At 73.8% G+C, this 57,671-nt stretch carries 41 protein-coding genes and 1 pseudogene (2 of these 42 only partly in view); 26 read left to right on the top strand and 16 right to left on the bottom strand.

Annotated elements, in window-relative coordinates:
- From tdh to RMN57_RS05745, 8 genes are all read left to right on the top strand, one after another.
- Positions 1–912: the 3' portion of an L-threonine 3-dehydrogenase gene (gene tdh / locus RMN57_RS05780; RefSeq protein WP_313762286.1), read on the top strand. Its footprint begins 117 nt before the window's first position; only the last 912 of its 1,029 coding nucleotides appear in the window; its start codon lies off the left edge, out of view; its stop codon occupies positions 910–912.
- Positions 913–962: 50 nt separating this feature from the next.
- Complete coding sequence (locus RMN57_RS05775) at positions 963–2,156, top strand: glycine C-acetyltransferase (RefSeq protein ID WP_313762285.1); 1,194 nt, start codon at positions 963–965, stop codon at positions 2,154–2,156.
- A 730-nt stretch (positions 2,157–2,886) separates the two neighbouring features.
- Positions 2,887–4,986, top strand: a complete 2,100-nt coding sequence (locus RMN57_RS05770) for a phosphatase PAP2 family protein (protein ID WP_313762284.1) — start codon at positions 2,887–2,889, stop codon at positions 4,984–4,986.
- 151 nt (positions 4,987–5,137) lie between these two features.
- Positions 5,138–6,049, top strand: a complete 912-nt coding sequence (locus RMN57_RS05765; protein WP_313762283.1) for a LysR family transcriptional regulator — start codon at positions 5,138–5,140, stop codon at positions 6,047–6,049.
- Positions 6,050–6,336: 287 nt separating this feature from the next.
- Complete coding sequence (locus RMN57_RS05760; protein WP_313762282.1) at positions 6,337–8,055, top strand: hypothetical protein; 1,719 nt, start codon at positions 6,337–6,339, stop codon at positions 8,053–8,055.
- 51 nt (positions 8,056–8,106) lie between these two features.
- Complete coding sequence (locus tag RMN57_RS05755) at positions 8,107–8,799, top strand: ribonuclease H (protein WP_313762281.1); 693 nt, start codon at positions 8,107–8,109, stop codon at positions 8,797–8,799.
- A 218-nt stretch (positions 8,800–9,017) separates the two neighbouring features.
- Positions 9,018–9,917 carry a Gfo/Idh/MocA family oxidoreductase gene (locus tag RMN57_RS05750; RefSeq protein WP_313767722.1) on the top strand — a complete coding sequence of 300 codons (900 nt, stop codon included), beginning with the start codon at positions 9,018–9,020 and terminating at the stop codon, positions 9,915–9,917.
- Positions 9,918–10,099: 182 nt separating this feature from the next.
- Positions 10,100–10,912 carry a hypothetical protein gene (locus RMN57_RS05745; RefSeq protein WP_313762280.1) on the top strand — a complete coding sequence of 271 codons (813 nt, stop codon included), beginning with the start codon at positions 10,100–10,102 and terminating at the stop codon, positions 10,910–10,912.
- Positions 10,913–11,005: 93 nt separating this feature from the next.
- Here RMN57_RS05745 and RMN57_RS05740 read toward each other — a convergent pair whose 3' ends face one another.
- The 6 genes from RMN57_RS05740 to RMN57_RS05715 all read right to left on the bottom strand — a co-directional run bounded on the left by RMN57_RS05740 (position 11,006) and on the right by RMN57_RS05715 (position 18,343).
- On the bottom strand, positions 11,006–12,427 hold the full coding sequence (locus RMN57_RS05740) for a patatin-like phospholipase family protein (protein WP_313762279.1): 1,422 nt from the start codon (positions 12,425–12,427) through the stop codon (positions 11,006–11,008).
- 2 nt (positions 12,428–12,429) lie between these two features.
- Complete coding sequence (locus tag RMN57_RS05735) at positions 12,430–13,548, bottom strand: hypothetical protein (RefSeq protein ID WP_313762278.1); 1,119 nt, start codon at positions 13,546–13,548, stop codon at positions 12,430–12,432.
- Complete coding sequence (locus RMN57_RS05730) at positions 13,545–16,283, bottom strand: hypothetical protein (RefSeq protein WP_313762277.1); 2,739 nt, start codon at positions 16,281–16,283, stop codon at positions 13,545–13,547. Before RMN57_RS05730 ends, RMN57_RS05735 begins: the two co-directional genes overlap by 4 nt.
- A 405-nt stretch (positions 16,284–16,688) precedes the next feature.
- A complete protein-coding gene (locus RMN57_RS05725) occupies positions 16,689–16,940 on the bottom strand; it encodes a hypothetical protein (RefSeq protein WP_313762276.1) in 252 nt (83 codons plus the stop codon).
- Between the two features lie 87 nt (positions 16,941–17,027).
- Positions 17,028–17,288: an amphi-Trp domain-containing protein gene (locus tag RMN57_RS05720; protein WP_313762275.1), complete on the bottom strand. Its 261-nt coding sequence runs from the start codon at positions 17,286–17,288 to the stop codon at positions 17,028–17,030.
- 131 nt (positions 17,289–17,419) lie between these two features.
- Complete coding sequence (locus RMN57_RS05715) at positions 17,420–18,343, bottom strand: LysR family transcriptional regulator (protein ID WP_313762274.1); 924 nt, start codon at positions 18,341–18,343, stop codon at positions 17,420–17,422.
- Between the two features lie 71 nt (positions 18,344–18,414).
- On the opposite strand from RMN57_RS05715, the gene RMN57_RS05710 reads away from it, so the two are divergent.
- On the top strand, positions 18,415–19,416 hold the full coding sequence (locus RMN57_RS05710) for an SDR family NAD(P)-dependent oxidoreductase (protein WP_313762273.1): 1,002 nt from the start codon (positions 18,415–18,417) through the stop codon (positions 19,414–19,416).
- A 90-nt stretch (positions 19,417–19,506) separates the two neighbouring features.
- Here the strand turns inward: RMN57_RS05710 and RMN57_RS05705 are convergent, their stop codons facing one another.
- The 5 genes from RMN57_RS05705 to RMN57_RS05685 form a co-directional block, all read right to left on the bottom strand.
- The gene (locus RMN57_RS05705; RefSeq protein WP_313762272.1) at positions 19,507–21,081 is read right to left on the bottom strand and encodes an APC family permease; all 1,575 of its coding nucleotides are present in this window, start codon (positions 21,079–21,081) and stop codon (positions 19,507–19,509) included.
- A gap of 183 nt (positions 21,082–21,264) precedes the next feature.
- Positions 21,265–22,635, bottom strand: coding sequence for a M14 family metallopeptidase (locus RMN57_RS05700; protein WP_313762271.1), 1,371 nt, complete (start codon positions 22,633–22,635; stop codon positions 21,265–21,267).
- Between the two features lie 294 nt (positions 22,636–22,929).
- Positions 22,930–23,301 (bottom strand): fic family toxin-antitoxin system, toxin component, encoded by a 372-nt coding sequence (locus tag RMN57_RS05695; RefSeq protein WP_313762270.1) that lies wholly within the window; start codon positions 23,299–23,301, stop codon positions 22,930–22,932.
- A gap of 96 nt (positions 23,302–23,397) precedes the next feature.
- A complete protein-coding gene (locus RMN57_RS05690) occupies positions 23,398–24,294 on the bottom strand; it encodes an alkaline phosphatase family protein (protein ID WP_313762269.1) in 897 nt (298 codons plus the stop codon).
- A gap of 79 nt (positions 24,295–24,373) precedes the next feature.
- Positions 24,374–26,488, bottom strand: a complete 2,115-nt coding sequence (locus tag RMN57_RS05685) for an alpha-galactosidase (RefSeq protein WP_313762268.1) — start codon at positions 26,486–26,488, stop codon at positions 24,374–24,376.
- 173 nt (positions 26,489–26,661) lie between these two features.
- Here RMN57_RS05685 and RMN57_RS05680 point away from each other — a divergent pair, with 173 nt between their 5' ends.
- The 8 genes and pseudogenes from RMN57_RS05680 to RMN57_RS05645 all read left to right on the top strand — a co-directional run bounded on the left by RMN57_RS05680 (position 26,662) and on the right by RMN57_RS05645 (position 36,943).
- Entirely contained in the window at positions 26,662–27,822 is a 1,161-nt protein-coding gene (locus RMN57_RS05680; RefSeq protein ID WP_313762267.1) for an ROK family transcriptional regulator, read from the top strand.
- A 156-nt stretch (positions 27,823–27,978) separates the two neighbouring features.
- Positions 27,979–29,253 (top strand): sugar ABC transporter substrate-binding protein, encoded by a 1,275-nt coding sequence (locus RMN57_RS05675; RefSeq protein WP_313762266.1) that lies wholly within the window; start codon positions 27,979–27,981, stop codon positions 29,251–29,253.
- Complete coding sequence (locus tag RMN57_RS05670) at positions 29,250–30,242, top strand: sugar ABC transporter permease (protein WP_313762265.1); 993 nt, start codon at positions 29,250–29,252, stop codon at positions 30,240–30,242. The genes RMN57_RS05675 and RMN57_RS05670 overlap by 4 nt, the downstream gene beginning before the upstream one ends.
- Positions 30,243–30,249: 7 nt before the next feature.
- Positions 30,250–31,089 (top strand): carbohydrate ABC transporter permease, encoded by an 840-nt coding sequence (locus RMN57_RS05665; protein ID WP_313762264.1) that lies wholly within the window; start codon positions 30,250–30,252, stop codon positions 31,087–31,089.
- Between the two features lie 120 nt (positions 31,090–31,209).
- Complete coding sequence (locus RMN57_RS05660) at positions 31,210–33,147, top strand: cellulase family glycosylhydrolase (protein ID WP_313762263.1); 1,938 nt, start codon at positions 31,210–31,212, stop codon at positions 33,145–33,147.
- A gap of 34 nt (positions 33,148–33,181) precedes the next feature.
- Positions 33,182–34,927, top strand: coding sequence for a beta-galactosidase (locus RMN57_RS05655; RefSeq protein WP_313762262.1), 1,746 nt, complete (start codon positions 33,182–33,184; stop codon positions 34,925–34,927).
- 258 nt (positions 34,928–35,185) lie between these two features.
- A pseudogene (locus RMN57_RS05650) lies at positions 35,186–35,803 on the top strand (carbohydrate binding domain-containing protein); the annotation flags it as partial.
- Positions 35,804–35,845: 42 nt separating this feature from the next.
- Positions 35,846–36,943 (top strand): chitinase, encoded by a 1,098-nt coding sequence (locus RMN57_RS05645; protein WP_380237499.1) that lies wholly within the window; start codon positions 35,846–35,848, stop codon positions 36,941–36,943.
- A gap of 147 nt (positions 36,944–37,090) precedes the next feature.
- Here the strand turns inward: RMN57_RS05645 and RMN57_RS05640 are convergent, their stop codons facing one another.
- Both RMN57_RS05640 and RMN57_RS05635 read right to left on the bottom strand, forming a co-directional pair.
- Positions 37,091–39,346: an MMPL family transporter gene (locus RMN57_RS05640; protein ID WP_313762261.1), complete on the bottom strand. Its 2,256-nt coding sequence runs from the start codon at positions 39,344–39,346 to the stop codon at positions 37,091–37,093.
- Between the two features lie 192 nt (positions 39,347–39,538).
- Positions 39,539–40,912: an FAD-dependent oxidoreductase gene (locus tag RMN57_RS05635; protein WP_313762260.1), complete on the bottom strand. Its 1,374-nt coding sequence runs from the start codon at positions 40,910–40,912 to the stop codon at positions 39,539–39,541.
- Positions 40,913–41,057: 145 nt separating this feature from the next.
- Here RMN57_RS05635 and RMN57_RS05630 point away from each other — a divergent pair, with 145 nt between their 5' ends.
- The 6 genes from RMN57_RS05630 to RMN57_RS05605 all read left to right on the top strand — a co-directional run bounded on the left by RMN57_RS05630 (position 41,058) and on the right by RMN57_RS05605 (position 49,113).
- Positions 41,058–41,594, top strand: coding sequence for a YrhB domain-containing protein (locus RMN57_RS05630; RefSeq protein WP_313762259.1), 537 nt, complete (start codon positions 41,058–41,060; stop codon positions 41,592–41,594).
- 73 nt (positions 41,595–41,667) lie between these two features.
- Positions 41,668–42,210 (top strand): DUF6245 family protein, encoded by a 543-nt coding sequence (locus tag RMN57_RS05625; RefSeq protein WP_313762258.1) that lies wholly within the window; start codon positions 41,668–41,670, stop codon positions 42,208–42,210.
- A gap of 145 nt (positions 42,211–42,355) precedes the next feature.
- A complete protein-coding gene (locus tag RMN57_RS05620) occupies positions 42,356–44,089 on the top strand; it encodes an acyclic terpene utilization AtuA family protein (RefSeq protein WP_313762257.1) in 1,734 nt (577 codons plus the stop codon).
- A complete protein-coding gene (locus RMN57_RS05615; protein ID WP_313762256.1) occupies positions 44,086–45,684 on the top strand; it encodes a carboxyl transferase domain-containing protein in 1,599 nt (532 codons plus the stop codon). The genes RMN57_RS05620 and RMN57_RS05615 overlap by 4 nt, the downstream gene beginning before the upstream one ends.
- 137 nt (positions 45,685–45,821) lie before the next feature.
- The gene (locus RMN57_RS05610; protein WP_313762255.1) at positions 45,822–47,765 is read left to right on the top strand and encodes a biotin carboxylase N-terminal domain-containing protein; all 1,944 of its coding nucleotides are present in this window, start codon (positions 45,822–45,824) and stop codon (positions 47,763–47,765) included.
- Between the two features lie 154 nt (positions 47,766–47,919).
- Positions 47,920–49,113, top strand: a complete 1,194-nt coding sequence (locus tag RMN57_RS05605) for an acyl-CoA dehydrogenase family protein (protein ID WP_313762254.1) — start codon at positions 47,920–47,922, stop codon at positions 49,111–49,113.
- 58 nt (positions 49,114–49,171) lie between these two features.
- On the opposite strand, the gene RMN57_RS05600 is transcribed toward RMN57_RS05605, so the two are convergent.
- Together RMN57_RS05600 and RMN57_RS05595 are read right to left on the bottom strand one after the other, a co-directional pair.
- The gene (locus RMN57_RS05600; RefSeq protein WP_313762253.1) at positions 49,172–49,798 is read right to left on the bottom strand and encodes a class F sortase; all 627 of its coding nucleotides are present in this window, start codon (positions 49,796–49,798) and stop codon (positions 49,172–49,174) included.
- A 139-nt stretch (positions 49,799–49,937) separates the two neighbouring features.
- On the bottom strand, positions 49,938–50,684 hold the full coding sequence (locus tag RMN57_RS05595) for a hypothetical protein (RefSeq protein WP_313762252.1): 747 nt from the start codon (positions 50,682–50,684) through the stop codon (positions 49,938–49,940).
- Positions 50,685–50,888: 204 nt separating this feature from the next.
- Here RMN57_RS05595 and RMN57_RS05590 point away from each other — a divergent pair, with 204 nt between their 5' ends.
- From RMN57_RS05590 to RMN57_RS05580, 3 genes are all read left to right on the top strand, one after another.
- The gene (locus RMN57_RS05590) at positions 50,889–52,538 is read left to right on the top strand and encodes a 4-coumarate--CoA ligase family protein (RefSeq protein WP_313762251.1); all 1,650 of its coding nucleotides are present in this window, start codon (positions 50,889–50,891) and stop codon (positions 52,536–52,538) included.
- A gap of 204 nt (positions 52,539–52,742) precedes the next feature.
- The gene (locus RMN57_RS05585) at positions 52,743–53,363 is read left to right on the top strand and encodes a TetR/AcrR family transcriptional regulator (protein ID WP_313762250.1); all 621 of its coding nucleotides are present in this window, start codon (positions 52,743–52,745) and stop codon (positions 53,361–53,363) included.
- Between the two features lie 150 nt (positions 53,364–53,513).
- The gene (locus RMN57_RS05580) at positions 53,514–55,979 is read left to right on the top strand and encodes a SpoIIE family protein phosphatase (RefSeq protein WP_313762249.1); all 2,466 of its coding nucleotides are present in this window, start codon (positions 53,514–53,516) and stop codon (positions 55,977–55,979) included.
- A gap of 88 nt (positions 55,980–56,067) precedes the next feature.
- Here the strand turns inward: RMN57_RS05580 and RMN57_RS05575 are convergent, their stop codons facing one another.
- On the bottom strand, positions 56,068–57,671 hold the 3' portion of the coding sequence (locus tag RMN57_RS05575; protein ID WP_313762248.1) for an MFS transporter. The gene runs 10 nt beyond the window's last position; the window shows 1,604 of its 1,614 coding nt (coding positions 11–1,614); its start codon lies off the right edge, out of view; its stop codon occupies positions 56,068–56,070.

Here is a 57,671-nt window from a genome sequence, read left to right as displayed (position 1 = left end):
ACCGACCTGCACATCCGCAACTGGGACGGCTGGGCGCAGCAGACCATCAAGACCCCGCTGGTGCTCGGCCACGAGTTCGTCGGCGAGGTCGCCGAGCTCGGCGCCGGCGTCACCGACATCTCCATCGGCGACCTGGTCAGCGGCGAGGGCCACCTGGTCTGCGGCAAGTGCCGCAACTGCCTGGCCGGCCGCCGCCACCTCTGCCGCAACACGGTCGGCCTCGGCGTCGGCCGCGACGGCGCCTTCGCCGAGTACGTGGCCCTGCCGGCCTCCAACGTCTGGGTGCACCGGGTCCCCGTCGACCTCGACGTGGCCGCGATCTTCGACCCGTTCGGCAACGCCGTGCACACCGCGCTCTCCTTCCCGCTGGTCGGCGAGGACGTGCTGATCACCGGTGCGGGCCCGATCGGCATCATGGCCGCGGCCGTCGCCAAGCACGCCGGCGCGCGCAACGTGATGATCACCGACGTCTCCCCGTACCGCCTCGACCTGGCCCGCGAGGTCGGCGTCACGCTCGCCCTGAACGTCGCCGAGCACACCATCGAGGAGGGCCAGCAGAAGCTCGGCCTGCGCGAGGGCTTCGACGTCGGCCTGGAGATGTCCGGCCGCCCCGAGGCGATGCAGTCGATGATCGCCAACATGACCCACGGCGGGAAGATCGCCATGCTCGGCCTGCCCGCCGAGCAGTTCCCGGTCGACTGGGCGTCCGTCGTCACCTCGATGCTCACCATCAAGGGCATCTACGGCCGCGAGATGTTCGAGACCTGGTACGCGATGTCGGTGCTCCTGGAGGGCGGGCTCGACCTCACCCCCGTGATCACCGGCCGGTACGCCGCCGCCGACTTCGAGGCCGCCTTCGACGAGGCCGCCAGCGGCCGCTGCGGCAAGATCATCCTCGACTGGACCGCCTGAGAAGGCCTCCGGACCGCCCGAGACCGTCTGACACCCTGTAGGGAGACACCGTGTTCGACAACGTGCGCGCCGACATCGCCGCCACCCTCGACGAGATCCGCGAGGCCGGCCTCTTCAAGCCGGAGCGGGTGATCGGCACGCCCCAGAGCGCCGCCGTGACCGTCACCGGCGGCGGCCGCCCGGGCGAGGTGCTGAACTTCTGCGCCAACAACTACCTCGGCCTGGCCGACCACCCCGAGGTGCTCGCCGCCGCCAAGGACGCCCTCGACCGCTGGGGCTACGGCATGGCCTCGGTCCGCTTCATCTGCGGCACCCAGGACGTGCACAAGGAGCTGGAGGACCGCCTCTCGGCGTTCCTCGGCCAGGAGGACACGATCCTCTACTCGTCCTGCTTCGACGCCAACGGCGGTGTCTTCGAGACCCTCCTCGACGACCGCGACGCGGTGATCTCCGACGCGCTCAACCACGCGAGCATCATCGACGGCATCCGCCTCTCCAAGGCCCGCCGCCACCGCTACGCCAACCGCGACCTGGCCGACCTGGAGCAGCAGCTCAAGGAGACCCAGGACGCCCGGCGCCGGCTCATCGTCACCGACGGCGTCTTCTCCATGGACGGCTACGTCGCCCCGCTGCGCGAGATCTGCGACCTCGCCGATCGCTACGACGCCATGGTGATGGTGGACGACTCGCACGCCGTCGGCTTCGTCGGCGCCAACGGGCGCGGCACCCCCGAGCTGCACGGCGTGATGGACCGCGTCGACATCATCACCGGCACCCTCGGCAAGGCGCTCGGCGGCGCCTCCGGCGGCTACGTCTCGGCGCGCCGCGAGATCGTCGCCCTGCTGCGCCAGCGCTCGCGGCCGTACCTGTTCTCGAACTCGCTCGCCCCGGTGATCGCCGCGGCCTCGCTGAAGGTGCTCGACCTGGTCGAGCGCTCGACCGAGCTGCGCGAGAAGCTGGCCGCCAACACGGCGCTGTTCCGCTCGAAGATGACCGAGGCCGGCTTCGAGATCCTGCCCGGCGACCACCCGATCGCCCCGGTGATGATCGGTGACGCGGCCAGGGCGAGCCGGCTCGCCGAGCTGCTGCTGGAGCGCGGCGTGTACGTGATCGGCTTCTCGTTCCCGGTCGTTCCGCACGGCCAGGCCCGGATCCGGGTGCAGCTGTCCGCGGCCCACTCCACCGAGGACGTCGAGCGCGCCGTGGCGGCCTTCGTCGACGCGCGCGCCGCGCTGGGCGAGTAGCCACCCCCGGGGCCTGTCTTCAAACCCCCGCCTGCGGGGCGGCGTTGGGGCACGCACCTCGCTGCGTTGTCGTCGGTCGCCGATGCTCCGCATGGACTCCCTCCTCCGCCTTGCGATGCACGCACCCCAACGCCGCCCCGCCCGCCCTCCGGGCGGACGACGGGGGTTTGAAGACAGGCCCCGGGGCTCGCCACCGAACGCCCGCGGCCCGTCCGCCGCGGGCGTCCCCCGACGCCCGTGGCCCGTCCGCCCGGAACCGGACGTGCCACGGGACCAAGCCGCCGTGCGGCGGAGGCCGGACCGGCCCGCCTCCGTCGCACGGCACACCAGACCACCTGTCCCACCCTCCCGCCGGGAGTGGGAAGTCGGCCCGTCCGACTTCCCACTCCCAAGGCGGCAGCGGTGGGTGTCGTGTTTCCGGGCCGCCCGCATCGGCCGGCCGGGCACGCGGCGCCCTCCGCGCGGTGCCACCCGTGCGGCGCCGTCCGGGTGCGGGGTGGGCGCCGACGGCCGAGAGTCGGCAGGAGGCGACAACCAGCCCCGCGACCGCGGGCCGGCGCACGGGCCCGGGTTCGGCGACCCGCGCCGGCGCCGTCCGCCGGATCGGGCCCGCGGGCGCGGCGAGAGGAGCGGGATGCCCCCGAGCAGGGCGGTGCCGGGGTCCACAGCCGGATCCCCGCCCGGGCTGCGGTGGGGCAGGGCCCCCGCCGTGCAGGCATCCTGCTGGGTGGTGGCACTCGCGGCGACCGCCGCCGCCACCTGGACGACCCTGGGCGACGCCACCGCGGACCGGCCGGCACTTCCGCTGCTGTTCGGCACGTGGCCGTCCACCGCCACCCGGGTCGGCCTGCTGATCACCGCCCTGGCCGCCGTCACCGTGCTCGGCGTCCTGATCGGCCGCAACCCGCCGCCCGGCGTCCGCGCCCCGGCCGGGCTCTGGCCGCTCGCCGTCGCGACGTTCCTGATCAGCGCCGAGCTGCGCGGCCACCCCGCCGATGCGGTCCTCGGCGTGGCCACCGCGGCCCTCGTCCTGCTCGACCTCCTGCCACGAGGGCTCCTGCCACGCCGAGCCCGGGCACGCCGGTTCACGCCACGCCGAGCCCCGGCGGGCCGCCGCCCGCCGCCGGACGGCCCGGGGCGCCGGACCCCCACCCCGCCGCACGCCCTCCCACCCGCCTTCCCCCACGGCGTGGCGCTCGGCGTCGCCATCGCGCTGCACCCCGCCCTGGTGCTGTTCGCCGCCGTCCTCCCGCCACCGCCCGCCGGGTGCCGGACCACCCGCCTCACCCGGATCGCCCCCGCCCTGACCGCCCTCACGACGGCCGCCCTCCTGCTGGCCGCCGCGCAGCTCGCCGACCCTGCCGCCGCCGGCGCGTTCCGCCACCGGCTCGCCGACCACGCCGCCATCGGTGCCCCGGGCAACGAGACCGCACTCGGCGTGCTGACCCGCCTCGGCCTGCACGGCCCGCCGCTCGTCGCCCTCTGGATCGCCGTCGCCGCGGTCGCCGCCGGGCTGGCGCTGCGCCGCGGCCGCTCCCTCGCCCGCGACCGCCAGCACCTGCTGGCCGCCGGCGTCGTCGGCTGCGCCACCCTGATCGTCGCCCCCGTCGCCGGCCCGGCCGACCTCTGCTGGCTGCTGCCCGCCGCCTCCGGCCGCCTCGGCCGCCGCCCAGAGGACCGCGCCCTCTGGCCGGTCGTCGCCGTCACCGTCGCCCTGCTGCCCAGCACCCTGCTCGACCCCGGCATCGAACCGGTGAGCGGCCTGCTGCTCCGCAAGGCCCCCACCCTGCTGGCCCTCGCCGCCGCCACCGCCCTCCCGTTCCGCCGGCGCGACGACCCGCTCTGGCACCTGTCCCGCACCCCCGCCCCGCCCCCGCTGCGCCGCCCCCCGCTGCGCGGCGTGCCGATCCTGCCCGCCCGGCTGCGCCCGGTGTCGCGCCCGAACCTCGGACTGGAACTGGTCTTCATCCAGGTCGGCTACGGCGTCTACACCTACATCCGCAACGCCGCCCCCGACCGCGTGGCCGTCGCCACCGACCACGCCCGCACCCTCTACGGGCTGGAGCGGACCCTGCAGCTGGACATCGAGCCCGCGATGAACGGCTGGTACCTGCGCAGCGGTGACGACCTGATGCGTGCGGCGCAGCAGTACTACACGACGATGCACTTCACGATGGTGCTGCTGGTCCTGGTCTGGCTCTACACCCGGCACCCGGTCCGCTACCGCACCGGCCGGACCGTCCTGTTCGCCGCCACCGGCCTCGCGCTGCTCGGCTTCTGGGGCTACCCGCTGGCGCCGCCCCGTCTGGTGCCGGAGCTGGGGCTGCGCGAGAACCCGGTCGGCGTCCCGGAGGAGGCCCCGCTCGGCGCGCTGACCCCGCTCACCAACCAGTACGCGGCGATGCCCTCGCTGCACATCGGCTGGGCCTGCTGGTGCGCGCTGGCGGTCGCGACCACGACGCGCCGCCGCTGGCTGCGGGCGGTGGCGCCGCTGTATCCGGTGATCACCTTCGCCGTGGTGGTGGCCACCGCCAACCACTGGGTGCTGGACGCGGTCGGCGGGGTGGCGGTGCTGCTGGCCGGCTGCGTGGTCCAGTACGTGCTGACGGGCAGGCTGCTGCTGGACCAGGAGCCGGCTCTCCCGGTACCGCGACCGGCGCCCTCCGCCGCCTCGGTGGACGGGTTCGCGGCCCGCGACCGGCCCGACCGGCCCGACCGGCCCGACCGGCCCGACCGGCCCGACCGGCCAGGTCAGCCAGGTCAGTCCGGTCGGCCCGGTGGGCCCGGCCGAAGCGGTCGGCCCGACCGCCCGGATCGCGGGGACGGCTGACGGGCCCGGCTCCCTCGCTCAGGCAGCCCCCCGGCTCCCCGCCGCCCCGACGCGCTCATCGCCCGCCGCCCACCGACCGCCCCGAACCGGCAATTCCGCACAGTCCTGGCACCCGGCCCGGCCACCCGTGCCGCACTGGCAGAATTGGCGTGTGATCGACGCAAGACGGCTGCGGACCCTGCGGGCCGTGGCGGACCACCGGACCGTGACCGCCGCCGCGGCCGCCCTCTACCTCACCCCCTCGGCGGTGTCCCAGCAGCTGGCGGCGCTCGAACTGGAGACCGGCCACCACCTGCTGGCCCGTGAGGGCCGGGGCGTCCGGCTCACCGCCGCCGGTGAGATCCTGCTCGGCCACGCGGACGTCGTCCTCGCCCAGCTCGAACGCGCCGAGGCCGATCTCGCCGCCTACTCCGCGGGCGTCTCGGGCGAGGTCACCGTCGCGTCCTTCGCCACCGGCATCTCGCTCGTCCTGGCCCCGGCCATCGGCACCCTCGCCGCCCGGGCGCCCGGCGTCCGGCTCAAGGTGCTCGACGCCGAGGGCGACGCCAGCCTCCCGATGGTCCTGGACGGCCGCGCCGACCTGGCGGTGGCCGTCGAGTACCGCGGCGCGCCCCGGGCGGACGACGCCCGCCTCACCCGCGTGCCGCTCTACGCGGAGCCGTTCGAGGCGGTCCTGCCGCTGGGCCACCCGCTGGCCGAGGGCGAGGGCCCGATCGCCGTCGCCGACCTCACCGACGAGCCCTGGATCGGCCCGTACCCCGGCAACCCCTGCCACGACGTGGTCCTGCTCGCCTGCGAGCACGCCGGCTTCCAGCCGCGCCTGGTGCACTCCTCCGACGACTTCCGCGCCGTGGTGGCCCTCGCCTCCGCCGGGGCGGGCGTCGCCCTGGTGCCCCGCTCCGCCCTGCTCGGGGTGGACCTCGGCCGGGCCGCCGTCCGGCCGGTGGACAGCGCACTCGCGACCCGCCGCGTCTTCGCCGCGGTGCGCGCCGGCGCGGACGGCCACCCCCTGATCCGTCCGGTCCTGGACGCCCTGGCCGAGGTGGCTGCGGCCACCGCCTGAGCGCCGGCCGGCCGGCGAACCGCGGCGGTCCGGCGACCGCGAGGTCGTCCCGCCGCCCGGGTGACTGCGGCGCGCCGCCGGTCGTCCGACCGGCGTGTCCGGCTCCCGGGCCGACCGGGCCGCTGACACGCTGTGGCCGGTCGGCCGCCGTCGGCCGATCGGGGGCTCGCAGTCCGAGGCCGGCGCCGGGCCCGCGTGGTGGTCCGGCCGGGCCTTGCCGGTCGATCTCGCGCGGCAGGGTCGGCGGGCAGGGCCCAGGAGCTTCGGAGTCCAGCGAGGAGCCGCACATGACGCGCTTGCCCGTCCTCAAGCTGACCGCCGCGGTTGCGGCGCTGCTGGTCGGGCTCTCGGGGTGCAGCAGTTCGGGCCCCGCGAAGGACGGCTCCCGCCCCCGCTCGTCCTCCTCCACGCCCGCCGACGAAACGGCCGCCAACGGCCCGCTGGTCGGTGACCCGGGCCTGATCGCGGACGAGCAGTCGTGCACCCGCGCGGAGGCCAATGCCCCCTGGTACCCCACCATCGCCGCCTTCGAGGTGCACGACTCGAACCGGACCCACCTGTACCCGTGCGCCCACTTCCCGGGCACCCGGTCGAACGACAACCAGGTATTCGCGCACAGCTCCCAGCAGGTCTACGTCACCCCGTACAACATCGTGGACCGCGGCCCCGGCGAGCTGTTCGTCTACGGCGGCGGCTACGGGGACAACCCCGCGGCCTCGGGTTCGTTCGTCTCCAGGGTCGAGCCCGGCACGTTCAACGAGGTCTGGCGCCGGGTGCTGATCAACACCAACGCGACGGGGGAGTGGAACTACCCGGGCGTCCTGAACACCCTCGCCGACGGCAGCCTCGTCGTGATCTACGGCTACCACATCGCCAAGATCGACGCGGCCACCGGCGACGTGATCGCGCAGACCACGCTGCCCACCGGCCAGTCGGCCCCGGGCGACACCTCGTACAACGGCTACGACGCGCTCCCGGACGGCACCATCGTGGCGAAGACGGTGAACCGCCAGCCCGGCTGCACCGAACAGGGCTTCAGCGCCTTCCTGGACTGCCCCGACCCGACCGCCGTGCCGCCCTCGATCATGGTGGCGATCGACCCCGGGACCCTCCAGGTCATCTCGCAGGTAGCCCTGCCCGAGATGATGGGCGGCCGGATCACCACCACCACGTTCAACGACACCAATGCGATCTACCTGCCCGGCTCCTCCAAGCTCTACCGCTACACCTTCGCCAACGGCTCCTTCGCCCAGGACCCGTCCTGGGGACCGGTGCCCTACCTCCGGGACGGCCAGACCGCGGCTTCGGCGCTCGCCGTCATCAACGACTACGTCGTCACGATGACCAACGGCGGGCAGCCGACCCCGACCCCGATGAGCGTCGTGGCGGTCTCCCAGTCGGACTCGACGAGGACCGCCGACATCCAGCCGTTCGCGAACAGCGGCGCCAAGCAGAGCTTCATCCCGTCGATGGTCTCCGTCGACCCGCCCAACAACCGCGTCTACGTCATGGACGCCGGGGCCGGGAAGATGGCCGGCGTCGACCTCTCGGGCGGCAACCTCTCGGTGGCCTGGAGCCAGGACCAGACGACCCTGAGCTTCACCACCCTGATCGGCCCCCAGGACAGCCGGATCCTCATCGGCACCGACATCCCCGTGAAGTTCTTCAAGGGCCTCAAGGACTACTCCACGGAACAGGTCGTCTGGCGCGACGCCCGCAGCGGCGCGGAGCTCGCCCGCTCCAGCCAGTTCCCGAAGATGACCCAGGGCATCCTCGTCACCCCGGGGTACGCCGGGCTGCAGTACTTCCTCAGCGCGAACGGGAACGTCATCGGCCTCCAGGTGGCCCCGAAGCCGGCCTCCCCGTCCGCGACGCCCGCCTCCCCGTCCTCCTCGCGCGCCTCCTCGCCCGCGTCCCCCGCCTCTTCTCCCACGACCACCTCCCCTCCCGCGTCCACCGCGGCTCCCACGATCACCGCGGCTCCCACGATCACCGCCTCGCCGTGAGCCCGCCGAGGGCTTTGGCCTGCGGCTCCCGTTCCCTGGCATGATCGGTGCATGGTCGAACGAGTCATTGCAGCGTGTGACGGAGCAGCCAAGGGCAACCCCGGGCCGGCCGCCTGGGCCTACGTGGTCGCGGACAGCGCAGGGGTGCCGCAGCGCTGGGAGTCCGGAGCGCTCGGGCGCAGCACCAACAACATCGGTGAGCTGACGGCGCTGCAGCGGCTGCTGACCGCGACGGACCCGGCCGCGCCGCTGGAGGTCCGGCTCGACAGCACGTACACCCGCGACGCCGTGACGAAGTGGCTGGTCGGCTGGAAGCGCAACGGCTGGAAGACCGCCGCCGGCAAGCCGGTGGCCAACCAGGAGCTGATCCAGAGCATCGACGCGCTCCTGGAGGGCCGGGACGTCACCTTCGTCTACGTCGCCGCGCACCAGGTCGACGGCGACCCGCTGAACGCCATCGCGGACAAGGCCGCCAGCGACGCCGCCCGCACCCAGGAGAGCGCCGCCGGGACCGCCGCCGACCTCCCCGTGCCCGACCCGGTGTCGGCCCCCGCGGCCCGGCCCGCCCGCGCGGCGTCCTCCGCCGCGGCGGCGAGGAAGAAGGCCGGCTCCGGCGGCTCCCGCACCCTCGCCGCCCGCTACCCCGGCACCTGCCCGTGCAGCCGCCCCTACGCCAAGGGCGACAAGATCACCAAGGTCGGCGCCACCTGGGGCCACCCCGAGTGCGCCCCCGCCCACGCCTGACGCCACCCCCGCCCGACCGCGGCCCCGCCCGACCGCAGCCCCGCCGCCCCGGGCCGGCAGCCGGCCCGCGGACGCGCGCCCGGCTGTCGTCGGGCGCCCGGACAGCGGGATCCCGGGCGGCTCCCGGGTGGGAGGGCGGCGCATAGGGTTGGGGGTGGCTGACGATCGTTCGCGAGGCTGGAGATGTCATGAGTGAGAACGCTGCGCCCGACGCCGTACTGCCGGTCGGGGTGATCGGGCTCGGTGACATCGCGCAGAAGGCGTACCTGCCGGTCGTCGCCGCGCTGCCGGGGCTGGACCTGCGGTTGATGACGCGGGACCGGGTGAAGCTCGACCGGATCGGGGACGCCTACCGGATCGGGGCGGGCGGGCGGTTCACCGATCTCGGGGAGCTGATCGGCAGCGGGATCCGGGCGGCGTTCGTGCACGCGGCGACCGAGCAGCACGTGCCGATCGTCGAGCGGCTGCTGACGGCCGGCGTCGACGTTTACGTCGACAAGCCGCTGGACTACACGATCGACGGGGCCCGCCGGCTGGTCGACCTCGCCGATCGCACCGGGCGTTCGCTGATGGTGGGGTTCAACCGGCGTCACTCGCCCGGGTACCTGCTCGCCAAGGAGCGGCCGCGCGATCTGATCGTGCTGCAGAAGAACCGCGAGGGCCTGCCGGAGGCGGCCCGGAGCCTGGTCTTCGACGACTTCATCCACGTGGTGGACACGCTGCGCTTCCTCGTGCCCGGGGAGATCGAGCAGGTGGACGTGCGCTCCCGGGTGCGTGACGGCCTGGTGGAGCACCTGGTGCTGACGCTGGGCGGGGAGGGCTTCACGGCGCTGGGGATCATGAACCGGGTCTCCGGATCGACGGAGGAGGTCCTGGAGGTCTCCGGCGGCGACTCCAAGCGCGAGGTGCACAACCTCGCCGAGGTGATCGACCACCGCGGCCAGCCGACGGTCCGGCGGCGCGGCGACTGGGTCTCGGTGGCGCGGCAGCGCGGGATCGAGCAGGTCGTGCTCGCGTTCCTGGACGCGGTGCGCGGGGGCAAGGTGCTCGACGCCCGTGACGCCCTGCGGACGCACGAGCTGTGCGAACTGATCGTGGAGCACATCGAGGTGGGCTGAGCCGGCGCGGTGAGTCGGTGAGTCGGTGAGCGGCGAGGAGGCGGGCCGCCGGGGGCTGTAGTGCAGCCCCCGGCGGCCCGCCTCTTCCGCGTCGTCGGGCACCCCCGCAGGCGCGGCAGCGGCGGCGCATTTTCTGTTATGCCAATTGACACAACATCAAATCCCCGCCTACTGTCCTGCCCATGGAAGAGACCAGAGGACGCGGTCGCCCCCGGAAGGACCCGGAGCGGCTCGCGCGATGGACGCCCCCCGAGGGCTGGTCCCGGCTGGTCGCCTGGATCTCGCCCGAGGAGAAGAAGGCGCTGAAGCGGGTCGCCGTCGATGCCGAAGTCTCGGTGGCGGACCTGGTCCGGGCGCTGGCGGGCGGTTTGGCGGCCGGTGCCATCACGCACGAGGAACTGATAGGTCACGTCAGGAAGGGCCTGCAAGTCATGGAGAAGATCCCCACCCTGTTCGAGCGGGACGGCGACTTCCGGGTCGTCGACCGGCCGCGCCCCGAGTGCGCATGGGTGTTCGACGGAGAGGGAGCCCCGACCGAGAAGCTGGACGGGACCAACGTCCGCCTCACCGTCCGGGGCGGTCACCTCGTGCGAGTGGAGAAGCGGCGCAACCCGACCAAGCTGCAGAAGAAGCAGGGGATCACCGACGGCTGGTACGTCGACACCGCCGAGGGCGCCGCCGAGGACAAGTGGATCCTGGCCGCCGCCCGCAACACCGACGTCACCGCCTGGCCGGACGGCGAGCACTCCTGCGAGGCGCTCGGCCCGCGCATCCAGGGCAACCCGCTGGAGCTGGACGACCACCGGTGCGTGCCGTTCAACATGGAGGTGCCGGTCTACCAGGACGTGCCGCGCAGCTACACCGGCCTGCGCGACTTCCTCACCGGGCTGGACAGCCGGTTCGCCCCGGGCACGCTGGCCGAGGGGATCGTCTTCCACCACCCGGACGGGCGCCGCGCCAAGATCAAGCGCAAGGACTTCCCCCGGTCCGCCTGAGCACGGGCGGCGCCGGTTCGGACGCAGGGGGGCGGGGACTCCGGGCCCCGCCCGTCCGGGCCCAGAGGCCCCCGCGCGCCCCCGGCCGGCGCGTCAGCTTCCGGACCGGGAGCCGGCGGCGAGGTCGAGGAAGTACTGGCGCTTCGGGAGGGCGGCCGGCAGCGGGTAGCCGAGCAGGACGTGCAGGTTGCACGCGGCGAGGGTGTAGGCGTGCAGGAGCAGGTCCGCGGTGGTGTCGGGGCCGAGCTTGCGCAGCACGGTCTTTGTGGTGCGGCTCCGCTCCGTCCGCTCCCTCCAGACCGCGCGCTGCTCCTCGTCGCGGCCGAGCAGGTCGAGCACCTCGTCGGCCCGGGCGGCCCGGGCGGCGAGCTCCGGCCCGACCCCGGCGCCGCCCGCCGCGTTCGCCGCGTTCGCGTACGCGTCGGCCACCCGGTACGGGGACTGCGCGATGTGGACCAGTGCGCCGACCGGGCCGCCCTCCTGCACCGCACGGTCGGACCACTGCACCAACGTGCTGCGCCGCTGATTGGTGCTGACGTCGTACATCACGCTCTTGATGCGGATCAGCGCGAGCAGTTCACCGACCACGGGGATGCGGGAGGCGCGGAACGGTTCCCAGGTCATCCCGGCCGAGGCGTTGACCACCAGGATCTCGTCGACCCCGTAGTCGGCGGGTGGGTGGACGGGCCGCCGGGCCCGCTCGTCCAGGCCCACCAGCCACTGGTCGGCCATGTTGTCGTACACCCCGCCGTCCGTGAGCACCATGTCGGAGGCCGTGGGCGTGCCTGCGACAGGATCCGCCCCGGGCGTGAAGTGGTGGCGGTCCGCGGGGAGTCGCCGGACGGCGAACGCGCCCGGCAGGCAGGCCGAGGCCTGGACCGCCGTGGAGAGCGGGAGGTCACCCGGCTCGCCCGCACCGAAGCGGTAGCCGTAGACGAACGCGGGGGAGAAGTAGAAGTGGTCCCCGCTCTGCAGCTCGGTCGTGCAGAAGACGTGGTCGACGGAGCGCCGCACGGCGGCGAGGCCGGTGGCGGCGCCGTCGCGGTGGAAGAACTCGCGTGCCAGCGCCTTGTCCACGACGACGCTGCGCCGCTCGAAGTACAGCAGCGCACCCGCCAGGAGCAGCAGCCCCGCGCCGAGGAGGACGCCGGAGACGAGGCGGAGGCCGTCGACCGCGGTGGCGACCACCCCGGCCAGCAGGGTCAGGAGAGCGAGGCCGGCGAGGGCGAAGAGCGAGCGTACGTACCGGTTGGTGGACGGCCCCCAGAAGAACAGGCCGGTCCGGGCGCAGTGCCGGATCAGCGGGCGGACGCGTTCGGCGAAGTCCGCGCCGGGGTCCTGCCGGTAGTCGGTCTCATGGGCGACCACGCCGTTGGCGACCGAGCCGCCGGACACCGAGGAGATCGCCACGACGTCCTTGTGCCGACCGGTGTCGGCGAGGTAGAGCAGGGCGCCGATGCCCCACATGGTGGCGCGGTATCCGCCACCGGAGATAGCCACACCGATGCGGGCCATGGTCAGACCTCCACGGTCGTGCCCGCCGCCGCCGTTTCCGGGTAGACCGCGGTGTAGCGGCGCTCGCGCTGTTGCGCGGCGTCGGCCCACGGCTCCGTCGTGCGGCTGCGGTAGTTGAAGACGAGCTCGGCCTGCGCGGCGTCGGCGTCGCGGCCCTCGGCGTCGGGCCGGGCCGCAGCGGCGAGCATGCGGTCGATCGCCGCCGCGTCGGGGTGGTTGAACTTGTCCCCGTTGGTCGAGACGAGGAAGCGGCGGGTGTCGAGCCGGGTGAGCAGGTCGTCCGTGACGTTGGCGGCACTGCCGTGGTGCGGGACCTTGAGGGCGTCGACCGCGAGCCTGGTCCCGCCGAGCTGCTTCAGCAGCCGGTCCACGCCGCGAGCGAGGACCTTCCCGTGACCGTCGCCGGTGAGCAGCAGCCGGTGTCCGTCGTGCTCCAGCAGGAAGGCGATGCTGGAGCCGTTCGGCACGGACGCGTCGAGCCGTTCGCCGCCGAGGAGGTCGGCGGCGAGGCCGCTCAGACCCTTCCGGTGGGCCAGGCGGTCGAGCGCCTCGTCGGGCTTGCCGGGGGTCACGCCGAGGTTCCTCAGCACCCGGTCCCATTCCTTCAGCAGCTTGTTCAGCTCGGGCCGCCCGGGACCTACCAGGGTCGCCCGGGCGCCGCCGGGCAGGTCGACGGCCGGCAGCGCGCCCTGGGCGCGGAGACAGACGGCGTGCGGCGCCTTCCCGGGGGCGGGCCGCCCGAAGGCGGCGTTCCAGGACAGCTGCTGGCTGCCGATCAGTGCCTGGAGCATCTCGCCCTGGTCGGCGCCGAGCAGCCCGGCAGGCTCGGAGATCTGCGGCCAGCCGTTGAACCACACGTCGTCGATCGTGAGCTTCAGCGCGACGTGGTCCTGCAGGAGGCGGATGACCCCCTCGATGTGGTCGGCGTCCACGTGGGTGGCCACCAGGACGTCCAGGTGGCGGCTGCGCGGCGGCAGCTTCTTCACCCGTTCGAAGACGGCCTCGTAGGTGGGGCTCGGGCCGGCGTCGACCAGCATGCGGTGGACGTTCGATCCCTTGCCGGGCCATTCGATCCACAGCGCGTCGCCGTGCGCTGCGGGCAGCATCTCCACAGTGATCACGATTCGCCTCCCTGTCGGCTGCCGACCAGCCAGCGGGCGTCGCCGAAGGCCACGACGGCCATCGCGAGCGTGTAGCCCAGGGTCAGCAGCCGCCGCCGGATGTCGCGGACCAGCTCGCCGATGCTCCTGTTCTCGTTGGTGTTCTCGGCTAGCATCACGGCGGCGATGCCCGCCATCACCGCTGCCTGCGGGCCGAGCGTCGGTACGAGCGTCCCGACCACGACCGGGGCGCTCTTCTCCAGGAACCTCGCCGCCACGTTCTGCCAGCTGATGTCCTCCTGGGCGGTGTTGCAGCCCAGCAGCATCACGATGGGGCCGGTCCCACGGTCGTGCAGCTCGGACACGATGTCCCGGCGGTCGATCTGGAGCGACGGCAGCCTGCTCGGGCGGCTCTTCTTGCCGATCTCCAGGACCGGGGTGAGTCCTTCGTCGCGTGCGTTGTGGGCGACGGCCAACAGCAAGGCCGGGCCTTCCGCCCTGACGACCTTCCGCCACTCCTGCCAGCTGTTCGCGGTGTACACGCCGTCGTTGCCCAGCGAGCCCCGCAGGGTGCCGACCGCGTCGTCCCGGTCGGCCCCCCGGACGACCTGGCTGGCCGCGAAGAGCACGCTGTTCACCGGGCGCAGGGCGCTGGCGGCGTCCGGCGGGGCCGCTTCGACCACGGTGTGATCGAGCCGGGCACGTTCCACCCGGCGCTCGATCACCATGCGGACGCCCCAGAAGCCGAGCGGGCAGACCGTCCTGCGGCCGTTGACGGTGGGGCGGCGGGAGGGGCGGCAGGAGCAGGTCCCGGTTTCGAGGGCACGCTGCCACCCGGAGCAGAGCCGGGCGGTGTCGGAGGGGTAGCCGTAGTCGTAGACGAACTCCAGCGGCCAGAGCTCGGCTGCTTCGGCCGACACCACCTGGAGCGACGCGGCCTTCCTCAGACCAGCGTGCCCCAGCTGCTCCAGCCGGTCGAAGAGGAAGCTGCCCTGCTGGGCGAGGCCGCGCAGCAGCCTGTCCGGTGCGGCGGGGCCGGGCCCGTCGGCGGCGAGCTCGGCGACGGCGTCCGCATTCACCGCCGCGCGGAGGTTGTCCCGGATCCTGGCGCGGAGCTCGTCGAGGTCCTTGATCCGCACCGAGGCTTCGCTGCCTCCGGTCACGATCACGGCCGTCTCGTCGTCGACGATCCGGATCACCGCCGCCGATCCGCCGTCGTCCGGACTCGGCGGCGCGGCGAGGGAACTGAACGCCTCGCCGTTGATCGCGATCTCCCGTCTTCCCACGGCCCTGTCGGACGCCCCGACCGGACCGCTGATCTCCAGCCGCTGCAGCTGGCGGTTCTGGTGGAAGACCCGGGCGGTGCAGCGAATCTCCCGCTCCTGCGGTCCGACCTCGACGGTGAAGACGGCCTCACTGGAGGCGCCCCGCCGGGGCAGTGTGACGTTCATGGGCTCGTGGAGGGCGGCCTGTTCCCGCTCCTCGGTGAAGACGACCGTGAGGCGCACCTCCCCGTCCTGGAACTCCAGGCTCTGCTCGGGGAAGCCGGTCGCCAGCCCGTGCCACTCGGCGCTGTGCGGCCCCACCCGGATGTGGACGTCGTTCGCGGCACCGGCGCGGAAGGCGTGCAGGCGCCGCTCGCCGGTCTCCTGGTCGCTGACGAGCGCCTGGAGGTAGCGGGCGTTGGCCCGGCCGGGCGCCACCCCGGCGCGGTGGACCGCGCGGAAGGCGTCGGCCACGGCCGAGCCGAGTACCGTCCCGTCGACCTCGCCGCCGACATCCACGACGACCCCGTGCGTGAAGTCGGAGACCATGGCCTGTCGGTCGGGGAGGTTCAGTCGGCGCATCACCTCGTCCCCGAAGTCGATGGTCACCGGCGCCGTCCCTCCGGCCGCGAGGGCACGGGCTGCGGAGTCCGCGTCCCGCACGGCGTCGGCCACGACACGGTGCTCGGCGACTCGGGGGTGGGCCACCGTCAGCCAGGAGCCCGCACGGCCCGCCGCCTCGTCCAGCGCCTGGTTCTCGGAGAGGTTGCGGACGAACCGGTCGAGCCAGTCGACGGCGTTGGTCGCCGAGAGGTTGGCGACGACCCAGCCGGAGGCGCCCAGGTTGCGCGCGGCTGCGTCGAGCCGGGCCAGTTCGTGCTGGTCGGGGGGCTGCCGGCCGCACCAGGCCAGGCAGGCCGCACTGAGGCCACCGCCGGTGGTCAGCGCGTCGAGCTCGGCGGCGCTGGAGACGGCCAGGACGTCGCAGTCCCCGTCCTGCTCGCCGAGGGTGTACGCGTCGACGAGCGGGGCGATCCCCTCGTCATGGTCCAGCACGTCGAAGAGGTCCTCGGCGGCCTCGGTGGTGACGGCGCCGACCCGGAGCGGCCACGACCAGCGGGGCTCCGGCGTCAAGGTGTCGTCCACGACGAAGACCGCGCCGACCCCGGGACTCGCCTGGCCTAACCGCGTCATCAGCGCGTGCCGGCTCCTGCGCGGCACGTCGTACAGCGCGAGCCGCACCGGGCCGGTCACGCCGCTCGTGGATTCGGTCCAGGAGCGGATCAGATCCACCTGCAGGTCGACGTCGCCCACCAGCCGTGCGGGGAGGTCGGGGGACCAGCGCCACTGCCACGGCTGTCCCGGATCCGGCAGGTCGAGCGTGACGCGGTCACTCGCCGATCCGGTTCCGGCCTGGTCCCGCCAGTTCACCACACCCGCGACGGCCAGGGCCTCGGGGGCGATGGAGAGGATGTCGCTCAGCTTGACCATGGGAGACCTCGCCAATGGCTCCGAAGGGAGCCCGGCCACCGCTCAGGTCGGTCTCCCGACACTTCCACTCTGCCACGGATCGGGCGCGGTGGGGCGGCCGGATCCGGGGCCGGAGGGGGTGTGACGAGGCGTCGGACCAGCGCGGACTGCAGCACGGTAGCGTTACGTTGAGGTGTCATGTACGCTGCGTGTCGCTGGTTGAACAGAAGGCGGGCCTGGTCGCCACTCCGTGGGGGGAGTCACGTCCAGGCCCGGTCGCCGGCCAGGGCCCGGTTGCGCTCGTGGGGGAGCTTCAGCCGGGCCCATCGGTGGGCTAACGAGGTCATGCCCATCCTGACGGTGTTTCAGTCATGACAACTTCCACGACGTTGTCGGGCCGCGGCCGGGGACGACCCCCGGGGCGCCCTACCAGAAGTCCGCGTCCCCGTCCGTACCCGCGTCCGGGTCCTCGTTCAGCGCCGGCTGCGGGGCGAGCGCCGCCGAGCCCCCGTAGAGGTCGTCGTCCGCGCCGTAGAGACCGCCGTCCGCGCTGCGGGTCGCTTCGGTGCGGGCCCGGTGGCCCTCGCCCTCCGACCGCCCCGCGAAGAGGTCGTCGGGGGCCGCTTCCTCCATCTCGGACAGGGGTTCCAGCCTGTCCTGCTGCTCGTCACCGGTCATCTGCGCTCCTTCGTCGATGCCCCGGACCGCCTCCCGCACCCCGGGCCGCGGCACTCCGGCCGGGGAGCGGACGAGCGCGCCGCCGGATCAGCCTCTGTGGCCGCCGGAGGCCGCCGCGCTCTGCGCGGTGGGCCACTTGAACTCGATCTCCAGCTCGATCTCCCCCTCACCGACCTCGACCTCGATCTCGGTCTTCAGTTCCTCGGGAACCCGCAGGGTCATCGTCCCGGGGCCGAGATCGAGCTCGGCGTTGCCGCCGTGCCGCAGCGCCGCCGCGAGTGCTTCCAGTTGATCGGCGGCTTCGAGGCGGGACAGCGAACGCTTCTGCTCGAACTTGAGGTCCTTCACGGCACGCTCCAATCCACGGGGAACTCTCCTCGCCCTTCCAGCCTGCGCGCCCCCGGCGGCATCTGCACCTCGTCGACCCCGTCCGGCCGACCCGCCGGGGCCCGGCCGCGCCGCGCCCCGACCGCAGCCCCTCACGGGGCCGTGTCCAGCTCGATCGCCGCGGTGCGGAGGGCGCGGGCGACCCGCGCGACGGGCTCGGTCAGCGGGCCCGGGGCGCGGGCGAGCAGCACGCGGCGCAGCTCCTGCGGGCCGCCGCGCACCGGGAGGATCCGCACGCCCTCGGGCGCGGCGGGGGCGAGCGCGCCCGGGACGGTGGTGATCCCGAGGCCGGCCGCGACCAGGTGCAGCTTGGCCAGCCAGTCGCGCGCGGTGTGGGCGATCTCGGGCCGCTCGTCCAGGCCGGGCCAGACGCCCATCAGCTGGTCCTCGCCGGCGCTCGGCGCGGTGATCCAGCGCTGGCCGCGCAGGTCGGCCACGTCGACGAAGTCCCGGTGGGCGAGCGGATGGCCGGCGGGGACGGCCAGGCGCAGGCTGCGCTCGGTGAGCGTGCGCACGGCGAGCGCGGGCGTCTCCGCGTCCAGGGGTCGGAACGGCGGTGCGGAGGCAAGTAGCGCGAGGTCGACGCGGCCGGCCCGCAGCGCACGCACCAGGGCCGGGGTGGTGCCCTCGCGGGTGACGACCGTGATCGCCGGGTCGGTGCGGCGCAGGGCGGTCAGGGCGCGGGGCAGCAGGACGGCTCCGGCGCTGGGGAACCACCCCAGGTGGACGGTACCGGCCCGGGCGGGCAGGCCGGAGAGCTCACGGGCGGCGGCGTCGATCTCGTCCAGGACGACGGCCGCCCGGCGCAGCACGATCCGGCCGGCCGGGGTCAGCCGCACGCCGCCGCGCCGCCGCTCCAGGAGCGGGGCGCCGGCCAGCCGCTCGATCGAGGCGATCTGCCGGGAGACCGCGGACTGGGTGTACCCCAGCTCGGCGGCCGCGGCGGTGAACGTGCCCTGCTCGGCGACGGCCCGCAGGACGCGCAGGGCGGTCAGTGACACCTCGGTGAAGTCCATGACGTCTACGCATACCACCTGTGCCCGACTTTCGTTGGACTCATGCAACGGCGGTTCCTAGCGTGGAGGGCATGACGAACACCGCGAGCACGAGCACCGCAGGCATCGAAAGCACCGCGCCCACCGCGCCCACCGCGACCACCGCGCCCACCGCGCCCACCGCGACCGCCGCGACCGGCGAGAGCGCGCGCCCTGCCCGGATCGCCCTCGTCACCGGGGCGAACCAGGGCCTGGGCCGTGCCCTGGTCGAGGGCCTGGCCGCGCGGATGGCGCCCCAGGACCTCGTCCTGCTGACCGGCCGTCACGCGGGGCGGGTCGCCGACGCCGCCCGCGAGGTGGCCGGGGCCCCCGCCACCCGCGCCCGGGTCGAGGGGCGCGTCCTCGACGTCGCCGACGCCGACGCCGTGGCTGCCCTCGCGGCCGAGCTGGCCGAACGCCACGGCGGCGTGGACGTCGTCGTCTCCAACGCGATCGCCCCGCTGCTGCCCGACCGCTCCCAGGCCGAGCAGGCCGACGGGTTCATCGACGTCGCCAACGGCGGCACCCACGCCGTGATCCGCTCCTTCGGCCCGGTGCTGCGCCCCGGCGGCCGGCTGCTCGTCGTCGCCAGCGGGCTGGGCACGCTGGGGTTCCTGCCGCCGCGGCTCCAGCCGCTGTTCGACGGGGCGAGCCTGGAGCAGGTCGAGTACGCCGTGGAGTCCTGGCGCAGCGCCGTCCACGCGCGGACGGCCCAGGAGGCGGGCTGGCCGCTCTGGATCAACATCCCGTCCAAGGTGGCCCAGGTCGCCGCGGTGCGGGCGGCGGCGGACCTGCGGCGCGAGCGCGACCTCGCCGAGGGGACGCTGGTCGCCGCGGTCTGCCCGGGCATGGTGGACACCCGTGCGTCCCGGCCCTGGTTCACCGACTACAGCGGGGCGCAGACCCCGGCGGAGGCGGCCGCCGCCGTCCTCGACCTGATCCTCGCCGACGGCGTGGACCCGGCGTACTACGGCGAGCTGGTCCAGTTCGGCAAGGTGCTGCCGTGGACCGGCGGAGCGCCGCTCACGGAGCAGGACGCCCTGCTCACCCCGTGACCGGGCAGCGGCCCGGCCGGCCCGGGGGCGCCCACGTCCCTGGGCCGGCCGGATTCCGCACGGGGCCCACCGGCCCCCGCGGGCCGCCCGCTACGGCGCGTCGGCCGGATCGGCGACGCTGACGGGCACGTCCGGGTGCCGGAACCAGGAGCCCTGCACCGCCCACTGGACGAACATCAGCACCACGCCGAGGGCGAGGGCGCCGATGCCGATCACGGTGACGCCACCGGTCTCGCCGAAGATCGGCAGGTCGATCGAGGTGGAGCCGTAGTCGGGGTCGGCGTAGACGTCGAAGGCGCCGTAGCAGAAGAAGTACAGCAGCATCAGTCCGCCGGCCAGCGGCGCGAGGCCCTTGAGCAGGAAGTCGCGGACGCTGCGGGTGAGGACCTTGCGGTAGTACCAGACGCAGGCGAAGCCGGTGAGGCCGTAGTAGAAGGCGATGGCCAGGCCCACCGAGGCGATCGAGTCGGCCAGCACGTTGCCGCTGATCGCGGTGAGCAGCACGTAGAAGGCGATCGAGGCGACGCCCATGCCGATGGTCGACCAGGTCGGGGTGAGGTGCCGCGGGTGGACCCGCGCGAACTCGGTGGGGATGGCCTTGTGCGCGGCCATCGAGAAGGTGGTCCGGGCGGTCGGCAGGATGGTGGTCTGGGTGGAGGCCGCGGAGGACGTCAGCACCATGAAGATCAGCAGCTTGGTCAGGAACCAGCCGAAGCCGGTACTGCCGAAGACGGCGCCGCCCAGTGAGGACAGCACGTCCCCCGAGTTCTCCTCGTTGCCGAGCCCGATCCCCTCGGTGCCGATGCCCGCAAAGGCCTGGGCCGAGGTGGACACCAGCGCGTAGATGAGCAGCAGCAGAACGGTCGAGATGACGGCGGCGCGGCCGGGGGTCCGGGCGGCGTCGGCGGTCTCCTCGTTGACCGAGACCGCGGTGTCCCAGCCCCAGTAGATGAAGACGGCGGCGAGGATGCCGGCGGTGAAGGCGGTGGACGAGGCGACCTCGAAGGGGTTGAACCACGAGGCGTCGACCTCGATCGCGGTGGGCGGCGGGTGCTCGCCGTAGACCTTGACCAGCGCCGTCACCGACAGCAGCACCAGCATCACGACCTCGATGGTGAGCAGCCAGCGCTGCAGGGCCGCGGAGATCTCGATGCCGATGTAGCAGATGCCGGTCATCACGATGATCCAGACCACCCCGGCCACGGTGGTCCAGGCCGTGCTCTCGGCGAGGCCGTCGAAGCCGAACAACCGGAAGCCGTACACGCCGGCGATCTGTGCCAGGTTGGCCATCACGATGATGTCGGCCGCCACGATGCCCCAGCCGCCCAACCACCCGGTGCGCGGCCCGAAGGCGCGGGCGCCCCACGTGAACGTGGTGCCGCAGTCCGGGTCGGAGGCGTTGAGCTCCTTGTAGGCGAAGGCGATCAGCAGCATCGGGATGAAGGCCAGGATGGTGATGATCGGCGCCTGCAGTCCGACGCCGACCACGATGATGCCGAGCGTGGCGGCGAGGCTGTACGCGGGCGCCGTCGAGGCGAGGCCGATCGCGACCGATGAGACCAGGCCGAGGGCGCCGGTCTTCAGTCCCTTCTCGCCCGCGCGGGAGCTGACCACGGCCGGTGCGGCCGGCGGGGGCGAAGGGCGTTCTCCGGGGGGACCGTTCACAGTTCCCACCTCCCGATCCTGTGCGCGTCCGGGGCGCGGAGGCAGCAGCGGGGGGGCCGGACCACCTCAGCGTACGACGGGTGTCCGGCCCCTTCCTGCGGGGTCGTCCGACCGGGTGGGGGCGGCCGCCGGGTGCGGGCGGCGGCACCGCCCGCACCCGGTCCGCGCGCCCCCGTCAGCCGGTCAGCTCGCGATGCCGCAGTACTGCTGCTGCTTGCCGATCGCGCGGTACATGCAGTCGGCCGTCTCCACCAGGCGCAGCACGGCCTCGCGGTTGCGGCCGGTCTCGCGCCCGATCACCTCGTCCGGCGGGTAGAAGCCGCTGCTCCCGTTCGGCCCGGGGTACATCTCGAAGGTGTAGGCGAAGATCCGGTGCGCGCCCCACAGCCAGTCGTCGATCGAGCCGTCCGTGATGTAGAGGTCGCTGGACTGCTCCGGGGTGTAGCCGTTGGTGCCGGCCATGGTCCGGCCGAAGGCGGCGAAGGTGTTGGCCTCGTCGGCGGTCATCCCGGTGGCCGTGTCCGCGGTGGTCCAGCCGAACGGCCAGAGCACCAGCTCGCTGTAGGTGTGGAAGTCGATGGCCGCGGTGATCTGCTGCTTGCCGCCGACCACCCGGCTGCGGACGAAGTCGGCGACCACCTTGGTCTCCCGGGCGGACTCGGGGGCGGCCCCCCGGTACGTCTCGCTGGAGGTGGAGCCGGAGGAGCCGCCGCAGCAGCCCCACCGGTAGTCCCAGTTGCGGTTCAGGTCGGTGCCGATGTTGCGGCTGCCGCTGTTGGGCTGGCGGTCCTTGCGCCAGCTGCGGTAGCGGCCGGTGGCGATGTCGTACTCGCCGCCGTCCGGGTTGAGGTCGGGGACCACCCAGATCTCCCGGCTGTTGACGGCGTTCGCGATCCGGCCGTCGGTGGCGTACTTGTCCCCGAACTCGTGCAGCAGGTAGAGCGCCATCTCGACGGTGAGGTGCTCGCGGGCGTGCTGGTGGGCGGTGAAGAGCACCTCCGGCTCGTTCTCGTCCGTGCCGACGTTGTCGCTGATCTTGACGGCGACGATCGGGCGGCCCTCGTACGAGGTGCCGATGACCCGCTTGCTCATGATGTCGGGGTGCGCCGCCACGACGGCGTCGATGTCGGCGGCGGCCTCCGCGTAGTTGTGGTAGCCGGAGTCGGCCGACGGGAAGTCGTTGATCGCCGCGCCGACGGACTTCGCGGCCGGGTCCTCGGCGAGCGGCGGGGCGGGCAGCGGGGTGGGGGACCAGCCGAGCGCACGCAGCCGGGCGACCTCGGCGGGAGCGGCGGTGACCACCACCGAGTCGGCCCGGACGGCGTCGACGGAGGCGCCGGTCGCGGCGACGGCGGTGCGTTCGGCGACGGTGCGGGGGCCGTCGACGACGTACTGCCGGGCGGTGTCCTCCTGGGCGGCTCGGGCGGAGGCCGTGGTGGCCGCGTCGGCGGTGGCCGGGCGCGCGGTGGCCTGGGTGGTGAGCGGAGAGGCGAGGGCGAGGGCCAGCAGGACGGCGGTGGCCGCGGCGGGCTTCCCTCGGCGGGGCAGTCGCATGACTGTCCTCCTGTGGGGGGTCCGTAGGGACGGAACTGGGAGGAAGTGCGGCGCGCCAGCATGATGGTCCGCCAGTGTCATGCGTTCGTCAATGGCCTTGGCGCGGACAGGACTTCACCGCGGGAGTGCCGCCGCCCGGTGCGGGCGTGCGGGCGGTGCAATTCGCGGGCGTGCGGGCGGTGCATCCGCGGGCGGGCGCGCCGACGCCACGGCGCCGACGCCACGGGTGCGCGCCGGTCGCGCTCCTCGCGCCGGACCGCCCGCCCGCTGGCGGTGTCCGCGGCGGCCGGGCCGTCAGCGGTACCAGGCGCGGATGGCGGTGGCGGCCTCGCGGACGTCGGCCCGCCCGTCGCGGATCCGGGTGGCGAGGTCGACCGCGGCCCCGGGCTCCGCGGTGACGATCACACCCGAGGCGCTCAGGTAGGAGGCGGCGACGACGGCGGCGTAGTGCTCGTTGGCGAACTCCAGCGCCGGGACGCGGATGAGCTGGTGCATCAGGGCGGCGGCCCGCTGGTGCAGTTCCCCGTACACGGGCACGCCCATGACCTCGTCGGCGTGGCGGGCCACCGCGGCGGCGAGGGTCCCGTAGTCCGTGACGTCCGGATCCGCCTGCAGGTGCTCGTGGGCGATCTCCAGCAGCCAGGCCCGGTCGATACGCAGGATCACGCCGCCTCCGCTCGGTGCTCGGCTCGGTGGCCCCGGCCGTCCAGGGGGGCGTTGAGCAGTTCCGTCAGCGAGCAGCGTAGCCATGCGTACCGGCCGCTACAACTTCCCTCCGGTCGCCCCGCCGGCGCAGTGGACCGGCGGTCGGGTGACGGCGGGCGTGAACGGTGTTCCGTCCAGTGACCAGTGGGGGTCGGGGGCGATGCCCAGGGCGCTGTAGACGTGGGCCGCGACGTCCGCGTGGCGGAGGTCGGCGGGCACCGTTCCGGGTGGGATGTCGGGGCCGCAGGCAGCGATCCACGCGGTGCGGACGACCTCCGAGCGCCCGCCGTGGCCGCCCTCGTCGCGGTGGCCGTGGTCGGTGACCACGATGACGGTCCAGGACTCGGTGGCCCGGGCGGGGCGGCGGCGGAGGGCGGCGAGGAGGTCCCCGAGGCGGCGGTCCGCGGTCTCCACCGAGCTGCGGTACTCCGGTCCGCAGCCGAGGAAGTGGGCCGTCTCGTCGACGGCGCCGAGGTAGACGAAGCCGGCGTCGAGGTCCGTTCCGGCGGCGAGGAGGTGGGCGGCCTCGGCGGTCACGCTCTCGTCGCACTCCTCCCAGGCCTCGGGAGTGTCGGCGGTCGGCGCGATGTAGGCGAGCCGGCTGGGCGCGGTGAACAACGGGCCGCCGTCCCGGGCGAGGAACATCGGGGTCCACCCGCCGATGGCGAGCGTCCGCAGGCCCTGCTCGTCGGCCAGCCGGGTGGTGAAGTCGGGGAAGACGTCGAGGCGGTTGCCGTCGAACCGGTTGCCCCAGATGCCGTGCTTGGCGACGCCGACCCCGGTGACGACGGTGGCCCAGCAGGGGCCCGACATCGTGGGCGTGACGGCGTCTATCTCGACCCGGCCCAGGAAGCCGGCTGCGGCGACCTCGTCGAGGTGGGGGGTGTGCAGCGACGGCAGCAGGTCGAAGCGGACGCCGTCGATGCCGACGACGAGAACCCGTCGGGTGTTCATCGGTGGAAGCTCCCGGGTGTGGCTGGTCGGTGGCGGACACGGTCGGGGCGGGGGGAGGGCCATCGGGCGGGCGGGCGCGTCAGTCCTCCCGGCGCAGCCGGATCAGACGGCTGGCGTAGTCGCCGGCGGGCAGGCCGGGATCGATGCCCCGGCTCCGGAGGGCGGCGCCGCCGTGGAGCCGGCCGGTCTCCAGGTCGCGGTAGCGGGCCGCGGGGTCGAGGGCGGGCAGGCGCAGCGGGGCCGGCGGGTGGCCGAAGCGGGTGGTCGGCCGCCAGACGAGCAGGGCGTGCTCGGCGCCGTCACGGGCCGCGTAGTGGACGGCGGTGAGCCCGTCGTGGCCGGTGAGCCGGTACTGGATGCCGTGCTGCACGAGAGGCCGGATCCGCTTGTACTGGTCGACCAGGTCGGCGGCCTCTGCGAGCTCCTCCCGCGTCCACCGGGTGAGGTCGCCGCCGAGGCCGAGCGCCCCGGCCATGGCGACGTGGAAGCGGAAGCGCAGGGGTGTGCTGCGGCCGGTGATGCCGTTCGGGGAGTCGGTGACCCAGGCGGCCATGGACTGGGCCGGGAAGAGCTGGCTGAAGCCGTGCTGGACGGAGATCCGGTCGACCGGGTCGGTGTTGTCGGAGGTCCAGGCCTGGTCGGTCCGGGCGAGGACGGCGAGGTCGACCCGTCCGCCGCCCCCGGCGCAGGCCTCGATCCGCAGGCCGGGGTGGTCGGAGCGCAGTCGGTCCATGATCCGGTGGACGGCTCGGACGTGGTCGATCCAGAGCCGGTCGGGATCCGGGTGGCCGGCCCAACCGGCCTCGGTGAAGGGGCGGTTGGCGTCCCATTTGAGCCAGTCCACGTCGTTCTCGGTGACCAGCCGGTCGAGCGTCGAGTGCACCAGGGCCTCCACCTCGGGGCGGGCGAGGTTGAGCACGAGCTGGTGGCGCAGCTCGGTCGCGTCCCGGGTGGGTGCGTGGATCACCCAGTCGGGGTGGGCGCGGTACAGGTCGCTGTCGGCGTTGACCATCTCGGGCTCCACCCACACGCCGAAGGCCATGCCGTGGCCGTGGACGTGGTCGGCGAGTGGCCGCAGGCCGTCGGGGAAGGCCTCCGGCCGGGGCGTCCAGTCGCCGAGGCCGGCGCGGTCGTCGGTGCGGGCGCCGAACCAGCCGTCGTCCAGGACGAAGAGCTCGACGCCGAGCCCGGCGGCGAGGTCGGCGAGGCGGCACTGGCCCGCCTGGTCGACGTCGAAGCCGGTGGCCTCCCAGGAGTTGTAGAGGACGGGCCGGTCCCGGTCGGGTCCGGGCAGGACGGTGGAACGGAGGTGGTCGTGCCAGGCGCGGCTCGCCCCACCGAAGCCGTCGGGGGTGTAGAGGCCGGCGAAGACCGGGGTGCTCATCGTCTCGCCGGGTTGCAGGGCCCAGCTGAGCCCCTCGTGGCCGAAGCCGCCCGTCCAGGTGGTGCGGCCGACCGGGTCGCGGTGCACGGTGATCCGCCAACTCCCGCTCCAGGCCAGCGCGGTGCTCCAGACGTCGCCCCGCTCCTCGGTGGCGGTGCCGTCGTCGAGCGTCAACCAGGGGCTCGCGTGGTGGCCGGTGAGCCCCCGGCGGCTGGTGAGGACGGTCTCGGCGACCGGAAGGCGGTCGCGGTGCAGCTGGAACTCGCTGGACCAGCCGCCCACCAGATGGCCGAGCCGGTAGTCGGGCAGCGGCGGTGCCGTCCAGGACGCCGAGTCCAGGCGCTGGACCGTGATCGGGCCGGAGCCGCTCCCCGGGGTGCCGGTGTGGGTGAGTTCGGTCCAGCGTTCGATCACGTCGCTGCCGGGGTGCACCCGGTAGCAGAGATCGGCGGTCAGCGGGTAGCGACGGTCCGTCAGGTGCAGCCGCAGCTCGCCGCCGTCGATGCGGTGGCCGCGGAAGCGCCACTGGGCGCCGACGGTGCCGTCCGGGAAGCGGACCTGGAGGCCTGCCGGGCCGAAGCGGGCGCCGGTCTGGATGCCCAGTTCGTCGGCGGCCGCCTCGTCCTCGAAGCTGCTGTCCGCGGGGGAGTGGGGGTGCGGCAGCTCCGGGGCTTCGAGCTCGGGCCCCCAGTGGACGTGTCGGGGGCTGCCGTCGGCACCGACGCGTACGGCGTAGACGCTGTTCGGGGTGCGCAGGACGGCGAGGCCGAGGGCGGTGTCGAAGGAGACGGCGGAAGGGGCGGAAGGCACGGATGTCCCCCAGAGAGGAGGTGGGTGATCGGACCGGGGGCCGGAGCGTGGAACGGGCCGTCCGGGCGGGCCTGGTGCGGCGACTGACGGCGCGGAGGTGGCCCGAGATTAGGCCCGGCGGACCGCCGAAATCAATACTGGAAGAAGTTATTTATTTGCCGTAGGTTGCACGAGTGTTTCCGAACCATGCGCAACCTCTGGTCACCGCGCCGGCCGAGACGTCGGTGCTCGCCCTGCTGCTGACCGAAGGCCCCCTCAGCCGGGTCGAGTTGGCCCGCCGCACCGGCCTGTCGTCCACCGCGGTCACCAAGGCCGCGCGACCGCTCATCGACGACGGCTACCTGCACGAACTCCCCCCGGAACGCACCGCCCCGGGCGCCGGACGGCCCGTCAACCCGCTGGCCGTCACCGTGGACCGGGAGTTCTTCGTCGGGGTCAAGATCAGCGCCGAGGCCCTCTTCGGCACGGTCTGCGACCTGCGGGCCGGCATGCGGGCCACCGCCGACCTCCGGCTGGGCGAGGACCGCGGCCCGGAGGCCGTGTGCGCCCTGGTCGGCGAACTCGTCGAGCGCCTGCTCGACGCGGACCCGACGTTCCGGGGGCGCACCCGCCACCTCGGCATCGCGGTCTCCGGCGACGTCGACCGCGCCGCCGGCCGGGTCCGCTACTCCGTCCTCCCCGGCTGGCGCGACGTCCCGCTCGCCGGGGCGGTGGCGAGGTCGACCGGCCTGAGCGTCACCGTGGAGAACGACGTCAAGGCGCTCACCGCCGCCGAGCACTGGTTCGGCGAGGGCATCGGCACCGAGTACTTCGCGCTGGTCACCATCGGCGCGGGGATCGGCTCCGGTCTGGTCGTCAACGGTCAGCTGATCGCCGGGGCGTACGGGGTGGCCGGCGAGATGGGACACATCTCCATCGACCCGGCCGGTCCGGTCTGCCACTGCGGCCAGACCGGTTGCGTGGAGGCGATCGCCTCCAGCGACGCCATCCTGGCCGCGGTCCGCACCGCTACCGGTGACGCGGACCTCGACTTCGACGGTGCCGTCCAGCTCGCCCGCGGCGGTGACCCCGCCGCCCGCGACGCCTTCGCGCGGGCCGGCCGGGCGATCGGTACCGGCATCGCCACCCTGGTCAACCTGCTCGGCCCCGAACGGGTCGTCGTGACCGGGGAGGGCCTGGACACCTACGACCTCTTCGGAGTGCACATCAGGGAGGCCTACGCCGCGCACTGCTTCAAGGCCGCGGCGAAGTCCCCGCTGACCCTGCGCCCGCTCCCCTGGGAGGAGTGGGCCAGAGGAGCCGCCGTCCTGGGCATCCAGGCGCTGTTCCCGTAACACCCGGCACCACCCGGCCCCGCGCCCGCGGGAGCAGGCCCGTCCACCGTCCCGTCGCAGCGGAATCCCGGCCGGTGCCCGTCGAATGCCTGGCAGCAACCGACGGCGGACACCGACCGGAACGGACACACCCACACCCACCCTCGAGGATGCGATATGAGCGCACACAGATCGCAGCTTAGCCGACGCGGATTCCTCAGCGGCTCGCTGCTCTTCGTCGCCGGCGCAGCGGTCGGCTGCAGCACCGACCCGACCGGCGGCGGCTCCTCCGGCGCCAGGACAACGTTGAACGTCTGGTACCACGCCTACGGCGAGGCCGGGACCCAGCAGGCCGTCACCCGGTACGCCGAGGCCTTCACCAAGGCCCACCCGGACATCGCGGTCAAGGTCACCTGGGTCCCCGGCGACTACACCAGCAAGCTCAACGCGACCCTCCTCACCGACGGCGCGCCCGACGTCTTCGAGATCGGCGACTTCAACGCGGGCATGGCCCGGCGCGGCCAGACGGCCCCGCTCGACGACCTGTACGGCGCCGCCAAGGCCGACTTCAACCCGGGCGACCTCGCCTACCTGACCGTCGACGGGAAGATCCACGGCGTCAAGATGATCGACGACGTCGTGATGCTGTACTACCGCAGGAGCGTCCTCGCCAAGGCGGGCATCAAGCCTCCCACCACCTTCGACGAGCTGGCCACCGCGGCCAAGGCGCTCACCACCAAGAACGGCAAGGGGCTGTTCGTCGGCAACGACGGCATCGGTGAGACCCCGTCCATGGCGGTGCTCTCGAACGGCGGCGACCTGGTCGCCGACGGCAAGGTGGCCTACGCCTCCCCGCAGGCCGTCGAGGCGGTGACCGGCCTCAAGCGGCTGCACGACGACCAGTCCCTGCTGCTCGGCTTCACCACCGACTGGTGGGATCCGTCCGCCTTCACCCAGGACGTCGTCCCGCTCCAGTGGTGCGGCCTCTGGGCGATGCCCGCGATCAGGACCGCGCTCGGCGACGACTTCGGCGTCCTGCCCTGGCCGGCCTTCAAGCCGGGCGGCAGCCCGGTGCTGCGGGTCGGCGGCTGGACCGGCTGCGTCAACGCCAAGGGCAAGCACGTGGACGCGGCCAAGAGGTTCGTCCAGTGGCTCTGGGTCGAACAGGCCGACCTCCAGAAGGACTTCGCGGAGAGCTACGGCTTCCACATCCCGCCGCGCGCCTCGGTCGCCGCCTCCGCGGACAAGCTCGCCCAGGGCACCGCCAAGGAGACCGTCGAGCTCGCCGCCAAGTACGGCAGGAACAACCCGAACACCTGGGACACCGCGGTCGCCACCCCGTTCAACGCGGCCGCCGCCAAGATAGCCGCCGGGCAGGGCGACCCCGCCCAGCTGCTCACCGATGCGGCCAAGCAGGCCCAGACCGCCGTGGACAAGCAGCTCGGCGGATGAGCGCCACCTCGGACACCACCCAGCGCTCCCGGCGCGCCGGGCGCCCCGCGGTCGTACCGCGGGGCCCCGCGCGGGCCCGCCGCCCCGGGCGTGCCGACCTGCGCGCCTGGGGAGCGTTCGCCCTGCTCGTCGGCCCGATGCTGATCGGCCTCGGGATCTTCAAGTACGTGGCCATCGGCTGGAGCTTCCTGCTCAGCCTCAGCGACGCCCACGGCACCATCGCCCTCGGCCACTGGGTCGGCCTGGACAACTACCGGCAGCTGCTCGCCGACCCGGCCTTCCGCTCCTCGTTGGTCCAGATCGTGCTGTTCACCCTCGCGATCGTGCCGGTCACCTTCGCCGTGTCGCTCGGCCTCGCGCTGCTCGTGCACCGCGTCCGGCGCGGTCGGGCGGTGGTGCGCACCGCCTTCCTGATCCCGACCGCCGTCTCCTACGTCGCGGCCTCGCTGCTGTGGAAGATGTGCCTGTTCAACGGCCTGCCGGCCGGCGTCGCCAACACGGTCGGCGGCTGGTTCGGGACGACCGCCGTCCCCTGGTTGCAGACCACCGACCCCCCGCTGTACTGGATCGTCCTGGTCACCCTCCGGCTCTGGCTCCAGGTCGGCTTCTACATGGTGCTCCTGCTGGCCGGTCTGCAGGCCATCCCCAGGGACGTGTACGAGGCCGCGGCCCTCGACGGCGCCACCGGCTGGCGGCTGCTGCGGCGGATCACCCTGCCACTGCTGCGCAACACCTCCGTCGCGGTGCTGATGCTCCAGTTCATCGCCGCCTTCCAGGCCTTCGACGAGTTCTACAACCTGTTCAACAGCGGTCTGTCCGGCACCGGCACGGCGCCCGTGCAGACCCCCCTGGTCTACCTGTACAACACCGCGATGGGCGCCCAGAACTACGGCCTCGGATCGGCGGGCGCCTTCGTCCTCACCGCGCTGATCGTGGGCGTGACCCTGGTCCAGGGCCGGATGACCGGCTTCGGCAAGGGAGGGGAGTGAACCGGCCATGACGACCAACCCGTTCAAGCGCCTGCGTCCCGGCGCACGCGGACTGCTGGTGGGCCTGCTGACGGCGGTCTTCCTGGCGCCGTTCTACCTGATGCTGCGCAACGCGCTGATGGACTCCAGGAGCCTGACCTCACCCGAGTGGACCTGGTGGCCCTCGCCCATGCACTGGGAGAACTTCACCGCGCTCTTCGACGACCCGGCCCTGCACCTGGGCCGGGCGCTGGGGAACTCGCTGCTGATCGCCGGGATCACCGCCCCCGTCTCGACGCTCCTGGCCTCCGCCGCCGGGTACGCCCTCGCGCGGATCCCGGTGCCCGGACGCGGTGTGCTGCTGGCCCTGGTGGTGGCCACGCTGATGATCCCCGGCTCGGTCACCTTCGTGCCCACGTTCGTGGTGGTCGGCTCGATGGGCGGGGTCAACACGCTGTGGGGCATCGTCGCACCCGGCCTGTTCAACCCCTTCGCCGTCCTGCTGTTCCGGAACTTCTACCTGCAGTTCCCGTCCGAGATCGAGGAGGCCGGACGGCTGGACGGCCTGGGCTGGCTGGGGCTCTACCGCCGGATCGCCCTGCCCAGTTCGGGCGCCATGCTCGCCTCGCTCGGGGCGCTCGCCTTCATCGACAGCTGGAACGCCTTCCTGTGGCCGCTGGTCATCGGGCAGGATCCGTCGGCCTGGACCGCCCAGATCGCGCTGTCGACCTTCCTCACCTCGCAGACCATCAACCTGCCCGGCCTGTTCGCCGGCGCGGTCGTGACCGTCGCCCCGCTGGTGGCGATGTTCCTCATCGCCCAGCGGTACATCGTCGAAGGCATCGCCACCAGCGGCCTCAAGGGCTGACCCCTCCCGCGCGCGCCACCGGTCACACCGTCACACCGTCACACCGTCACCGCGGCCCCGCGGCCCGGGGCTCTGCACCACGCTCCTCTCCCTCGTCCACCCCACCCGGAGAGAACCGTCATGAGAACCGTACGATCCGCCACGCGCGGAATCCCCGCGCTGCTCGCCACCGCCGCGCTGCTGGGCGTGGCCGTCCCCGGCCCGGCCGCCGCGGCCCCCGCCGCCGCCACGTCCGCCCCGGTCGCCCTGACGGGCGCACAGCTGTCCGCCTCCTGGACCGGTCCGCTGTCCACCCGGGGCCGCTACGTCGTCGACGCGCACGGCGACCGCTTCAAGCTCAAGTCCGGCAACTGGGCCGGCGCCCAGGGCACGTACCAGGGAAGCGGCGACATCGGCGACGTGAACAACCACCAGGCCCACCAGAAGTCGAACAACATCCCGCTGGGGTTGGACCGGACCCCGATCGCGCAGATCATGGCCGACTTCCACGCGCTCGGGATCAACAGCGTCCGGCTCCCGTTCGCCAACGCGATGATCCACGACCCGGCCGCGGTGCCGGACTCGGCGGTCGCCGCCAACCCGGAGCTGACGGGCAGGACCCCACTGGAGGTGTTCGACGCCGTGGTGGCGGCGCTGACCGCCGACGGCTTCGCGGTGATCCTCAACAACCACACCACCACGTACCGCTTCTGTTGCGGCCTGGACGGCAACGAGCGCTGGAACAGCGGCCAGTCGACACAACAGTGGGTCGACGACTGGGTGTTCATGGCCAAGCGCTACCGGGACGACAAGCGGGTGGTCGGCGCCGACCTGCGCAACGAGGTCCGCCGTGACACCTGGAACGATCCGAACTGGGGCTGGGGCGACGACCACGACACGTACACCGCCTACGAGCAGGCCGGGAACGCGATCCTGCAGGCCGATCCGGACCTGCTGATCGTCATGGAGGGCATCAACTGGCAGGGCATCCCGGCCCCCCTCTTCTCGCACGAGCGGCCGAACCTCAAGCGGGTCGCGACCCTCTCGCACACCCTGATCGACTCGAACAAGCTGGTGTACTCCGTGCACTTCTACGGCTACACCGGCCCGTCCAACACCGGTGCGGGCAGCGGCTGGGGAGCGACGGACGACCCGCGCTACGAGGACTTCACCCCCGAGAAGCTCGCCGAGGTGGTGAAGGAGGAGGGGACCTTCGTGACCGAGGAGGGCAAGCACTACACCGCCCCGGTGTGGGTCAGCGAGTTCGGCGCGGCCGGGCGCGACTCCACCGACGCCAAGGAGAAGGCCTGGTTCAGGAACTTCACCGACATCCTGGTCAAGAGCGACACGGACTTCGCCGTCTGGCCGCTGGTCGGCTGGACCGACGCCGCGGGCAAGCCGCAGGACAACTGGGCGATGCTCACCTACGACGCCGCCGGAAGGCGGCTCGGCATCGAGGACGGCGGCGACTGGCGGGCCACCGACTGGAACAAGCTAGTGACCGCCCCCGGCCGGAGCGGAGCGGTCGCCCCGGTCGACCACTGGAACATCGTCGACATCGACCACGGCGACTGGAACCTCTCCCGCACCATGCTCGCCAAGGCCGACTGGAGCCCGGGCGACCACAAGGGCAACTGCCCCGACACGGAGCGCCTGATCGGCCTCAGCCGCAGCTACGGCCGCGGGCTCTGCACCGACGTCGCCGAACCGCGCAAGGCGGCCGGCGCCTGGGAGAAGGTCGACGGCGAGAAGTACGTCCGGCAGGGCGACTGGGCGTCCGGCTACAACAAGGTGCAGTGCCCGGTGAACAGCTTCGCGGTCGGCTACAGCATGAACGGCCCCGCCATGGTCTCGTTGCTGTGCGCGCCCTCCGCCACCCCGCTGCCGACCAACGGCCGCACGCTCTGGTTCGACCGCGGGAACAACCCCGACACCGGCTGGTCGGTGCACGGGAACTGGGCCGAGGACGACTACAAGGGCATGTGCGCCGACAACGAGTACGTCGCCGGCGTGGCCATGACCTGGGCGTGGGCCCAGCGCGGCCGGCCCGACGCGCTGCTCTGCCGCCCCCTCACCTGATCCACCCCCACCGATCGGCTAGGAGTACCCCGGCATGCCACGACTGGAGATCGCCGACGACGGCTTCCGCCTCGACGGCCGACCCCTGCGCATCATCTCAGGCGGACTGCACTACTTCCGCGTCCACCCGGAGCAATGGGCCGACCGGCTCCGCAAGGCGCGACTGCTGGGACTCAACACGGTCGAGACCTACGTCCCCTGGAACCTCCACGCCCCCCGGCCCGGTGAACTCCGGCTGGACGGAGGTCTCGACCTGCCCCGCTTCCTCGGCCTGGCCGCCGCCGAGGGCCTGCACGTGCTGCTCCGGCCCGGCCCCTACATCTGCGCCGAGTGGGAGGGCGGCGGCCTGCCGTCCTGGCTGCTCGCCGAGGAGGGCATCCGGCTGCGCAGCCGCGACCCCCTCTTCCTCGGCGCCGTCGACGACTACCTCGCCGACCTCCTCCCCCCGCTGAAGCCGTACCTGTCCACCCACGGCGGCCCGGTCGTCGCCGTCCAGCTGGAGAACGAGTACGGCGCGTACGGCGAGGACACCGGCTACCTGGCCGACCTCGCGGAGCTGCTGCGCGCGCACGGCGTCGACGTCCCGCTCTTCACCTGCGACCAGCCCGCCGACCTGGAGCGCGGCGGCCTGGACGGGGTGCTGCGCACCGCGAACTTCGGCAGCCGGGTCGAGGCCGGCCTCGCCGAGCTGCGGCGGCACCAGCCGACCGGCCCGCTGATGTGCTCGGAGTTCTGGATCGGCTGGTTCGACCGCTGGGGCGGCACCCACACCACCCGCGACCCGGCCGACGCCGCCGACGACCTGGACCGGCTGCTCGCCGCCGGAGCCTCCGTCAACATCTACATGTTCCACGGCGGCACCAACTTCGGCTTCACCAGCGGCGCCAACGACAAGGGCAGGTACCGGCCGACCGTCACCTCCTACGACTACGACTCGCTCCTCGACGAGGCCGGCGACCCCACCCCCAAGTACGAGGCGTTCCGCGAGGTCATCGCGAAGTACGCGCCCGTGCCCGCCGAGCCGGTGCCCGCCCCGGGCCGGAAGCTCGCCCCCGTGACCGTCGAACTCGACTCCGGCGCGGGCCTGTTGGACCAGGCGCAGCTGCTCGGCCGGGCGGTCACCGCCGACCGTCCGCTGAGCATGGAACAGCTCGGCCAGGCGTTCGGCTTCGTGCTGTACGAGGCGACCCTGCCGGAGGCCGGTCCCGCCGTGCTGCGGATCGACGAGGTCCACGACCGCGCCCAGGTGTTCGTCGACGGGCAGCCCGTCGGCGTCCTGGAGCGGGAGGACCACGAGCACGCCCTCGGCTTCGCCGTCCCGCGGCGGGGCGCACGCCTGTCCGTCCTGGTGGAGAACCAGGGCCGGGTCAACTACGGGACCGGCATCCACGACCGCAAGGGCCTGCTCGGCCGGGTCACCGTCAACGGCGAGGAGCCGGCCGGCTGGTCCAGCCGCCCGCTGCCTCTGGAGACCCTCGAAGGCCTCACCTTCACCCCCGTCGCACCGGTGGTCGGCCCGGCCTTCCACCGGGGCCACCTGCACCTGGACGACCCGGCCGACTGCTACCTCGCCCTGCCCGGGTGGACCAAGGGCCAGGCCTGGGTCAACGGCTTCCCGTTGGGCCGCTACTGGTCCCGCGGCCCGCAGACCACCCTGTACGTCCCCGCGCCGGTGCTCCGTGCGGGTGACAACGAGATCACCGTGCTGGAGCTCCACGCCTCCGCTGCGTCCACCGTCGAGCTGCGGGACCGGCCCGACCTGGGTCCGACCCAGGACTGAGACCCACCCGGGTGGCGGGGGCGGGCAACGGCCGGCCGTTGCCCGCCCCGTCCGGCCGGCCTCCTCCTTGGCCCACCCGCCGACTCCCTCGCCCGACCCGCCGACCTCGCAATTGGTCCAGACCTATTGACGGAGTCTGCCGCCCCTCCTACGATCCGGACCGGCACAGCCCCACATGTCCCCACCTCACCCGGAGCCGGGCGTCACGCCCCCACGCGCTGGTCATGCCCATGGCGCTCGGCGGGAAGGGAGCACAGCATGTTTCGTCGGAGGTCGCGTACCCCACGCCTGCCGGGCGCGTTCCGCCCAACTCCGGATCCCGGTCGCCCCGAAGGCGATCGGGCCGGGAACGAGCCGCTCCGGAGCGCTCTCCGGCCGGGGGCGGCCGTGACACGTGCGCCGCAGGTGAACCGGGTCGGCCCCGCCGAGCACGGCCCGACCGTCCTGCGGCGCTCCCTCGCCGTGGTGAGCGCCGCCGCCGTCATCGCCGGCGGCATCGCCGTGGCCGGTTCCGTCACGGCCGGGGCCGTCACGCCCAACCTGGTGGCCAACCCGGGATTCGAGAACGGACTCTCCGGCTGGACCTGCTCCGGCGGTTCCGGCGCGGCCGTCGGGAGTCCGGTCCACACCGGAGCCTCCGCGCTCAGAGCCACGCCGACCGGCCAGGACAACGCCCAGTGCAGCCAGACCGTCAGCGTGCAGCCCAACTCCCAGTACACGCTGAGCGCCTACGTCCAGGGCAGCTACGTGTACCTGGGCGCCACCGGTGCCGGCATCACCGGTACCCCGTCCACCTGGACGCCGAACAGCCCGTCGTACGGCCCGCTCAGCGTCGGCTTCACCACCGGGCCGAACACCACCTCGGTGACCGTCTACCTGCACGGCTGGTACGGGCAGCCGGCGTACTACGCGGACGACGTGTCGCTCACCGGTCCCGGCGGCAGCAGCCCCACGCCGACCACCGCACCGCCGACCACGACGGCGCCGCCGACCACCGCGCCACCGACCACGACCGCTCCGCCCACCACCACCGCTCCGCCGACCACCACACCGCCGGGCGACACCTGCCCCACGAAGCCCAGGCCGGCGGGCAAGGTGCTGCAGGGCTACTGGGAGAACTGGGACGGCGCCGCGAACGGCGTCCACCCGGGCATGGGCTGGGTCCCCATCACGGACAGCCGGATCGCCGCGCACGGCTACAACGTCATCAACGCCGCCTTCCCGGTGATCCTCTCGGACGGCACCGTGCTGTGGCAGGACGGCATGGACGCCGGCGTCAAGGTCTCGACCCCCGCCGAGATGTGCCGGGCCAAGGCGGCCGGGTCGACGATCCTGATGTCGATCGGCGGTGCCGCCGCAGGCATCGACCTGAGCTCCGCCACCGTCGCCGACCGGTTCGTGGCGACCGTCGTGCCGATCCTCAGGAAGTACAACTTCGACGGGATCGACATCGACATCGAGACCGGCCTGTCCGGGAGCGGCGACATCAACACGCTGTCCGCCTCCCAGGCCAACCTGGTGCGCATCATCGACGGCGTGCTGGCCCAGATGCCCGCGGGCTTCGGCCTGACGATGGCGCCCGAGACGGCCTACGTCACCGGCGGAAGCGTCACCTACGGGTCGATCTGGGGCGCCTACCTGCCGATCATCAAGAAGTACGTCGACAACGGGCGACTGTGGTGGCTGAACATGCAGTACTACAACGGCAGCATGTACGGCTGCTCCGGCGACTCCTACCAGGCCGGGACCGTCCAGGGCTTCACCGCGCAGACCACGTGCCTCAACAGCGGCCTGACCGTCCAGGGCACCACCGTCAAGGTGCCGTTCGACAAGCAGGTGCCCGGTCTGCCGGCCCAGCCCGGCGCGGGTGGCGGCTACATGGCGCCGGGCCTGGTCGGCCAGTCGTGGAACGCCTTCGGTGGTGCGCTGAAGGGGCTGATGACGTGGTCGGCCAACTGGGACGGCTCGAAGGGCTGGACCTTCGGCGACAACGTGAAGTCCCTCCAAGGTCGTTGACGCCCCGCTGAGTCCCGCGCGGCCGGCGGGCCCCGCCTGCGGGAGAGGCCGGCGGAGATCGTAAGCTGCCTGCGTTCCGGCGACCGCCGGAACGCAGGCAGTGGGCACCCGCGCGCCACACGCCGTCGGGCGAGCGGCGGGGCCGGCTCAGACCCGCTCCTCCTCGACCGCCGCGACCTCGCTCTCGCCCTCGGTGTCGATGTGCGGCAGCACCCGGTCGAGGAAGCGCGGCGTCCACCAGGCCGCCGCGCCCAGCAGCGTCATCACCGCCGGTACCAGCAGCAGACGGACGACGGTGGCGTCGATCAGCACGCTGACGGCCAGGCCGAGGCCCATCATCTTGATCACGATGTTGTCGCTGACGATGAAGGCGGCGAAGACGCTCACCATGATCAGCGCGGCGCAGGAGATCACCCGGGCGGTGATCTCCAGGGCGTGTGCGACGCTGCCGTGGCTGTCGCCGGTCCGCAGCCACGCCTCGTGGACGCGGGAGAGCAGGAAGATCTCGTAGTCCATGCTCAGGCCGAAGACGATCGCGAACATCATCATCGGCACGTAGCTCTCGATCGGCACCGTCCCCGACACCCCGAGCGCCGGCCCGCCCCAGCCCCACTGGAACACCGCGACCACCACGCCGTACGAGGCCGCGATCGACAGCAGGTTGAGCACCGCCGCCTTCACCGCGATGAGCAGGCCGCGGAAGACCACCAGGATGATCAGGAAGGCGAGCCCCACCACGACCGCGATGATCGGCAGCAGCCGGCTCGACACGATGTCCAGGAACTCCACCTGGGCCGCGGTGGTGCCGGTGAGGTAGGTCTTCGCGCCGGTGCCCGCCACGGCCTGCGGCAGCACGGTGTCCGAGAGGCCGTCGACCAGATCGGTGGTGCTGCGGTCCTGCGGCCGGTCCGCCGGGATCACCGTGCCGAACAGCACCGCGCCGTCCGGGCTGGTCTGCAGCGGGGTGGCGCTCGCCGCGTTCGGCACGCCGGTGAGGGCCTGCTGCAAGGAGGTGAGGAGCGCGGGCCGGGCGTCGGCCGGGACGGCGCTCTGGTCCACGACCACGGTCAGCGGTCCGTTGGAGCCCGGGCCGAACGCGTCGGACATCAGGTCGAAGGCGCGCCGGTCGGTGAACGTCGTCGGGTCGGCGCCGTCGTCGATGTGGCCGAGCTGGATCGAGAACAGCGGCACCGTGAGCACGCCGAGGATCACCACGCCCGCCACCAGGTACCGCCACGGGCGCTGCTCGACGCGCCGGGCGTACCGGTGCCAGACCCCGGTGGCCTCCTCACCCGGCGCGCTGCCGGTCTCGGCGACCGGCTTGCGCACCGAGAACCGGTCCATCCGGCGGCCGATCAGCCCCATCAGCGCCGGCAGCAGGGTGAGCGCGCCGAGCACCGCCGACACCACGGTGACCGCGGCGGCGGCCCCGAGCTTGGCGATGAACGAGATGCCCGACACCGAGAGCCCGGAGAGCGCGATGATCACCGTGCAGCCCGAGACCAGGACCGCCCGTCCACTGGTGGCCACCGCCTGGCCGGCCGAGGCCACCGGGCCCGCCCCGTCCATCAGGTTCTGGCGGTGGCGGGTGAGCAGGAACAGCGCGTAGTCGATGCCGACGCCGATTCCGATCATCGTGGCCAGGGTGGGCGCGACCGTGGCGAAGGTGGACAGCGCGGCGATCAGGCCGAGCACTCCGAGGCCCACCACCGCCGCGAACAGGGCCGTCAGCAGCGGTAGGCCCGCCGCGATCGCACTGCCGAAGCCCACCAGGAGGACGACGATCGCCACCGCGAAGCCGATCGCCTCGCTGAGCCGGTCGTCCGGCGCCGGCCGGGCCAGCTCGCCCAGCGGCCCGCCGTACTCCACCTCCACACCGGCCGCCCGCATCGGTGCGACGGCGGCGTCCACGCCGTCCAGGTACCCCTCGCCGAGCTCGGTCGGGTTGGTGTCGAACCGGACGGTGATGTAGCCGGTCAGCCCGTCCGTGGCGAGCGGCCCGCCGGGCGGCGCCGGCTGCCCCGCGGGCGGCAGCGGGCTCTGGACCGAGAGGACGTGCGGCAGTTGCTGGAGCGCGGCGACGGACTGGCCGATCTGCGCCTGGAAGCCGGTGAGCGGCTGCGCGTCGTTCAGCACCACCTGGGAACTGGTGCCCGCGGCGGCCGGCACGTGCGCCTGCAGCAGGTCCTTGCCCCGCTGCGCCGAGGTCCCCGGCAGCGAGAAGTCGTCGGAGTACGAGCCGCCGACCGTCTTGTTGGCCGCCTGTACCCCGGCGAGCGCGGCGATCCACAGCACGATGACGATCACCGAGTGGCGCGCGCACCACTCGCCCAGCGTGCGCAGCGCCGAGCGGTTGGCCGCCGGCGCGGCGGCCGGTGGGGGTCGGCGGGTGGACGGCGGCACGGCGGCTCCTCGGGGCGGGGCTGTCGGCGGGTGCGTGGCTGCGCACCGGTCCGGAGGGTCGTTCCCCCTCCGCGCCGCCGGCTCCCGGTGACCGGCCGGTAGTCGCCCCGTCAGCCGTGCCCGGGGGCGCCTCGGCAGCTCTGCCCCTGGCGCCCCCGTGCCCGCCCGGCCACCCGTGGTGCCGCGGCGGGCTCAGGCCGGGACGAGGGCGTCCCACTGCTCCCGGGTCGGGCCGTCGTGCGTCGGCGAGAAGTCCGGACGGGCGGCCAGCCAGGCGGTGACGTGCCGGTCCACCTCCTCGCTGCCGTAGGCCTCGTCGGCCGGTTGCACGAGGTGGCGCACCCGGGCCCGCGCCCTCATGACCACGGGATCGTCGAAGGCGCAGGCGGCCAGGGCGGCGGCCCGCCGGTCCGAGAGCGGCGCGCTCTCGGCGAGGCGTTGCGCGTTGACGCGGTCGGCCGTCACCTGCGCGTCGAACCAGGGGCGGAGGCTCTGCGCCGCCCAGGCGTGGTAGTCGGCCGGGTCCGCGGCGATCCGGTCGACGTGGGTGGCGAGGTACTGGGCGGCGCGGAGACCGAGGGCCACGCCGTGGCCCAGGGTGGGGTTGGTGTGGATGAGGCTGTCCCCGGCGTTCACCAGACCGGTGACGACGGGTCCGTCGTCGTCGGCGAGGGAGGTCCAGCGGTTGTCGAGGCCGGCCATCGCCAGGACGGCCGACTGCGGTTCGGGGTCCAGGTCGAGCCAGGCGGCGCAGGCGGGGAAGCGGCGGGCGGCGGCCTCGAACACGGTGGGGTCGGTGAGTGCGCCACGGGTCGGATCGCCCGTGGAGAGCACGAGGTTCACCGCGAAGGTGTCGTTGTCGGACGGGAAGACGCCGGCGAGTGCGAACGGTGCGGCCGAGCCGGTCTTCACCTGGCCGGGGTCGCGCGGGCCCTCGGCACGCAGGCGGTACCAGCGGCAGAGGTAGGCGATCCCGGCGCGGTGGCTGTCGACCACGGGCGGGCGGCAGCCGGCCGCCACCAGCCAGGCGGGAACCGGGGAGCGCCGACCGGACGCGTCGACGACGAGGTCCGCCCGGTGCGCCTCCCCGTCCGCCCGGACGCCGGTGACCCGCGCGGGCCGGCCCGCGCCGAAGGTGAGGGCGTGCACCCGGCAGCCGCGCCGTACCGCGACGGCGGGCTCCCGCCGCACGGCCGCGGCCAGGGCCGCCTCCAGCACGATGCGGCGGGTGCGCAGGGTCACCAGCTCCTCGTCGCCGGCCCGGTGCGGCGGATGCGCACCGAACCAGTCGAAGTCGTGGTACTCCCGGGCTCCGCGCGCCAGCAGGTCCGCGTAGACGTCGGGGGCCTCGGCGCGCAGTACCGTGCGCACGGGTGCGAGGAACGAGTGGGGTTGGACGGCCTGTGGGACCCGGGGCCTGCTCCAGTCGAAGAAGTCCCGGTCGAGGTCCTCGCCGGGCTCCCGTGCGTCCTGCTCGAACACGGTGACCGTGTGGCCCCGCCTGCCGAGCAGGAGCGCCGTCCCCAGCCCGCTGATACCCCCGCCGATCACTGCAACCCGCGCCACTGGCTCCCCTTCGCGTCGTGTTGCGGAGCGAGCCTACTACTCGGTGATCTTGGGCCGGGCACCGCCCCGGACCGTCGTGGGGGAGCGGGGGGCTGCGCCGGCGTCGGCGCCGAAATCCGGTTGACCTGCCGGGAATGATGGGAGCGTGATCTCCAAGGAGCGAGCGGTCGAGCTGGTCAACGCCCTGCTGGCGCGGGAGCTGCCGACCTGGGAATGGGCGAGGCTGATTCCGGAGCTGGTCGTGTACGCCGTCGAGGAGCGGTCGGTCGGGTGGCTCGCCTACTGGACCACGCCGGAGGCCGCCCGCGATCCCGCTCGGCGCGGAACCCTCCACGGCGGCCCCTACCTGGTCGACCGGGAGGACGGGAGCATCCACCGGGTTCCCGGCGTCGACTGGCACGACGACTGGGAGGAGCGCTACCTCCGGGACGTCAAGGGCGTCAGGATTCCCGACCCGCTCGCCGCCGAGGTACGCCGCCTCGCCGCCTCCGCCGGGACCGCCGCTGCCATGCAGCACCTGCGCAAGGAGGCCCCGCGGATCGGCCTGCAGGAGGCCAGGGCCTACGTGACGGTCGTCGCGGAGGGGAACGAGCCGCCCGAGGAACTGGCGATCCTCACCCGCAAGCCTCGTCGCTGGGGCGAACCGGACCCGATCGAGACGGTCGCCGGCCCGGTGCTGTAGCGGCCTGCGCATTGGCCCCTCACGCCGGTCCCTCGGCCGGTAGCGTGCCGGTATGACAAATGATGACACCCCGATGACGGTAGAACAGATCACCGCGGCGATGGGGGCGTTGGGCCTGTACGACGGCAGGAACACCCCGGCCGTGCACGACGAGGTCGCCGCACAGTTCGGCAGCGCCGACATCTACCGGGTACGGCTGCTCAACTCCCTGCTGGGCTCGGTACAGCGGGAGGCGATGCTCGCCGATGAGATCGAGATGGACGAGGAGAACGAGTACGGCGTGTGGGAGGAGCAGCTGAAGTCGGCCGGGGCCTATGACGACACGGTCGCACAGACGACCTTCGTGCGTTGGCAGACCCGGCGGGCGAGCCTCCCGATGGAGGTCCTGGCCCGGTTCGAGGACACCGGCCCGCTGCCGGCCGCCACCGCCAACGCCTCCGAGGCGCTGCTGGTGCTGCTCGACGCTTTCCGCGCACTCCACGTGGCGTACCAGGCCGATGACGTCCAGGCCGCCGCCGCCCAGACCGAGCTGCTGGAACGGGCCAAGGAGTCGCTGCAGGCCGCCATCCAGAACACCGACCGAATGCTGGACCTGCTCAAGGGCATGGGCCGCTAACCGTCCCGACCGCCCGGCCGGGGAGGGCCGCTCGGCCGCCGGTGGAAAACAAGCATGCATGATTGCTTTTTCTTCCCGACGGTGCCACGCTGCTGCGCGACGGCGAGGGTGGCGGGCGGTGGGCCACCGGTGGGGAGGTGGGGCTGTGGGGTCGGCGGCGGTGCTGCGGGTCGGGAACGCGTCCGGGTTCTACGGGGACCGGTTCTCGGCGGTGCAGGAGATGCTGACGGGCGGGCCGCTGGACGTGCTCACCGGGGACTACCTGGCCGAGCTGACCATGCTGATCCTGGCCCGGGACCGGATCAAGGACCCGGCGACGGGCTACGCGAAGACCTTCCTGCGCCAGATGGAGGAGTGCCTCGGGCTGGCGCTGGAGCGCGGGGTGCGGATCGTGGTGAACGCGGGCGGGCTCGCGCCGGCCCGGCTGGCCGAGGCGCTGCGGGAACTGGCCGGGCGTCAGGGGCTGGATCCCGCCGTCGCCCACGTGGAGGGGGACGACCTGCTGCCACGCCGGGCCGAACTCGGGCTGCCGGAAGGGCTGTTGGCGGCCAACGCCTACCTCGGGGCGTTCGGCGTCGCCGAGTGCCTGAAGGCCGGGGCGGACGTGGTGGTCACCGGCCGGGTGACCGACGCGGCGCTGGTCGCCGGGCCGGCGATCGCCCACTTCGGGTGGGCGGCGGACGAGCTGGACGCGCTCGCCGGGGCCGTGGTCGCCGGGCACGTACTGGAGTGCGGGGCACAGGCGACCGGGGGCAACTACGCCTTCTTCCGCGAGCACGACGTCACCCGCCCGGGCTTCCCGATCGCCGAGCTGCACGCCGACGGCTCCAGCGTCATCACCAAGCACCCGGGCACCGGCGGCGCCGTCACCACCGGCACGGTCACGGCCCAACTGCTGTACGAGACGGGCGGTGCGCGCTACCTCGGGCCGGACGTCACGGCCCGGCTGGACAGCGTCCGGCTCACCCAGGAGGGTCCCGACCGGGTGCAGATCGACGGCGTGCGCGGCGAAGCGCCCCCGTCGACGCTCAAGGTGGGGCTGAACAGCCTGGGCGGGTACCGCAACGAGGTGGTGCTCGTCCTCACCGGGCTCGACATCGAGGCCAAGGCGGCGCTGGTGCGGCGACAGCTGGACGAGGCGCTGCCGCCCGAGGTGCGGCCGGCCGGGATGCGCTGGACCCTGGCCCGCACCGACCACCACGACGCGGACACCGAGGAGGGCGCCTCCGCGCTCCTGCGGCTCACCGCCCGGGACCGCGACCCGGCCAAGGTCGGGCGCGAACTCGGCAAAGCGGCAGTGGAGTTGGGGCTGTCCGGCTACCCCGGCTTCCACCTCACCGCCCCGCCCGGGCCGGGATCGCCGTACGGGGTGTTCACCGCCGCGTACGTCGACGCCGAGGAGGTGGAGCACACCGCCGTGCTGCCCGACGGCGGCCGGATCGCGATCGCGCCCGCACCGCGGAGGGTCGCCCCGCCAGTCCCCGCCGCGGACGGTCCCGGCGCGCCCGTCCCCGCCGCAGGTCTTCCCGCCCCGCTGCCGCCCGGGCCCGCCCGCCGGGCGCCGCTCGGCCTGGTGGTCGGCGCCCGCAGCGGGGACAAGGGCGGCGACGCCAACCTCGGCGTCTGGGCCCGCGACGACGCCGGCTGGAGCTGGCTCGCGCACACCCTCGGCATCGATCTGCTGCGCCGGCTCCTCCCCGAAACCGCGGACCTGCCGATCGAGCGGCACCTGCTCCCGAACCTCCGCGCGGTCAACTTCACCATCACCGGCCTGCTCGGCGAGGGCGTCGCCGCCCAACACCGCTTCGACCCGCAGGCCAAGGCCCTGGGGGAGTGGCTCCGCTCCCGCCACCTCGACATCCCGGAGGCGCTGCTGTGACCGTCCTGCCCACCCGCCTCGACCCGGCCGGTGCCGACTACGCCGAGCACCGCGCCGCCATGCTCGGCAAACTCGCTGATCTCGACGCCGAACACGCGAAGGCGCTGGCCGGCGGCGGGCCGAAGTACGTCGAACGGCACCGCAAGCGCGGCAAGTTGCTGCCCCGCGAACGGATCGAGCTGCTGATCGACCAGGACTCGCCGTTCCTCGAACTCTCCCCGCTCGCCGCCTGGGGCAGCGACTACCCGGTGGGCGCCGCCCTGGTGACAGGCATCGGGGTGATCGAGGGCGTCGAGTGCGTGATCACCGCCAACGACCCGACCGTACGCGGCGGCGCCAGCAACCCCTGGACGCTGCGCAAGGCGCTGCGCGCCAACGAGATCGCCCTCACCAACCGCCTCCCGCTGGTCAACCTGGTCGAGTCCGGCGGGGCCGACCTGCCCAGCCAGAAGGAGATCTTCATCCCCGGCGGGGCCCTCTTCCGCGACCTCACCTGCCTCTCCGCGGCCGGAATCCCCACCGTGGCGGTGGTGTTCGGCAACTCGACGGCCGGCGGCGCCTACGTGCCGGGGATGTCCGACCACACCGTGATGGTGAAGGAGCGGGCGAAGGTCTTCCTCGGCGGACCTCCGCTGGTGAAGATGGCCACCGGCGAGGAGTCCGACGACGAGTCGCTGGGCGGAGCCGAGATGCACGCCCGCACCTCCGGGCTCGCCGACCACTTCGCCGTCGACGAGCCGGACGCGCTGCGCCTGGCCCGCCGGGTCGTCGCGCGCCTCGACCACCGCAAGCCGGGCCCCGATCCGGACGTGAACGCCGAGCCGCCGAAGTACGACGAGGACGAGCTGCTGGGCATCGTCCCGGGCGACCTCAAGGTGCCGTTCGACCCGCGCGAGGTGATCGCGCGGATCGTCGACGGCTCGGACTTCGACGAGTTCAAGCCCCTGTACGGGGCCAGCCTCGCGACCGGCTGGGCCCGGCTGCACGGCTACCCGGTCGGCATCCTGGCCAACGCGCAGGGCGTGCTGTTCAACGAGGAGTCCCAGAAGGCCGCCCAGTTCATCCAGCTCGCCAACCAGCGCGACATCCCGCTGCTGTTCCTGCACAACACCACGGGCTACATGGTCGGCAAGGACTACGAGCAGGGCGGCATCATCAAGCACGGCGCGATGATGATCAACGCCGTCGCCAACTCCCGCGTCCCGCACCTGTCGGTACTGATGGGCGCCTCGTACGGGGCCGGCCACTACGGCATGTGCGGGCGGGCGTACGAACCGCGGTTCCTGTTCGCCTGGCCGAGCGCCAAGTCGGCGGTGATGGGCCCGCAACAGCTGGCAGGTGTGCTGTCGATCGTGGCGCGGCAGTCCGCCGCGGCGAAGGGGCAGCCCTACGACGAGGATGCGGACGCCGCGATCCGGGCCATGGTCGAGCAGCAGATCGAGGCGGAGTCGCTGCCGGTCTTCCTCTCCGGCCGGCTCTACGACGACGGGGTGATCGACCCGCGCGACACCCGGACGGTGCTCGGCCTCTGCCTCTCGGCGATCCACAACGCCCCGGTCGAAGGCGCCCGCGGCTACGGCGTCTTCCGGATGTGACGGCGCCTGCGCCCGGCGTCCGTGCCCCGGACCTGCGCCCGGCGCGACGCCCGCACCGGTTGAGCGCCGGGCGCCGAACCCCGAGAAGCCACACGCGACATGCGACACGCCACACGCGACATGCGAGGAACCCTGACGTGATCACCAACCTGCTGGTCGCCAACCGCGGCGAGATCGCCCGCCGGGTCTTCCGCACCTGCCGGAGCCTGGGCATCGCCACCACGGCGGTCCACTCCGACCCGGACGCCGGCGCCCCGCACACCCGTGAGGCCGATGCGGCCGTCCGGCTGCCCGGCGCCGCGCCCGCCGACACCTACCTGCGCGGCGACCTGATCGTGAAGGCCGCCCTGGCGGCCGGTGCCGACGCCGTCCACCCCGGCTACGGATTCCTCTCCGAGGACGCCGAGTTCGCCCGCGCGGTGATCGACGCGGGCCTGGTCTGGATCGGCCCGCCGCCGGAGGCGATCGCCGCGATGGGGTCCAAGACCGCCGCCAAACGCCTGATGGCGGCCTCCGGCGTCCCCGTGCTGGACGCGGTCGCCGCGCCGGTCGAGGCCGACCTGCCGCTCCTGGTCAAGGCGGCCGCCGGGGGCGGCGGCCGCGGCATGCGGGTGGTCCGGCGGTTGGACGAGCTGGCCGACGGACTCGCCGCCGCCCGCGCCGAGGCGGCGAAGAGTTTCGGCTCCGACGAGGTCTTCTGCGAGCCCTACCTGCCGACCGCCCGGCACGTCGAGGTCCAGCTGATGGCCGATGCGCACGGGACGGTCTGGGCGGTCGGCGACCGCGACTGCTCGCTGCAACGGCGGCACCAGAAGGTCGTCGAGGAGGCGCCGGCCCCGGGTCTCGCCGACGAGGTGCGCACCGCCCTGCACCGGGCCGCGGCGGACGCCGCCCGGGCGATCGGCTACACCGGCGCCGGAACGGCGGAGTTCCTGCTCGCCGCCGACGGCCGGTTCTTCTTCCTGGAGATGAACACCCGCCTCCAGGTCGAGCACCCGGTGACCGAGGCGGTGACCGGGCTCGACCTCGTCGCCCTCCAACTCGCCGTCGCCGAAGGCGAGAAGCTGCCCGAGCGCCCGCCGGCGACGGTCGGCTGCGCGATCGAGGCCCGCCTCTACGCGGAGGACCCGGCACGGGACTGGCAACCGTCGACCGGACCCGTCCGGCGCTTCGAACTTCCGCTTCCGTACGAGGAGTTCAGCGGCCGCGGGCTACGGCTGGACTCCGGCGTCGAGCCGGGCAGCGAGATCACCGTGCACTACGACGCCATGCTGGCGAAGCTGGTCGCCTGGGCGCCCACCCGGGCCGCCGCCGCCCGCCGCCTCGCGGACGCACTGAGCCGGGCCCGCATCCACGGCCCGGACACCAACCGGGAGTTGCTCGTCCGGGCCCTGCGCCACCCGGCCTTCCTGGCCGGGGACGTGCACACCGCGTTCCTCACCGAGCACGCGGCCGACCTGCACCTCGCCGACCTGAACGCGGAGCAGGCCGAGCACCGACCGGCCGCGCTCGCCGCCGCGTTGGCCGACGCGGCCGAGCGCCGATCCGGGCGCGCGCTGCCGTCGGGCTGGCGCAACCTGCCCTCCCAGCCGCAGACCAAGCGGTACGCGGCGGCCGACGGCACCGAGTTCGAGGTCCGCTACCGATTCGGCCGTGGCGGGTTGGAAGCCGAGGGCCACCCGGGCACCGAGCTGGTCTCGGCCACGCCGACCCGGGTCGTCCTCGCCGTCGACGGCCTGCGGCGCGGCTACGACGTGGCCCGCTACGGCGACCGCGTCCACGTGGACGGCCCGACCGGCGGCACCGTGCTCACCGCGCTGGAGCGGTTCCCCGACCCCGCCGACCACACCGACCCGGGTGCGCTGCTGGCCCCGATGCCCGGCACGGTGGTGCGGACCGCCGCCGCCGTCGGCGACGCCGTCAAGGCCGGGCAGCCGCTGCTCTGGCTGGAGGCGATGAAGATGGAGCACCGCGTGGCCGCCCCGGCCGACGGCGTCCTCACCGAACTCCGCGCCACGCCGGGCCTGCAGGTCGAACTCGGCGCCCTGCTTGCCGTCGTCCAGCCGCACCGGCCGGGCTAGCCGCGCCGGCCGGGCTAGCCGCTTCGGCCGCACCGGCCGCACCGGCCACGCAGGCCGAAGCCCGCGCGCACCGCCCCGAGACACCCGCACCACCCCCAACCCCAAGGCCCGCCACTACCCATACCCCCGAACCGCCCGGAAGGACGTACTGCCCATGTCCGCACCGCGCACCACCACGCCCACCGTCGGCAGCCGGCTCATCGAGACGCCCGAGCGCCAGGCCCTGCGCCGCGCCGTCGCCGAACTCGGCAACCGCTACGGCTCCGCGTACTTCCTCGGCAAGGCCCGTGCCGGCGAGGCCGCCGAGGAGCTCTGGGCCGAGGCCGGCAAGGCCGGCTACCTCGGGGCCAACCTGCCCGCCGAGTACGGCGGCGGGGGCGGGGGCATCACCGACCTCGCCATCGTGCTGGAGGAGCTCGGGACCGCAGGTTGCCCGCTGCTGCTGCTCGTCGTCTCCCCGGCGATCTGCGGTACGGTCATCGCCCGCTTCGGCACCGAGGAGCAGAAGCGCCGCTGGCTGCCCGGACTCGCCGACGGCACCCGGCGGATGGTCTTCGGCATCACCGAGCCGGACGCCGGCTCCAACTCCCACCGCATCTCCACCGTCGCCCGCCGCGACGGCGAGGACTGGCTGCTGACCGGCCGGAAGGTGTTCGTCTCCGGCATCGACCACTGCGACGCCGTGCTGTTCGTGGCCCGGACTGAGGACGCCCGGACCGGCAAGCTCAGGCCGGCCCTGTTCGTCGTGCCGCGCGAGGCGCCGGGCTTCGAGTACCGGGCGATCCCGATGGAGCTGGTGTCCCCCGAGAAGCAGTTCCAGGTCTTCCTGGACGACGTCCGGCTGCCCGCCGACGCCCTCGTCGGCGACGAGGACGCGGGGCTGCTCCAGCTCTTCGCCGGACTCAACCCGGAGCGGATCATGACCGCGGCCTTCTCGCTCGGGCTCGCCCGCCAGGCGCTCGGCAAGGCGGTCGAGTACGCGAAGACCCGCACGGTCTGGTCGACGCCGATCGGTGCCCACCAGGGCCTGGCCCACCCGCTGGCCCAGTGCGCGGTGGAGATCGAACTGGCCCGGTTGATGAACCAGAAGGCCGGTCTGCTCTACGACGAGGGCGACGACCTGGCGGCCGGCGAGGCGGCCAACATGGCCAAGTACGCGGCGGGCGAGGTCGCGGCCAGGACCGTCGACCAGGCCGTGCAGACCCTCGGCGGCAACGGGCTCACCCAGGAGTACGGGCTGGCCGCCCTGATCGCGGCGACCCGGGTCGGCCGGGTGGCGCCGGTCAGCCGGGAGATGGTCCTCAACTACGTCGCCCAGCACACCCTCGGTCTGCCCAGGTCCTACTGAGCCCCCGCCGGACCCCGAGCGCCGCCACCGGACGGAGACCGCCACCGGACGGCGACCGCTACCGGACGGAGGAGAGATGGGCGAAGACGACGGTGTTGGACTCGTAGCCGGTGCGCCGGTCGAACGTGCCCCCGCAGGTGATCACCCGCAGCTCCGCCCCCTCCGTGTCGCCGTACACCGCGGCGTCCGGGAAGTCCTTCTTCGGGTACACCCGGACGCCGTCGACGGTGAAGACGGCCGTCCGCCGGTCCTTGCGGAGGACCTCCACGGTGTCGCCTGGGCGCAGCAGCCCCAGCCGGTAGAAGACGGCGGGGCCGGTGCGGTTGTCGGCGTGCCCGATCGCGACGGCGTTGCCGCGCTCCCCGGGGGTGGCGCCGTCCCGGTACCAGCCGGTGAGGTTGTCCTGGCTCATCGGAGGGGTGGTCAGGTGCCCGGCGGCGTCGAGGCCGAGGCCGACGACCGGCGCGTCCACCTTGATCGCCGGGATCCGGAGCCGGGTGGGCTCGGACGGGGGCAGGGGAGCGTGTACCGGTCCGGTCACCCCGGGCGGCGCGGCCGGACCGGCCGGCGGTGCGGCCACCGCCGGGCCCGACGGCGCGGGCTCGCGGGCGCCCGGGGGTGCGCCCCCGACCGCGCCGGCCGGGGGCAGCGGCGGGCCGCCGCGGGCGGCCGAGCCGTCGTGCACCAGCCACGCTCCGGCGACCGCCGCGAGGGCGACGGCCCCGGCCGTGAGCCGGCCGGGGCCCCTGCGCGGGTCCGACGATCCCCGCCGGGCGCGGGAACCGTCGGACCCGCGCCTGCGCGGCGCGCGGTGGCGGTGCCGGTCAGGACTCGGCATTGCGTCCGGAACGCCGGCGCAGCGAGCGGACCCCGAACCAGCCCGCGGTGGCGATCAGCGCGGCGCCGCCGAGCACCTCCCCGGTGTTGGGGCCGGAGGTGCCGCCGCCGCCGGTGCCGACACCGCCGACGGGGTGGGGCTTCGGGGAGTGGCTGGGGGAGCCGCTGTGGGTGCCGGGCGTCGGCGAGGGCGACGCGCTCGGCGAGGGCGAGGGCGAGGGCCTCGGCGAGCGGGTGGGCGAGGCCGTGGAGGTGGGCGAGGCGGTGGAGGTGGGCGAGGCGGTGGACGTCGGCGAGCCGGTGGCGGTCGGCGAGCCGGTGGCGCACCGGACCATGAAGGTCTTGTGCTTGGCGCTGCCGTTCTCACCGACGAAGGTCCAGGTGAGCTGGTAGTGACCGTCCGGGAGGCTGTAGTTGCTGGTGCTGCCGGTGCCGTTGGTCAGTACGAGCGCGCTGGCCAGCACCAGGGCGTTCCCGGTCGGCGGCTGCTGCTCGATCGTCCAGCTGACCAGCTGGATGGTGTCGAAGTTGAACGCGTCCAGGTAGAACTGGCAGACCTGCGGGTCGTTGTTCTGGCTGTCCACCGGGGTGGTGCTGGCGTGGATCTTGACGTCGCCGTTGTCGCCGGGTGCGGCGACCGCGAGCGGCGCCGACGCGAAGGCGAGCGCGGCGGCCGCGGCGGTGGCGGCCAGGATCCGGCGCGGGGCGGGCAGCTGTCGGGTGGTGCGTCTCACGGTGGGGTGCTCCCTGGTCGGGGGCCGCCCTCGGGGGCGGGCGGCCATGCAGGAAACGGTCGGCGCGTCCGCCGGGCGCGGCAAGCGTGCCACGCGCGCGCCCCCGAACCTTCGTCACAATGGCGCATCGCTCCGCCACTGTCCGTATGCTCCTGTCCCGCGCGCCCGGCCGACGGTGCTCCGTGACCGTCCGCAGCCCGTTTGATGATTCGTCAACTACCTGCGAGGAGGCATGCCTTGGTGTTCCACAGCGAGTTCCCGGATGTCGCGGTCGTCGACCTGCCGATCCATGAGGCGGTCCTGGGCGGCGCCGACCGCTTCGGCGACCGGCCGGCCCTGGTGGACGGGGTCACGGGGGAGTCGGTGAGCTACGCGCGGCTCGGCGCGGCGGTGCGCCGGGTGGCCGCCGGCCTGGCCGAGGCGGGCGTGCGGCGCGGCGACGTGCTGGCGCTCTTCAGCCCGAACACGATCGGCTATCCGATGGCCTTCTACGGCGCCACCCGGGCCGGCGCCACGGTGACCACGGTCTCCTCCCTCGCCACCGCGGGCGAGCTCGCCGGCCAGCTCGCCGACAGCGGCGCCCGCTGGCTGGTCACCGTCTCGCCGTTCCTGGCCACCGCCCGGCAGGCCGCGGAGAAGCTCGCCGCCGAGGGCACCCCGCTGGCGGAGATCATCGTGCTGGACGGGGCCGAGGGTCACCGCTCGCTGGCCGACCTGCTCGCCGCCTCCGGCCCGGAGCCGGAGCCCGGCCTCGACCCCGGCACCGACATCGCCGTCCTGCCCTACTCCAGCGGAACCACCGGCCTGCCCAAGGGCGTGATGCTCACCCACCGGTCGATCGCCACCAACCTGGCCCAGACCGACGCCCTCTACCGCCCCGCGGTGGGGGAGCGGGTCCTCGCCGTCCTCCCGTTCTTCCACATCTACGGCCTCGCCGCGCTGCTGAACCAGCCGCTGCGGTGCGGCGCCACCGTCGTCGTGCTGCCCCGCTTCGACCTGGAGCAGTTCTGCCGCACCATCGAGGAGCAGCGCGTCCAGGCGCTGATCGTGGCGCCGCCGATCGCCCTGGCGCTGGCCAAGCACCCGATCGTCGACCGCTTCGACCTCTCCTCGCTGGAGTACCTGCTCTGCGCGGCCGCGCCGCTGGACCACGAGCTGGCCGAGGCCTGCGCCCGCCGGCTGGGCCTGCCGCGGATCCTCCAGGGGTACGGGATGACCGAGCTCTCCCCGGTCACCCATGTGGTCTCGCCGCACGAGAGCGACCCCTCCCCGGGCTCGGTCGGACGGATGGTGCCCTCCACCGAGCTGCGGGTCGTCGCGCTCGACTCAACCGGCACCGGCACCGGATCCAACATCGGCACCGGCACCGACCTCGGCCCCGGCGAGCGGGGCGAGCTGCTGATCCGCGGCCCGCAGGTGATGAAGGGGTACTTCGGCCGCCCCTCCGACACCGCGGCCACCATCGACGCCGACGGCTGGCTGCACACCGGCGACGTCGGCTACGTGGACGAGCGCGGCTACCTGTTCATCGTCGACCGGGTGAAGGAGCTGATCAAGTACAAGGGCTACCAGGTCGCCCCCGCCGAGCTGGAGGCACTGCTGCTCGGCCACCCCGGGATCGCCGACGCGGCGGTGATCGGGGTCGCGGACGCGGACGGCACCGAGCGGCCCAAGGCCTTCGTGGTCCGCGCGCCCGGCTCCACGCTGACCGAGGAGGAGGTGACCGCCTTCGTGGCCGGCCAGGTCGCCCCGTACAAGAAGGTCCGGGCGGTGGAGTTCCTGGACGCCGTGCCCAAGTCCGCGGCCGGCAAGATCCTCCGCCGGGAGCTGCGGGCGCGGGAGGCCGGCCGCTGAGCCGTCGGCCCGCCGCGGTGGGCGCCGCCCGGTACGCCGCCGGGCCCGCCCGCCGCACGCGCAGGCCCGCCCCGCCCACGCGGGCGAAGCGCCGCCCGCCGCGCCCGCCCTCCCGCGCGCACGCGCCCGCCCGCCGGGCCGCTCCCGCGGTCTGCGAGGATCGACCCCTGAGCACCGCCGCACGGACAGGACCAGTCGCCGCCGATGACCACCCACCCCGCCGCCCGCACCCCGCAGCAGGACCGCAGCCGCGCCACCCGGCGGCGGCTGCTGGCGGCGGCCGTCGACTGCCTCGCCGAGGTCGGCTGGAACGGCTCCACGGTCAGCGTCGTCGCCGAGCGCGCCGGCGTCTCCCGCGGCGCGGCCCAGCACCACTTCCCGACCCGCGAGGACCTCTTCACCGCGGCCGTCGAGCACGTCACCGCCGAACGGCTGGCGGCCGTCCGCGCCCACGCGGACGAACTGCCCGCCGTCGGCCCGGCCCGGACCGAGGCCGTCGTCGACATGATCGTGCGCCTCTACACCGGCCCGCTGTTCCGCGCCGCCCTGCACCTGTGGGTCGCCGCCGCCACCGAGGAGCCGCTGCGCGAGCGGATCGTCGCGCTGGAGGGCCACGTGGGCCGCGAGGCCCACCGGGCCACCGTGGAGTTCCTCGGTGCGGACGAGAGCGCGCCCGGCGTCCGCGAGACCGTGCAGGCCACCCTCGACATGGCGCGCGGCCTCGGCCTGGCCAATCTGCTCACCGACGACAGCGCCAGACGATCCGGGGTGATCCGGCAGTGGGCGAGCGTTCTTGAGGGTACGCTGCGGCCGGTACGCCCATGACGCCCGTACACCAGGTGCGTCCGGCACGCCCCTGACCAAGGGGTCGCCGGTCGGCCGATGTCCGTGCAGTCTGGAGAAGAACCCCGGCCGGCACGGACCGCGAGGCCCCCGCCCGGCCGGGCACGAGCCGAACCGGGGTGCTGTCTGATCATGCACGGACACGAGTGGGACGCGACCGAAACCGCCGGCCCCGCGCCGGACGGAACCCCCGCACGCCTCGACGGCCACCGCCTCGTCCCGCTCGCCACCGCCCTGCTCCAGGACGACGGACTCATCCTGCACTGGAGCGAGGACGCCGAGGCCCTGCTCGGCTTCTCCGCCGACGAGGCCGTCGGCAGCTACGCCGCCCAGCTCCTCACCTCCGGCGACGACCGCCCCGAGGTGCTCGCCCTGTTCGAACGCATCATGAGCGGCAAGGGCTGGTCCGGCATATTCCCCGTCCGGCACCGGGACGGGCGCGTCGTCGAGCTGGAGTTCCGCACCTACCCGATCGCCGGACCGGCCGGCACCCTGCTGCTCCTCGCCACCGCCTCCGACACCGCGGCACTGCACCGGGTCGAGGCCGACCTGGCCGTCCTGGACGGCATCTTCGGCCAGTCCCCGATCGGCATGGCCGTCTACGACACCGACCTGCGCTACGTCCGGCTCAACAAGGCGCTGGCCCGGATGAACGGCGTCCCCGTCGAGGAGCACCTGGGCCGGCGGATCAGCGCCGTGCTGCCCGGCATCAACAGCGCCGAGATAGAACAGACCATGCGACAGGTGCTCACCACCGGCCGCCCGGTGGTCGACGCCCGCTCGCACGGCCGCGTCCCCGGCGACCCGCGCCGCGACCGCGCCTGGTCCGCCTCCTACTTCCGGCTGCAGGACTCCACCGGCCGGGTCTTCGGGGTCTGCTCGTCCATCATCGACGTCACCGAGCGGTTCCAGGCCGAGGCCCGCGCCGCCCGTGCGCAGGAACGTCTCGCCACCATCGCCGAGGCCACCGCCCGGATCGGCACCACCCTCGACCTGCAGCGCACCGCCGAGGAGCTGATCGAGGCCGTCGTGCCGCGGTTCGCCGACTTCGCGACCGTCGACCTGCTGGAGCCGGTGCTGCGCGGCGCCGAGCCCACCACCATCCCGCTGGACCGCTCCGTCCAGCTGCGCGCCGTCGCCGTCGGGGAGTCCTACGAGTCCGGCCTCGCCCTCGCCGTCGACACCGTCGGTGAGGTCTCCGAGTACGCCCCCGACCGCAGCTACACCCAGTGCCTGCGCAGCGGGCGGCCCCTGCTGCGCTCCTACGTCGACGAGGAAGTGCTGCGCGGCCTGGTCGCCACCCCGGAACGCGTCGCCCCCGGCATAGCGGCCGGCATCCACTCCTACCTGATGGTGCCGATGACCGCGCGGGGCATGGTGCTGGGCGGCGCCGAGTTCATCCGGATGCGCAACCCGGAGCCGTTCACCGACGCCGACGTCGCCCTCGCCGAGGAGCTGGTGGCCCGCACCGCGCTCGCCGTCGACAACGCCCGGCTGTACCGGCGCGAGCGCGAGACCGCGCTGACCCTGCAGCGCAGCCTGCTGCCGCAGGAGATCCACCGCACGCTCGGGCTGGAGATCGCCTACCGCTACCTGCCCAGCAGCGTGGTCAGCGAGGTCGGTGGCGACTGGTTCGACGTCGTGCCGCTCTCCTGCGGCCGGGTCGCCCTGGTGGTCGGGGACGTGATGGGCCACGGCATCCGCGCGGCCGCCACCATGGGCCAGCTGCGCACGGTGGCCCGCACCCTCGCCACCCTGGACATGCCGCCCGAGCAGGTGCTGACCCGGCTCGACGAGACCGCCTCGGGCATCGGCGAGGGCCAGTTCGCCACCTGTATCTGCGCCGTCTACGACCCGCTGGAGCGCACCGTCCAGGTCGCCTCGGCGGGCCACCTGCCCCCGGTCTGGGTCGGCCCGGACGGCACCACCCGCAGGGTCGACGTGCCGCCCGGCGTCCCGCTCGGCGTCGGCGGGGTGGCCTTCGAGTCGATCGAGTTCGCCCTTCCCGAGGGCGCCATGGTCGCCCTCTACACCGACGGCCTGGTCGAGCGGCGCGGCCAGGACCTCGACGACGGCATCGACCTGCTCGCCCGCACCCTGGCCGGGCCCGGCCGCACCCTGGAGGAGAGCTGCGACGCCGTCCTCGGCGCGCTGGTCACCGACGGCACCGACGACGACATCGCGATGATCATGGCCCGGGTGCTGCCGCTGCCCGCCGACCGGATCGCCACCCTCCCGCTCACCGGCGGCGGCCGCCTGCCCGGCAAGGCCCGCCGGTTCACCCGCGCCACCCTGGAGACCTGGGGCCTGTCCGCGCTCTCCGACTACGCCGAGCTGCTGGTCAGCGAGCTGGTCACGAACGCCCTGCTGCACGCCGACGCCCCGCGCCGGCTCCGGCTCTTCCGCGACCGGGTGCTCACCGTCGAGGTCGCCGACGCCGGCGGGCAGACGCCCCAGCTGCGCCCGTTCGCCGAGCAGGACGAGGGCGGCCGCGGCATGTTCCTGGTCAGCGAGCTGGCCCAGCGCTGGGGCAGCCGGCTGACCCGGGACGGCAAGGTGGTCTGGGCCGAGCTGGAGCTCCCGTTCGGGACGGTCTGAGACCGCCGGCCCGGACGCGCGGATCCCCGCGCCCCCGGTGGGGGACCCGGGGATCCACGTCCGACGGCGCGGGCACCACGGACCGGTGCTACGCGTCCGCCTTCACCCGCTCCGCCGGCTGCTGCTGCACCTGCCGGTCCTCGTACTGCACCGGCTGCTCCTCGTGCTGCACCTGCCGGTCCTCGTGCTGGGCGGTTCGCGGCAGGCCGCGCAGCAGGCGCCAGGCCAGCGCCGAGGCGGCCAGCAGCGAGGCCCCGGCCAGGACCGCCGCGACGTTCATGCCGTGCACGAAGGCGCCGCGGGCGCTCGCCAGCAGCGGTTCGGCCAGCGCGGCCGGCAGGCCGGCCGCCGCCTCCACCGCGCCGCCCAGCGACTCGCCGGCCCGGGCCGCCGCCTCCGGGCCGGTCCCGGCCGGGACGGCCAGCCCGCTCGCGTAGAGCGAGGTCGCCACCGATCCGACCAGCGCGATGCCGAGCGCGGTGCCCAGCTCGTACGCCGTCTCGGAGACGGCGGACGCGGCGCCGGCCTTGTCGGCGGGCGCGGCGCCCAGCACCAGGTCGGCGCCGAGCGTGTAGACCACGCCCTCGGCGGTGCCGACGATCAGGAAGGCGGCGGCCACCACCAGGTAGGTGGTGTCCTGCTGCACCCAGCCGATCATCCCGACGCCGAGGCCCATGGCCAGCAGGCCCGCGGTCAGCGCGGCCCGGGCGCCGGTGCGCCGTACCAGCCGGGCGGTCAGCAGGCCGCCGACCACCGCGCCGGCGAAGGCCGGCAGCTCGGCCAGGCCGGCCTGGAGCGGCTCGTAGCCGCGGACCAGCTGCAGGTACTGCGAGGTCACGAAGACCACGCCGGAGAGGCCGATCAGCGCGGTGAGCGAGGCCAGCACGGCGGCGGTGAACCGCCGGTCGGCGAAGAGCCGCACGTCCAGCAGCGGGGCCGGCAGGCGCAGCTGGCGCCGGACGAAGACGGTCAGCGCGGCGGCGCCCAGCACGGCGGCGACGGGGACGTCCCAGCGGGCGACGCCGTGCGCGGCGGCCTCCTTGACGGCGTAGACCACGCCGATCACACCGGCCAGCGAGAGCAGCACGCTGAGCACGTCCCAGCGACCCGGCCGCGGGTCGCGGGACTCGGGCAGCAGCCAGGCGCCGAGCACCAGCAGCAGGAGCACCACCGGGATGTTCAGCAGGAAGACCGAGCCCCACCAGAAGTGCTCCAGCAGTGCCCCGCCGACGACCGGGCCGAGTGCGGCGCCGGCGGTGGCGCCGGCGCCCCAGATGCCGATCGCGGTGGCGCGCTCGCGGTCGTCCGGGAAGAGGCCGCGGATCAGCGAGAGGGTGGACGGCATGATGGTCGCCCCGGCCACGCCGAGCAGCGCGCGGGCCAGGATCAGCCAGCCCGGGCCGGGGGCGTAGGCGGCGAGCAGGGACGCGACGCCGAAGGCGGTGGAGCCGGCCAGCAGCAGCTTCTTGCGGCCGATCCGGTCGCTCAGCGCGCCCATGCTGACCAGCAGGCCGGCCAGCACGAACGAGTAGGCGTCGCCGATCCAGAGCAGCTGGGTGCCGCTGGGGCGGAGCGTCTCGCTGATCGAGGGTATGGCGAGGGAGAGGACGGTCGCGTCGACGGCGACCAGGGTGACGGCCAGGACGAGGACGGCGAGGCCGGTCCAGCGCTGGCGGGGGCTGGTGTGGAGGG

Origin of the sequence: Kitasatospora sp. CM 4170 (assembly GCF_032110285.1) — a bacterium.
Taxonomy (GTDB): Bacteria; Actinomycetota; Actinomycetes; order Streptomycetales; family Streptomycetaceae; genus Kitasatospora; species Kitasatospora aburaviensis.
This window is presented reverse-complemented; position numbering and strand designations above follow the sequence as displayed.

Coding starts and splice junctions, on each gene's coding strand:
- RMN57_RS05760 (WP_313762282.1), top strand. CDS start 6,337: ATGACGCGCTTGCCCGTCCTCAAGCTGACCGCCGCGGTTGCGGCGCTG.
- RMN57_RS05755 (WP_313762281.1), top strand. CDS start 8,107: ATGGTCGAACGAGTCATTGCAGCGTGTGACGGAGCAGCCAAGGGCAAC.
- RMN57_RS05745 (WP_313762280.1), top strand. CDS start 10,100: ATGGAAGAGACCAGAGGACGCGGTCGCCCCCGGAAGGACCCGGAGCGG.
- RMN57_RS05740 (WP_313762279.1), bottom strand. CDS start 12,427: ATGGCCCGCATCGGTGTGGCTATCTCCGGTGGCGGATACCGCGCCACC.
- RMN57_RS05730 (WP_313762277.1), bottom strand. CDS start 16,283: ATGGTCAAGCTGAGCGACATCCTCTCCATCGCCCCCGAGGCCCTGGCC.
- RMN57_RS05725 (WP_313762276.1), bottom strand. CDS start 16,940: ATGACCGGTGACGAGCAGCAGGACAGGCTGGAACCCCTGTCCGAGATG.
- RMN57_RS05715 (WP_313762274.1), bottom strand. CDS start 18,343: ATGGACTTCACCGAGGTGTCACTGACCGCCCTGCGCGTCCTGCGGGCC.
- RMN57_RS05710 (WP_313762273.1), top strand. CDS start 18,415: ATGACGAACACCGCGAGCACGAGCACCGCAGGCATCGAAAGCACCGCG.
- RMN57_RS05700 (WP_313762271.1), bottom strand. CDS start 22,635: ATGCGACTGCCCCGCCGAGGGAAGCCCGCCGCGGCCACCGCCGTCCTG.
- RMN57_RS05690 (WP_313762269.1), bottom strand. CDS start 24,294: ATGAACACCCGACGGGTTCTCGTCGTCGGCATCGACGGCGTCCGCTTC.
- RMN57_RS05675 (WP_313762266.1), top strand. CDS start 27,979: ATGAGCGCACACAGATCGCAGCTTAGCCGACGCGGATTCCTCAGCGGC.
- RMN57_RS05670 (WP_313762265.1), top strand. CDS start 29,250: ATGAGCGCCACCTCGGACACCACCCAGCGCTCCCGGCGCGCCGGGCGC.
- RMN57_RS05665 (WP_313762264.1), top strand. CDS start 30,250: ATGACGACCAACCCGTTCAAGCGCCTGCGTCCCGGCGCACGCGGACTG.
- RMN57_RS05660 (WP_313762263.1), top strand. CDS start 31,210: ATGAGAACCGTACGATCCGCCACGCGCGGAATCCCCGCGCTGCTCGCC.
- RMN57_RS05655 (WP_313762262.1), top strand. CDS start 33,182: ATGCCACGACTGGAGATCGCCGACGACGGCTTCCGCCTCGACGGCCGA.
- RMN57_RS05625 (WP_313762258.1), top strand. CDS start 41,668: ATGACGGTAGAACAGATCACCGCGGCGATGGGGGCGTTGGGCCTGTAC.
- RMN57_RS05605 (WP_313762254.1), top strand. CDS start 47,920: ATGTCCGCACCGCGCACCACCACGCCCACCGTCGGCAGCCGGCTCATC.
- RMN57_RS05590 (WP_313762251.1), top strand. CDS start 50,889: ATGATTCGTCAACTACCTGCGAGGAGGCATGCCTTGGTGTTCCACAGC.
- RMN57_RS05585 (WP_313762250.1), top strand. CDS start 52,743: ATGACCACCCACCCCGCCGCCCGCACCCCGCAGCAGGACCGCAGCCGC.
- RMN57_RS05580 (WP_313762249.1), top strand. CDS start 53,514: ATGCACGGACACGAGTGGGACGCGACCGAAACCGCCGGCCCCGCGCCG.